General features: G+C 49.6%; 50 protein-coding genes, 6 pseudogenes and 1 riboswitch (1 of these 57 cut by a window edge). Of the genes and pseudogenes, 45 read left to right on the forward strand and 11 right to left on the reverse strand.

The genetic code is table 11. The features are described 5' to 3' along the window. The 5 genes from DXA93_RS07845 to sigE all read left to right on the forward strand — a co-directional run. Positions 1-333: the end of a UDP-N-acetylglucosamine 1-carboxyvinyltransferase gene (locus tag DXA93_RS07845; protein ID WP_119199198.1), read on the forward strand. The gene continues 855 nt to the left of window position 1, outside the view; 333 of the gene's 1,188 nt are visible here — the last part of the coding sequence; its start codon lies off the left edge, out of view; it ends in the stop codon at positions 331-333. A gap of 73 nt (positions 334-406) precedes the next feature. Beyond that, positions 407-1,351 (forward strand): cell division protein FtsQ/DivIB, encoded by a 945-nt coding sequence (locus DXA93_RS07850; protein ID WP_119198398.1) that lies wholly within the window; start codon positions 407-409, stop codon positions 1,349-1,351. Positions 1,352-1,536: 185 nt separating this feature from the next. Further along, positions 1,537-2,718 carry a cell division protein FtsZ gene (ftsZ, locus tag DXA93_RS07855; RefSeq protein WP_055219889.1) on the forward strand — a complete coding sequence of 394 codons (1,182 nt, stop codon included), beginning with the start codon at positions 1,537-1,539 and terminating at the stop codon, positions 2,716-2,718. Between the two features lie 189 nt (positions 2,719-2,907). Continuing rightward, entirely contained in the window at positions 2,908-3,771 is an 864-nt protein-coding gene (locus tag DXA93_RS07860) for a sigma-E processing peptidase SpoIIGA (RefSeq protein ID WP_158554986.1), read from the forward strand. Between the two features lie 42 nt (positions 3,772-3,813). After that, entirely contained in the window at positions 3,814-4,512 is a 699-nt protein-coding gene (gene sigE / locus DXA93_RS07865; protein ID WP_330377007.1) for an RNA polymerase sporulation sigma factor SigE, read from the forward strand. Between the two features lie 88 nt (positions 4,513-4,600). Here the strand turns inward: sigE and DXA93_RS07870 are convergent, their stop codons facing one another. Continuing rightward, positions 4,601-5,905 (reverse strand): glycoside hydrolase family 27 protein, encoded by a 1,305-nt coding sequence (locus DXA93_RS07870; RefSeq protein WP_117509637.1) that lies wholly within the window; start codon positions 5,903-5,905, stop codon positions 4,601-4,603. 111 nt (positions 5,906-6,016) lie between these two features. Between DXA93_RS07870 and DXA93_RS07875 the strand changes: the two genes are divergently transcribed. From DXA93_RS07875 to DXA93_RS07885, 3 genes and pseudogenes are all read left to right on the forward strand, one after another. Next, a complete protein-coding gene (locus tag DXA93_RS07875) occupies positions 6,017-6,874 on the forward strand; it encodes an AraC family transcriptional regulator (protein ID WP_117509636.1) in 858 nt (285 codons plus the stop codon). A gap of 77 nt (positions 6,875-6,951) precedes the next feature. Further along, positions 6,952-8,309 (forward strand): annotated as a pseudogene (locus tag DXA93_RS07880) (sodium-dependent transporter). 175 nt (positions 8,310-8,484) lie between these two features. Next, positions 8,485-11,286: a glycoside hydrolase family 3 protein gene (locus DXA93_RS07885; RefSeq protein WP_119208022.1), complete on the forward strand. Its 2,802-nt coding sequence runs from the start codon at positions 8,485-8,487 to the stop codon at positions 11,284-11,286. 110 nt (positions 11,287-11,396) lie between these two features. Here the strand turns inward: DXA93_RS07885 and DXA93_RS07890 are convergent, their stop codons facing one another. Beyond that, positions 11,397-12,026: an HdeD family acid-resistance protein gene (locus DXA93_RS07890; protein ID WP_022462612.1), complete on the reverse strand. Its 630-nt coding sequence runs from the start codon at positions 12,024-12,026 to the stop codon at positions 11,397-11,399. 140 nt (positions 12,027-12,166) lie between these two features. Here DXA93_RS07890 and DXA93_RS07895 point away from each other — a divergent pair, with 140 nt between their 5' ends. Further along, positions 12,167-12,913 (forward strand): RNA polymerase sigma factor region1.1 domain-containing protein, encoded by a 747-nt coding sequence (locus tag DXA93_RS07895; RefSeq protein ID WP_147326102.1) that lies wholly within the window; start codon positions 12,167-12,169, stop codon positions 12,911-12,913. Between the two features lie 69 nt (positions 12,914-12,982). Further along, a complete protein-coding gene (locus DXA93_RS07900) occupies positions 12,983-13,285 on the forward strand; it encodes a Dabb family protein (protein ID WP_022462610.1) in 303 nt (100 codons plus the stop codon). Between the two features lie 123 nt (positions 13,286-13,408). Here DXA93_RS07900 and DXA93_RS07905 read toward each other — a convergent pair whose 3' ends face one another. After that, positions 13,409-14,323: an InlB B-repeat-containing protein gene (locus DXA93_RS07905; RefSeq protein ID WP_119208024.1), complete on the reverse strand. Its 915-nt coding sequence runs from the start codon at positions 14,321-14,323 to the stop codon at positions 13,409-13,411. A gap of 2 nt (positions 14,324-14,325) precedes the next feature. Next, positions 14,326-14,940: a hypothetical protein gene (locus DXA93_RS07910; RefSeq protein WP_147342021.1), complete on the reverse strand. Its 615-nt coding sequence runs from the start codon at positions 14,938-14,940 to the stop codon at positions 14,326-14,328. 349 nt (positions 14,941-15,289) lie between these two features. Between DXA93_RS07910 and DXA93_RS07915 the strand changes: the two genes are divergently transcribed. The 4 genes from DXA93_RS07915 to glpK all read left to right on the forward strand — a co-directional run bounded on the left by DXA93_RS07915 (position 15,290) and on the right by glpK (position 22,246). Further along, a complete protein-coding gene (locus tag DXA93_RS07915; RefSeq protein ID WP_119208026.1) occupies positions 15,290-16,306 on the forward strand; it encodes a LacI family DNA-binding transcriptional regulator in 1,017 nt (338 codons plus the stop codon). Positions 16,307-16,460: 154 nt separating this feature from the next. Then, positions 16,461-18,131, forward strand: a complete 1,671-nt coding sequence (locus DXA93_RS07920) for a glycoside hydrolase family 13 protein (protein WP_119208028.1) — start codon at positions 16,461-16,463, stop codon at positions 18,129-18,131. Positions 18,132-18,230: 99 nt separating this feature from the next. Next, complete coding sequence (locus tag DXA93_RS07925; protein ID WP_119208030.1) at positions 18,231-20,618, forward strand: glycoside hydrolase family 31 protein; 2,388 nt, start codon at positions 18,231-18,233, stop codon at positions 20,616-20,618. A gap of 137 nt (positions 20,619-20,755) precedes the next feature. Then, a complete protein-coding gene (gene glpK / locus DXA93_RS07930) occupies positions 20,756-22,246 on the forward strand; it encodes a glycerol kinase GlpK (RefSeq protein ID WP_119208032.1) in 1,491 nt (496 codons plus the stop codon). 86 nt (positions 22,247-22,332) lie between these two features. Here glpK and thiC read toward each other — a convergent pair. From thiC to DXA93_RS07960, 6 genes and pseudogenes are all read right to left on the reverse strand, one after another. Next, a pseudogene (gene thiC / locus DXA93_RS07935) lies at positions 22,333-23,639 on the reverse strand (phosphomethylpyrimidine synthase ThiC). Positions 23,640-23,664: 25 nt separating this feature from the next. Beyond that, positions 23,665-24,444: a bifunctional hydroxymethylpyrimidine kinase/phosphomethylpyrimidine kinase gene (gene thiD / locus DXA93_RS07940; RefSeq protein ID WP_055219891.1), complete on the reverse strand. Its 780-nt coding sequence runs from the start codon at positions 24,442-24,444 to the stop codon at positions 23,665-23,667. Between the two features lie 115 nt (positions 24,445-24,559). After that, entirely contained in the window at positions 24,560-25,204 is a 645-nt protein-coding gene (gene thiE / locus DXA93_RS07945) for a thiamine phosphate synthase (RefSeq protein WP_055219828.1), read from the reverse strand. Continuing rightward, positions 25,191-26,012, reverse strand: a complete 822-nt coding sequence (gene thiM / locus DXA93_RS07950; protein ID WP_119208034.1) for a hydroxyethylthiazole kinase — start codon at positions 26,010-26,012, stop codon at positions 25,191-25,193. Before thiM ends, thiE begins: the two co-directional genes overlap by 14 nt. Before the next feature lie 126 nt (positions 26,013-26,138). Continuing rightward, positions 26,139-26,250: riboswitch (TPP riboswitch) on the reverse strand. Between the two features lie 377 nt (positions 26,251-26,627). Further along, positions 26,628-27,605, reverse strand: coding sequence for a Gfo/Idh/MocA family protein (locus DXA93_RS07955; protein ID WP_055226934.1), 978 nt, complete (start codon positions 27,603-27,605; stop codon positions 26,628-26,630). 21 nt (positions 27,606-27,626) lie between these two features. Next, positions 27,627-28,583 carry a ketopantoate reductase family protein gene (locus DXA93_RS07960; protein ID WP_055265747.1) on the reverse strand — a complete coding sequence of 319 codons (957 nt, stop codon included), beginning with the start codon at positions 28,581-28,583 and terminating at the stop codon, positions 27,627-27,629. 322 nt (positions 28,584-28,905) lie between these two features. On the opposite strand from DXA93_RS07960, the gene DXA93_RS07965 reads away from it, so the two are divergent. Further along, complete coding sequence (locus DXA93_RS07965; protein ID WP_055226931.1) at positions 28,906-29,913, forward strand: ABC transporter substrate-binding protein; 1,008 nt, start codon at positions 28,906-28,908, stop codon at positions 29,911-29,913. A 221-nt stretch (positions 29,914-30,134) separates the two neighbouring features. Further along, the gene (proC, locus tag DXA93_RS07970; protein ID WP_118749893.1) at positions 30,135-30,932 is read left to right on the forward strand and encodes a pyrroline-5-carboxylate reductase; all 798 of its coding nucleotides are present in this window, start codon (positions 30,135-30,137) and stop codon (positions 30,930-30,932) included. A gap of 180 nt (positions 30,933-31,112) precedes the next feature. Here proC and DXA93_RS07975 read toward each other — a convergent pair whose 3' ends face one another. Continuing rightward, positions 31,113-31,568 (reverse strand): CYTH domain-containing protein, encoded by a 456-nt coding sequence (locus DXA93_RS07975; RefSeq protein ID WP_022461346.1) that lies wholly within the window; start codon positions 31,566-31,568, stop codon positions 31,113-31,115. A gap of 235 nt (positions 31,569-31,803) precedes the next feature. On the opposite strand from DXA93_RS07975, the gene DXA93_RS07980 reads away from it, so the two are divergent. The 29 genes and pseudogenes from DXA93_RS07980 to DXA93_RS08135 form a co-directional block, all read left to right on the forward strand. Beyond that, positions 31,804-32,355 (forward strand): DJ-1 family glyoxalase III, encoded by a 552-nt coding sequence (locus DXA93_RS07980; RefSeq protein WP_055219893.1) that lies wholly within the window; start codon positions 31,804-31,806, stop codon positions 32,353-32,355. Positions 32,356-32,499: 144 nt separating this feature from the next. Then, the gene (gene tig / locus DXA93_RS07985) at positions 32,500-33,786 is read left to right on the forward strand and encodes a trigger factor (protein ID WP_022461348.1); all 1,287 of its coding nucleotides are present in this window, start codon (positions 32,500-32,502) and stop codon (positions 33,784-33,786) included. Positions 33,787-33,810: 24 nt separating this feature from the next. After that, entirely contained in the window at positions 33,811-34,392 is a 582-nt protein-coding gene (gene clpP / locus DXA93_RS07990) for an ATP-dependent Clp endopeptidase proteolytic subunit ClpP (protein WP_022461349.1), read from the forward strand. Positions 34,393-34,500: 108 nt separating this feature from the next. Further along, positions 34,501-35,795: pseudogene (gene clpX, locus DXA93_RS07995) on the forward strand (ATP-dependent Clp protease ATP-binding subunit ClpX). A 21-nt stretch (positions 35,796-35,816) separates the two neighbouring features. Further along, a pseudogene (lon, locus tag DXA93_RS20550) lies at positions 35,817-38,143 on the forward strand (endopeptidase La). Positions 38,144-38,177: 34 nt separating this feature from the next. Then, positions 38,178-38,783, forward strand: coding sequence for a ribosome biogenesis GTP-binding protein YihA/YsxC (gene yihA / locus DXA93_RS08005; protein ID WP_055226925.1), 606 nt, complete (start codon positions 38,178-38,180; stop codon positions 38,781-38,783). A gap of 4 nt (positions 38,784-38,787) precedes the next feature. Further along, entirely contained in the window at positions 38,788-39,633 is an 846-nt protein-coding gene (locus DXA93_RS08010; RefSeq protein WP_055219895.1) for an energy-coupling factor transporter ATPase, read from the forward strand. Then, positions 39,624-40,508 carry an energy-coupling factor transporter ATPase gene (locus DXA93_RS08015; RefSeq protein WP_055265743.1) on the forward strand — a complete coding sequence of 295 codons (885 nt, stop codon included), beginning with the start codon at positions 39,624-39,626 and terminating at the stop codon, positions 40,506-40,508. The genes DXA93_RS08010 and DXA93_RS08015 overlap by 10 nt, the downstream gene beginning before the upstream one ends. Next, positions 40,502-41,302, forward strand: a complete 801-nt coding sequence (locus DXA93_RS08020; RefSeq protein WP_055265741.1) for an energy-coupling factor transporter transmembrane component T family protein — start codon at positions 40,502-40,504, stop codon at positions 41,300-41,302. The genes DXA93_RS08015 and DXA93_RS08020 overlap by 7 nt, the downstream gene beginning before the upstream one ends. 24 nt (positions 41,303-41,326) lie before the next feature. After that, the gene (gene truA / locus DXA93_RS08025; RefSeq protein ID WP_055226919.1) at positions 41,327-42,079 is read left to right on the forward strand and encodes a tRNA pseudouridine(38-40) synthase TruA; all 753 of its coding nucleotides are present in this window, start codon (positions 41,327-41,329) and stop codon (positions 42,077-42,079) included. A gap of 214 nt (positions 42,080-42,293) precedes the next feature. Further along, positions 42,294-42,722, forward strand: coding sequence for a 50S ribosomal protein L13 (gene rplM, locus DXA93_RS08030; protein ID WP_055219851.1), 429 nt, complete (start codon positions 42,294-42,296; stop codon positions 42,720-42,722). Between the two features lie 17 nt (positions 42,723-42,739). Beyond that, positions 42,740-43,132, forward strand: a complete 393-nt coding sequence (rpsI, locus tag DXA93_RS08035; protein ID WP_055219853.1) for a 30S ribosomal protein S9 — start codon at positions 42,740-42,742, stop codon at positions 43,130-43,132. Positions 43,133-43,610: 478 nt separating this feature from the next. Next, positions 43,611-44,432 carry a ParA family protein gene (locus tag DXA93_RS08050; RefSeq protein ID WP_009272673.1) on the forward strand — a complete coding sequence of 274 codons (822 nt, stop codon included), beginning with the start codon at positions 43,611-43,613 and terminating at the stop codon, positions 44,430-44,432. Then, complete coding sequence (locus DXA93_RS08055) at positions 44,389-45,324, forward strand: ParB/RepB/Spo0J family partition protein (protein WP_009272672.1); 936 nt, start codon at positions 44,389-44,391, stop codon at positions 45,322-45,324. Before DXA93_RS08050 ends, DXA93_RS08055 begins: the two co-directional genes overlap by 44 nt. A 12-nt stretch (positions 45,325-45,336) precedes the next feature. Then, entirely contained in the window at positions 45,337-45,612 is a 276-nt protein-coding gene (locus DXA93_RS08060; RefSeq protein ID WP_006775625.1) for a DUF5720 family protein, read from the forward strand. Between the two features lie 23 nt (positions 45,613-45,635). Beyond that, positions 45,636-45,827, forward strand: coding sequence for a hypothetical protein (locus DXA93_RS08065; RefSeq protein ID WP_425463780.1), 192 nt, complete (start codon positions 45,636-45,638; stop codon positions 45,825-45,827). A gap of 67 nt (positions 45,828-45,894) precedes the next feature. Then, a pseudogene (locus tag DXA93_RS08070) lies at positions 45,895-46,755 on the forward strand (DUF6017 domain-containing protein); the annotation flags it as partial. A gap of 42 nt (positions 46,756-46,797) precedes the next feature. Further along, positions 46,798-47,544: a BRO family protein gene (locus DXA93_RS08075; RefSeq protein ID WP_009272669.1), complete on the forward strand. Its 747-nt coding sequence runs from the start codon at positions 46,798-46,800 to the stop codon at positions 47,542-47,544. 22 nt (positions 47,545-47,566) lie between these two features. Then, positions 47,567-47,878 carry a DUF5720 family protein gene (locus DXA93_RS08080; RefSeq protein WP_006775629.1) on the forward strand — a complete coding sequence of 104 codons (312 nt, stop codon included), beginning with the start codon at positions 47,567-47,569 and terminating at the stop codon, positions 47,876-47,878. Positions 47,879-47,890: 12 nt separating this feature from the next. Then, positions 47,891-48,310, forward strand: coding sequence for a DUF4313 domain-containing protein (locus tag DXA93_RS08085; protein WP_006775630.1), 420 nt, complete (start codon positions 47,891-47,893; stop codon positions 48,308-48,310). An 86-nt stretch (positions 48,311-48,396) separates the two neighbouring features. After that, a complete protein-coding gene (locus tag DXA93_RS08090; protein WP_118639941.1) occupies positions 48,397-48,897 on the forward strand; it encodes a PcfB family protein in 501 nt (166 codons plus the stop codon). Further along, positions 48,894-49,940, forward strand: a pseudogene (locus DXA93_RS19700) (type IV secretory system conjugative DNA transfer family protein); the annotation flags it as partial. The gene DXA93_RS08090 and the pseudogene DXA93_RS19700, both read left to right, overlap by 4 nt. Before the next feature lie 100 nt (positions 49,941-50,040). After that, a complete protein-coding gene (locus tag DXA93_RS19705; RefSeq protein WP_119208039.1) occupies positions 50,041-51,888 on the forward strand; it encodes a DUF4368 domain-containing protein in 1,848 nt (615 codons plus the stop codon). Then, positions 51,885-52,229: a TnpV protein gene (locus DXA93_RS08105; RefSeq protein WP_117805435.1), complete on the forward strand. Its 345-nt coding sequence runs from the start codon at positions 51,885-51,887 to the stop codon at positions 52,227-52,229. The genes DXA93_RS19705 and DXA93_RS08105 overlap by 4 nt, the downstream gene beginning before the upstream one ends. 145 nt (positions 52,230-52,374) lie before the next feature. Beyond that, complete coding sequence (locus DXA93_RS08110) at positions 52,375-52,644, forward strand: PadR family transcriptional regulator (protein ID WP_243109177.1); 270 nt, start codon at positions 52,375-52,377, stop codon at positions 52,642-52,644. Between the two features lie 99 nt (positions 52,645-52,743). Continuing rightward, positions 52,744-53,202, forward strand: a complete 459-nt coding sequence (locus tag DXA93_RS08115; RefSeq protein WP_118717890.1) for an HAAS signaling domain-containing protein — start codon at positions 52,744-52,746, stop codon at positions 53,200-53,202. A gap of 2 nt (positions 53,203-53,204) precedes the next feature. Next, complete coding sequence (locus tag DXA93_RS08120) at positions 53,205-53,645, forward strand: DUF6591 domain-containing protein (protein WP_119208041.1); 441 nt, start codon at positions 53,205-53,207, stop codon at positions 53,643-53,645. Positions 53,646-53,995: 350 nt separating this feature from the next. Next, the gene (locus DXA93_RS08130) at positions 53,996-54,355 is read left to right on the forward strand and encodes a DUF3847 domain-containing protein (protein WP_119208044.1); all 360 of its coding nucleotides are present in this window, start codon (positions 53,996-53,998) and stop codon (positions 54,353-54,355) included. Next, positions 54,321-54,666: MobA/MobL family protein (locus DXA93_RS08135; protein ID WP_158583281.1), on the forward strand; the 346-nt coding region annotated here is incomplete at its 3' end. The genes DXA93_RS08130 and DXA93_RS08135, both read left to right, overlap by 35 nt.

Below are 54,666 nucleotides of genomic sequence, written 5' to 3' on the forward strand. Positions count from 1 at the left end.
GACAGCAAAAACGTGCAGCATGCTGTTCCGTACGTGGAGACAGAGGAATATCCCGGTTTTCCGACGGATCTGCAGTCGCTGTATCTGGCGGCAGCGATGACGCTGGAAGGAAAGAGCTGTATCTGTGAAAATGTATTTGAGGACCGCCTCCGGACGGCAGAGGAGCTGCAGAAAATGGGCGGTACGCTGCAGATCTGCGGAAAATGGCTGACGGCCGAAAAAAGCCGTCTGCACGGTGCAGAAGTTGTTTCCCAGGATCTTCGGGCGGCGCGGCACTCGTATCGGCGGCGCTTGCCGCAGAAGGATTTTCCACAATCCGGCAGACAGAACTGATTGAGCGGGGGTATGAACGGTTTCCAGAAACGCTCCGGGAACTCGGAGCCAAGATTATCGTAGAAAAAGAAATATGAGACAGAAAAAAAACAGAAAAAAGAAGAAAAACAGAAAAATACGGATTCTGACCGGGGTGGTGCTTGGCGTCGGCCTTGCAGGTGCCTTGTTTTTTAATGTGTTCAAAATCCGCAATATCCAGGTGGCGGGGAACACCCGGTATACAAAAGATGAAATCAAAGAGATGGTCGCGGACGACAAGTGGATGAAAAACACGGTGCTTCTTACGACGTTTCATTCGAAGGTTGATATGAGCGATATTCCTTTTATGAACTCCGTGGAGTTTACGTTTGTAAGCTATGACACCATCTGCATCCAGGTAAATGAGAAAAAAGTGGTCGGTTATGTCGAGTACGAGCAGAAGGTCTATTTTGACAAGAACGGCATCGTGCTGGAGTGCGTGGACGAGGAGCAGGAAACACCTGCGGAGGGTGAGCCTTCCGACGGAACCGCCTCCGATGGAACGAGTGCGGATGGATCCCTTACGAGTGAGTCGCTTGCATCCGAAAGCGTATCATCCGATGGCACAGCATCCGAAAGCAGTACGTCCGACGGTGCGCTCTCGGCGGATACGATTAAAAGTGCACGTGTGACAACGACAGACTTTCAGCCGACCCTTTCCGATGTTCCGCTTGTAACAGGACTTACGTTTGACTATGTGACCGTGAACAAGCAGCTCCCGGTTGAAAAACCGGCAGTTTTCCGCACCATGCTCGCACTTACGAGAATGACGGAGAAATACAATATCACGCCGGACAGTGTGGAATTTAATGAGAACAGCGAAATTATTCTGCATTACTATGATACCGTGCGGATTCTGCTTGGAACCGATACGGCGTTAGAAGAAAAGATGACGCGCGTAGCAGCAATCCTGCCGAGCCTTTCCGGTCTTTCCGGAGAACTCCATATGGAGGATTACAAGGACGGCGACAGCAGCTTTGTCTTCTCGAAAGATGTATAAGAGGAAAGGAAAGCCGTCAAAAAAACGCAATAATCCTGAATTTTTTATGAAATACGAAAAAAACAGTTGATTATTTTCCGAAGAAATTATATTATATCTTTATGTATGACCATCAGAATATCAGACTATTTTGAGATAGACAGCAGTTCATAATCAAAAGGAGGAAGTTGAAATTGTTAGAGATCATGACAAATGAGGCAGAATCATCTGCAAAGATTATCGTAATCGGTGTAGGTGGTGCAGGAAATAATGCTGTAAATAGAATGGTGGAGGAATCCATCGGCGGCGTTGAATTCGTTGGAATCAACACCGATAAACAGGCACTGACCCTCTGTAAGGCACCTACCATTCTCCAGATCGGCGAGAAGCTGACCAAGGGACTGGGTGCAGGAGCAAAACCTGAGGTTGGAGAGAAAGCAGCCGAGGAGAGCATCGAAGAGCTCAAACAGATCATGGAAGGCGCTGATATGGTATTCGTCACCTGCGGTATGGGCGGCGGAACCGGAACAGGTGCAGCACCGGTTGTAGCAGGCGTTGCAAAAGAAATGGGCATTCTGACTGTCGGCGTTGTAACAAAACCGTTCAAATTCGAGGCAAGAACCCGTATGAGCAATGCGCTGATGGGAATCGAAAAACTCGAGGAAAACGTAGATACCCTGATCGTGATCCCGAACGACAAACTTCTTGAAATCGTAGACCGCCGGACAACCATGCCGGAGGCATTAAAGAAAGCAGACGAGGTTCTGCAGCAGGCCGTACAGGGCATCACAGACCTGATCAACCTGCCGGCACTCATCAACCTCGACTTCGCAGATGTTCAGACCGTTATGACCGACAAGGGTATCGCCCACATCGGTATCGGCGAGGCAAAGGGCGACGACAAAGCGCTCGAGGCTGTACAGCAGGCTGTTTCCAGTCCGCTGCTTGAGACCACCATCGAGGGTGCAAGCCACGTTATCATCAACATTTCCGGAGATATCTCCCTTATGGATGCAAACGATGCTGCAAGTTACGTACAGAATCTGGCTGGAGAGGATGCAAACATCATCTTCGGTGCTATGTATGATGATTCTGTTACCGATACAGCGAAGATCACCGTTATCGCAACAGGTCTCAACGATGCAACGGCGAAACAGGCAAGCGTATCCCGCAAAGAGCCGGCAGATGCAAGAAAGAGCGCATTTTCCAGCAGCAGCTTCTCTGCACAGGCAGCCGCTCCGGTACACACTGCTCCGAAAGCTTCCGCTCCGGTACAGCCGCAGCCACAGGTTCAGGTGCAGCCGCAGGTACAGGCTCAGCAGACCATGACAAGCAATGTTCCGAAAAAGGACATCCAGATCCCGGATTTCTTAAGAAACCGCAGATAAGCAAAGAATAATAAGCAAATAACGAATTTACCTCGACACGCCGCAGACCGAAAATGTTGCGGCGTGTCGAAGTTTGTTGATCAAAAAAGAAGGTCATTCTTCCGAAAACGACAAAAAATTCACCCCCTTCCGTCTATAATAGGGTCTGTTAGAAATTCAGACCATGCAAAAGGCGCAGGGGGTGTTTTTTTGCACTATGAGATCTTTCTGGATCTTCTCTTTGCAGAGAATCTTCTGCTGAATTATACTATTCTGCGTCTTTCCTCCTTTCTTCTGAAACGATCTGCCACGCGAAGAAGGAGTTTTGCGGCAGCCGCGCTCGGCGCCGGCTATGCGGTGCTGTATGCCGTGTTTGCACGGTATCTGCCGGGTGCGCTGCTCGCCCTGGTCGGAATCGGAATTACAACAGGGATGGTGAAATCTGGCTGCAGAATCACGACAGTACGGGATCTTGTGGTGGGAATGGCAGGCTATATACTGTCCGGTTTTCTGATCGGCAGTGCATACCGCCTGTTCCGGGAGCTGATGCCGGGAAGGGGAATTTTTCTTTTTCTTCTTTCCGGGAGTGCCGCATATGCGGGAACACTCCTCCTGCTGAAGATCCGAAAGGAGATGCTCCTGGAACACGCCAGGCAGGTTACGGTACAGCTTGTGCAGAATGGGAAATGGAAAAAAGTAAAAGGACTGTACGACACGGGCAATACTTTGCGGGATGCCACAACCAAAAAGCCGGTCTCGGTCGTACCGTACACTGTGATACTCGAATTGTTCCCGGACGAAATGCGGACAGGGATTGCGGCGCTTGCAAGGCACGAGACGGTGCCGGAGCCGGAACGGCTTCTTGCGCTGCAGCCCCGTTACATACCGTTTCGCGGACTGGAAGGCCGGGGCTTTCTGCCGGTGATCCGGATCTCGGAAATGATTCTTGTGACAGAACATACAGCCAGGCACATAAGCGGACCGCTGATTGCGCTTGGCGGAGAAAATAGTTCATCTCCCAGGGGCTATGAAATAATTTTGCATCCAGATCTCATGGAAGGACAGGAGGAATGAAGTATGCTGCAGGCTGCACTGCCAAACGGATTCCGGCTTCGTATGCTGCCGCGGTCCGTGCCGGCTGTATTTCGTCAGACAGGAGAAATTTTTTATATCGGGGGCACAGATGTTCTCCCGGCGCCTTTGGAAGGACAGGAGGAGGCCGATGCGATTGCGGGGCTTTCCGATCCGGAAAACGAGACGGCAAGGAGCGAGCTGATCGAACACAACCTGCGTCTCGTCGTCTACATTGCACAGAAATTTGATAATACAGGAGTTGGTGTGGAGGATCTGATTTCGATTGGAACCATCGGCCTCATCAAGGCAATTAACACGTTCAATCCGGAAAAAAAGATCAAGCTTGCCACGTACGCGTCCCGGTGCATTGAGAACGAGATTCTGATGTATCTGCGGAGAAATAACAAGACACGGATGGAGGTCTCGATCGATGAGCCGCTCAATGTAGACTGGGATGGAAATGAGCTTCTTTTGTCGGATATCCTCGGAACGGAGGAGGATGTGATCTATCAGGGGCTCGAGCAGGAGGCGGAACACCGCGTGCTGGGAAGCGCAATCAGCAAGCTCTCTGAGCGGGAGCAGGTGATCGTGAAACTCCGGTTTGGCATCAATATGCCAGAGGGGCGGGAGAAAACGCAGAAAGAAGTCGCGGATCTTCTTGGGATTTCACAGTCGTATATTTCGCGGCTGGAAAAACGGATTATGAAACGGCTGCGGAAAGAGATTGCGCGGTATGAATAGAGCATAAAAATGCCCTGCCCGGAGGAAAAACCATTGTTTTGGTCCCGGGCAGGACATGATTTGCTGCTTGTCTTAAGAAATGATCGTTTTATCGTGTTTCAAAACGGCATACGCTGCAGGCGTGCGGAGCAAGAGAAGCAGAAAAACCGCCGTTTAAAGAAAGTGCTTTACCGCTCCAGAGTTCTTTCGCCGCAACAGACTCCAGTGGGCAGTCTGCATCGGCAAGTGTGGAAGAAACCGTCTGCGGTGCATCCGAAAGATTAAAAAGTGCAACGTAGGTTGTTCCGGTTGTGTCATCCTTTGCATACCACACAGCTTCATTGTCTGTACGCGTGATCTGATGCGGACGAACGGACGGAGGCAGCATCGCGAGAATATCCGTGTTCGTAAGAAGTGCCAGTGTATCGTCATCGAGAAGCGTCATTTCGGCACCGAGCATCAGTGGAGAGCCGAAGAGACACCAGAGTGTCATCATCGTTTTCTGCTCATCCGGGGTAAAATACGTATGATGTTCTGTAGCAAAACCTTTTCCGAGTTCGCCAAGCGGCAGCATATCACAGTCCGGATAACAGCCGGCAGAGACGTGGCTCTGCCAGAGCTCGCAATGCTGGAACATATCCTTTAACTGTGCCCAGTTGTCCCAGAAATCATCGGTGATGCGCCAGAGATTCGCGTGCTTTTCATAGAACCATGCTTTCTCTATGAGCGCAGGTCCCGGAGACAGAGAGAGGACGATCGGCCGTCCGCATTTTTGGATGGCATTCGAGAGCATCTCGATCTCATGCGCAGCTGCAAACGGATTTTTGTGCATGTTGGTATTACAGATATCATCGCATTTAATGTAATCAACACCCCAGGAAGCGTAGAGCTCCAGCAGGGAATCATAGTAAAGCTGTCCTTCCGGAAGATCGCGTACACCGTACATATCCGGATTCCAGCCGCAGATGACCGTAGGATCGACAACGTGTTCAGCACCAAGAGAACTGTTCTTGATCTTTCCGTGATGATGTGCAGCGATTCGCGGAATACCGCGCATGATGTGAATTCCGAATTTCAGCCCCAGACTGTGTACATAGTCGGCAAGTGGTTTAAAGCCGGAACCGTCTGCAGAAGATGGAAAACGTTCGGGATCCGGCAGCAGACGGGAGTATTCGTCCATTTCCAGTTCAGAGAATGGAATATACTGATACCGGTCGCGCATGGAACCGGCCTTTTTTGCATACCACTGGATATCCACTACAATATACTCCCAGCCATATGCTTTTAAGTGCTTTGCCATATAGTCGGCATTTGCCTTTACCGCAGCCTCGTCCACGGTTGTATCATAGTAATCGTAGCTGTTCCAGCCCATCGGTGGGGTTGGTGCACATGTATTTTTGTTTGTCAGATGCATAAGAAAAAACTCCTTTCTAAAGCAATGCTTGTTTTTTTCTGATAAGAAAAGTATAATAAAGGACATAGTGCAAAACAAGAAGACAAACCGGATAAAAGAGGTAATTTTTTGATGGAAGATCTGATCGGAGTATATGGAATCCTGGATCTGGATCACTGGCCGAACGCTCCGTTTTTGCTGCTGGACGGCGGGGTGGAAAAGAGATGGAAGGAACCGTATGCATTTCATAATACAGACCGCGGAACATATTCCGGATGGCTGATGCAGTATACGCTTTCGGGAACAGGATGGTTTGAAAAAAACGGAAAAACGTATGAAATGCGTCCCGGGAGAGGATTTTTGTGTCAGATTCCGGAGAATAGCAGATATTATCTGCATCCGGAATCCGAAGAACCATGGATTTTTCTGTATTTTCATTTTCGTGGAAGTGCAGTGTCCTATGCGGCAGAACGACTGTTTGAAAAAACAGGAGATGTTTTTTATGCGGATGCAGATAGCGAGCCAATTCGGACTGCACTGCAGATGCATCGAAAACTGAAAAACGGTTACCGGTCGGAACCGTATGAATGCGGTGTGTTTTTGTATCAGTTTTTTTGTTCTCTTCTGCGGGAGGTACAGCGTCCGGAGCGGAAGCAGACACATTTTTTTGTTCGGGAAGCGATACGGCAGATGGATACCGACTGCGCATCTGTGCAGGGGATTGAACAGCTGGCAGAACAGAGCCGGGTTTCCTTTGCCCATTTTACGAGATGCTTCCGGGAGGAAACAGGCGTTTCTCCCATGCAGTATCTTCAGGAAGCGAGAATTCGCAAAGCGATGACGCTGCTCTTGAATACCGGAAAGAGTGTGGAAGAGATTGCAGCAGAAACCGGATTTTCCAGTGGAAACTATTTTGGAAAAGTATTCCGTCACCATATGGGAATCTCGCCGTCGGCATACCGGAAAGAACGGCAGAACGGTGCTGTCTGAAGTCTTGGTTTTGTACGAAGATGTACTTGCGGAGAAATTCCGGGAGTATGGAAGAAAAAAGGGAGGAACAAAAAGAAATGGAACGAGAAACATTCCAATCGCGCCTTGGCTTTCTTCTGCTTTCGGCAGGATGTGCCATCGGCATCGGAAATGTATGGAAATTTCCGTATATGGTAGGAAACAACGGAGGCGGCATTTTCGTGCTGTTTTACCTGCTGTTCCTTGCCATCATGGGAGTTCCGATTCTGTCGATGGAGCTTGCCATCGGAAGAGGAAGCAAAAAGAGTACCGTGCGCGCGTATGGGGAACTGGAAAAGAAAGGGCAGAAGTGGCATATCCACGGATACGTTGCCTCATCGGAAACTATCTGCTGATGATGTTCTACACCGTCGTTGCAGGCTGGATGCTGTACTATTTCTACAGCTTTTTAATCGGAAAATTCAGCGGCCTGACAGGCGACGCCGTAACCGGAAAATTCAACGAGATGCTTTCATCTCCGTCGATTCTTGTCATTACCATGCTGATTATTACAATTGCAGGCTTTCTGATCTGTTCGGTGGGTCTGCAGAACGGCGTGGAGCGTGTTACAAAGGTGATGATGATCGTGCTGATGGTCATCATGATTTTCCTTGCGGTTTACAGCTTTACGATGCCGGGTGCCAAAGAGGGACTGAAATTCTATCTGGTGCCGGATATGCAGCAGATCGAACAGGTGGGACTGTTCCACATTATCACAAACGCGATGAGCCAGGCATTTTTTACGCTGAGCCTTGGTATCGGCGCGATGCTGATTTTCGGCAGCTACTTAAACGGCGGAAAATCCCTGCTCGGCGAGGCAGTCAGCATTGCAGCGCTCGATACGTTTGTAGCGATTACCGCAGGCCTCATCATTTTCCCGGCGTGCTTCTCCTACAACGTACAGCCGGACAGCGGCCCGAAGCTGATCTTTATGACGCTGCCGCACATTTTCACCTCGATGAAGGGCGGACGGATTTTCGGAAGCTTCTTCTTCCTGTTCCTGTTCTTTGCGGCGCTGTCTACCATCATTGCTGTATTTGAGAATATCATGTGCTGTTTTTCTGAGATTTTCGGCGTTTCCAGAAAACAGTCAGCCATCATCAACTGCATTCTGGTGATCTTAGGATCCCTGCCGTGTGCACTCGGCTACAATGTGTGGTCCGGATTCCAGCCGCTCGGCGCAGGAAGCACCGTTCTTGATCTTGAGGACTTTATCGTCAGCAACCTTCTGCTGCCGGTCGGCTCTCTGATTTACCTTCTGTTCTGTACTTCAAAATGGGGCTGGGGCTTCAAAAACTACCAGGCAGAGGCAAATAAGGGCGGGGGCCTGAAAGTGCCGGACTGGGTACGGGTTTATCTTTCTTATATTCTGCCGTTGCTGCTTCTGGTATTAATTGTCCAGGGACTGATCGGATAAGACAGGAACAAAAAGGTCAATATCAGACGAAAAAAAGATAAGAAAAGAACTGGAAAAAAAGCCAGGAATACGAGATAATAAAAGACAAGAGACCAGAACAGGTGCCGGGACCCGGAAGTATCAGGTGTCCCGGCACTTGTCGGATCAGAAAGGATACAGGAGAAAGGGGAACAAAATGGGAAAATTTACACCACTGGATTTCAACAAATATGCAGCACTGGCCCGTCAGGCAGCGGCAGAAGGCTGTGTACTTCTGAAAAACGAAAATGAGGCACTCCCGCTTCGAAAAGGAGACAAAGTGGCTGTTTTCGGAAGAATTGCATTCCACTATTATAAGAGCGGACTTGGCTCCGGCGGTCTTGTCAATACGAAATACGTTGTCGGTATTCTGGATGCCTTAAAAGAAGAAAAAGACATTACACTCGACGAGAATCTTCTTGGAACATACGAAAAATGGATCGAGAAAAATCCGTACGACGAAGGACAGGGCTGGGGCAAGGTGCCGTGGTCCCAAAAAGAGATGGAGCTGACCGACGAGATCGTGGAGAGTGCAAAAGGCGCCGATGCAGCCATCGTTGTTGTAGGCCGTACCGCAGGTGAGGATCAGGACAACAAAAATGAGGCAGGCAGCTATCTCTTAACCGATACTGAAAAAGAGATGGTAGAAAAAGTCAGCAAAGCATTTGCAAGAACAATCGTTGTGCTGAACGTCGGAAACATTATCGACATGAAATGGGTGAAAGAGTGCAATCCGGCAGCTGTTCTCTATGTATGGCAGGGTGGTCAGGAAGGCGGAAACGGTGTTGCCGATGTACTGATGGGAAGAGTCAATCCGTGCGGTAAGCTGACCGACACGATTGCAGAGAATATCGAGGACTATCCGTCCCAAAGCTGCTTCGGCGATCTGACCCGCAATGAGTACAAAGAGGATATCTACGTCGGATACCGCTACTTTGAGACCTTTGCAAAAGAGAAAGTATTGTATCCGTTCGGTTTTGGTCTTTCCTATACGACATTTGCCGTGACCGCAGAGGCAGAAGAGAAAGATGTTGACAATGTAACCGTGACGGCAACCGTTGAAAATACCGGCAAAACGGATGGTAAAGAGGTTGTTCAGGTTTATGTAAAAGCTCCGCAGGGTGTTCTTGGAAAACCATCCCGCGCACTCGTCGGTTTTGCAAAGACCGGTGTTCTTGCACCAGGCGCAAAAGAGACGCTGACGATCGATGTGACCAAAGAGAGCTTTGCATCCTACGATGACAGCGGTGCAACCGGCCACAAATCCTGCTACGTACTCGAAGAGGGCAGTTATGAGTTCTACGTCGGAAGCGATGTCAGAAGCGCAGCCTTTGCCGGTGCATACGAGCAGCCGTTCAAAGTGGTTGAGATCCTGACCGAGGCTATGGCTCCGGTAGAAGCATTTGAGCGCATGAAAGCTGTTCCGGGCGAAGACGGAACGTTAAAACCGGGATATGAGGCAGCTCCTCTGCGCACCGTAGATCCGATCGAGCGCATGAAAGAAAACCGCATGGAGCCGATCACCTATACCGGTGACAAAGGCTACAAGCTCGGTGATGTCCTGGATAAGAAAGTAACGATGGAAGAGTTCGTGGCACAGCTTTCCGATGAAGATCTGATCTGCATCTTCCGCGGCGAGGGCATGTGCAGCCCGAAGGTTACTCCGGGAACCGCAGCAGCATTCGGCGGCCTGACACCGGAACTGCAGGAATTCGGTATTCCGGCAGCCTGCTGTACCGACGGCCCGTCCGGACTCCGCTTTGACTGCGGAACGAGAGCCTTCTCCATGCCGAACGGAACCCTGCTTGGCTGTACGTTTGACCTTCCGCTGGTAGAAGATCTGTACGAGATGGCAGGACGCGAGATGAGACAGAACCGTGTCGATGCCTTGCTCGGACCTGGTATGAATATTCACAGAAACCCGCTGAACGGCCGTAACTTTGAGTATATCTCCGAGGATCCGTACCTGACCGGATGGATCAGTGCCGTACAGATTCTTGGTATGGAAAAATCCGATGTAACCGGAACCATCAAACATTTCTGTGCAAATAACCAGGAGTCCAACCGACATCATGTGGACGCCGTTGTTTCCGAGCGTGCCCTGCGTGAAATCTATCTGAAGGGATATGAAATCGCAGTCAAAGAAGGCGGCGCAAGATCCATCATGAGCACTTACGGACCGGTCAACGGCATCTGGACTGCAGGAAATTACGATCTTCTGACCACGATTCTGCGCGGCGAGTGGAACTACGACGGCTTCGTTATGACTGACTGGTGGGCAATGTCAAACCGTGAGGGATATGAAGCAACCAAAACAACCCATGCACCGATGGTATCTGCCGGAAACGATGTCTTCATGGTATGCACCGACTGCTCCGATATGGGACAGGACGATGTGAAAGAGGCACTGGAAAACGGCGAGATCACAAGAGGCGACCTGCAGAGAAATGCGATGAATGTCCTGCATTTCATCCTTGGAACTCCAAGCATCTTACGGTTCCTGGACCGCATCAGCGAGGAAGAGAAAGAAGCACGGGAGCAGATGGGCGACAACGATTTCGTTGCAGCAGATCTTGTAACATACGAGGCAGATCCGGCAACGGGAGATGTTGTGATTGACGCATCCGCATGGAACACGAAAAAAGGAAACAGTGAAGTATGCGGTGTTACGATTCTGGCTGACAAGATGGGAACGTACGATATCGAAATCGAGATGAAATCCGATCTGGAAGACCTCGCACAGCTGCCGGTAACCGTGTACATCGACAATATCGTAAAAACTATGATCAGCATCCGCGGAACAAAAGGTGAGTGGATCAAAGAGACGAGAGACCTTGGCTTCTTCTTCGGCCCGAACCACTACCTGAAGCTGTACTTCGGCGCAAATGGTCTGGAGCTTGGAAAGATCCGCCTGAAGTTAAGAGAAGGCATGGAAGTACTGAGCAAACACGAGGAATAAATAAAAAAAGAAATACAGAGAAAAACCGGAACCCGGGAGCTGCTGTTTGAAAGCGGTGCCGGGTTCCGGTTTTTCGTATGAAAGAAGATTTTTATGGAAGAAGCTGTTTTTTAGTGAAGCTCGTCCTCATCCACATCAATCACATTGTCATCGTGCAGGATTTTCTGCTGGTTGATCTCGGTCTGGATGACGTTTTTGATCCGGCGTTTTGCGCGGCCCATGTAGTAGGTGGTGACAAGATCGGAAATGCCGCTGTAGACAAGGCAGATACCGATGAAAATGTTTGTGGTTGCAACGGCATCAAACGGATTGGTACAGATGATGATGCCGAGAACGCTGGTTAAAAGAGCCAGCAGGAACTCAAGCCACCATTTTTCCAGCCCTGTTTTTTTGAGGTTGAACGCCTTCTGAATGCTGAGCAGTCCGTTTGCCAGAAGGATGATACCGATGACAACCGGGATGAATGCGATTACAAGGTCACTTTCAAAGATAACGAAGCAGCCGAACAGAATCAGTACCAGGGCAACGAACAGATCGTAGCGGAAGAAAAACGGCTCGCCGCGGCTTGCAATGTAGCGGATCAACGCAACAACGCCGCCAAACAGGAGCAGTGCTCCGGCGATATAACAGATCAGCAAACTCGTTTTTACGGGGTAGACGATCAGCACGATACCTAGTATAATAGAGACAGCGGCTGAAAGCAGGAAACTGTTTTTCACATCCTGAAAAAATTGTTTCATAAGGATTCTCCTTTCCACTTGAATGTGGTTTTTCGTTTGCTTTTATAGTAGCTTTTCAAAGCAGAAAAAGCAATGGACAAATTGAAAAAAATGTACGAAGAAATGGAATCGTGAAACGGAAGAAAGAGAGGGTAAAAAAGATGCAGGACGAACAGAAAAAGTTCCAGGAGAAGCTCTCCGAATTGCTGTCCTACGCCAGAGACCATGAAAATAAAGTAACGATGAAAGAAGTCAGAGACTTTTTTGAAGACTTTGCACTGGATGAGCAGAAAGTCACCTTTGTCTGCGAATATCTGACGATGGAGCAGGTCGATGTGGCAGATTATGAGCCGGGCGTCGTGCCGGAGGAGACCGAAAAAGAAAAGAAAAAACCGGAGTTTTCCGAGGAGGAGCTGCGTGCCTTACAGCAGTATCTTGACGAACTGCCGGAGACAGGAACACCGTCGGAGGAAGAAACGGCAGAGCTTTACCGGAAAGCGGCAGAGGGCGATTCCCTTGCAAAGAGCATGCTCGTGCAGCTCTGGCTTCCGAAAGTTATTGAGACCGCAAAAGAAATGCACACCCGCGATTTCTTCCTGATGGATCTGGTGCAGGAGGGAAATGTCGGACTTTTAGTAGCGCTGGAGTCCGTTGTAAAAGCTGAGACGGCGGAGCAGGCGATTGATGCGGCTGTGCGTGAGACGATCAGCGATTTCATGGAAGAACACAGAGTTCAGAAACATAAGGACAATACTGTAGTCAATAAAGTAAACCGCTTAAAAGACGCCATCGAGGAACTCTCCGACGGCGATGACATGGATTTCAGTGTGGCAGAGCTTTCCGCGTATCTTGACATGTCCGTGGAAGAGATTGAGGATATTCTGCGGATTGCAGGCGAAGAGCCGTAACAAAAGGCTGGTATTTGCACAGAAACTGTGTGAATTGGCAATAAAACAAAAGCAAAGGAGAAAAATACAATGGTACATCATATTGTTATGTGGAAATTCAAACCGGAAGTAGAGGATGCAAAGAAACCGGAGCTGAAAAAAGCGATGGCAGAGAACCTGAAAAGCCTGGTCGGCAAAGTGCCGGGACTGTTGACGGTTGACTTTGTAGAAGCACCGCTTGCATCTTCCACCCATGATATGGCACTTGTCACAACACTGGAAAAAGCAGAGGATGTAGCTGTATATGCAAAACATCCGGAGCACGTAAAAGTAGCAGACACCTATGTACGTCCGTACACAACGGAGCGCGCGGCACTCGATTACGAAGAGTAAAAACAAGCACGGACTTTAGCTCGTTGCCCGTGTAAATAAAAAAGTATCCCGTTTCCCCAAAAGGAAAGGGATACTTTTTTTGTGCCGAGAAGATCAATTCCTGATCTGGTGAATACGTTTCATTTAAGTGTTTTTCTGTTCTTCCTTCTGCAGTTCGTCAATTGTAAGCAGCAGCTCATCGATGGAAACCTCTTCGTCCTTCGGATCTTCCGTAAATTCTCTGACCAGTTCTTCGTACGTTCTTCTTCTGTGTTCCAGCGCTTTCCGCGACCGCTCCCGCCGGATGCGGCGGACATACCGCAGGCGGAGGACAAAGAGCAGAATCAGAACGAGAAGGACAAACGGCATCGCCAGAAAAACAGGATCTGCCTTCCGGATACGGGCAAAAAGGGATGCACCGGCCGAGGCAAGATGGCGGAACCAGGAAGCGGCATGCACAGTGCTTTTCCAGAACGCTGCGAAATGGGAAGCCACAGATGAGAAGGAAACCGTGGATGATGCCGGTACTTTGGAAATGGCCGGTTCCGGTGTCTGGGTTATGGCCGGTGTTTCGGTCGGCGTCGCAGTGGCAGTCGGCGTCGGTGTCGCCGTCGGAATCGGCTCAAAGGTTACGGCAAGCGTATGGTCCGCCTGAACATCCGAAAAAGTATAGCTGTCCGGATATTCCGTCACCGGCAGATACAAGCCGTCCACCGAGAGCTTTGCGAGCCGGAAGCCTTCGTCTGCCGTGTAGGAAACGGTTTTTTCCTCTCCGCGGGAAAATTCCCCGCCCTCGGACACTGAGCCATGCTCCGCCGCGGAAGTGGAAACCGTGAACAGATACGGAACCCGGGTGCGGTAGAACTGCACATACCGTCCACCATCTGCCTTTTTTACGTTTACAATCGCAATAAATTCCCCAGGATTTGTCTCGCAGAGGCCCTCTGGTTCATTGATGGTGATATCGTCGGAAAAGCCAAAATCAACCGTGTCGTCCGCAAGCAGTGTTTTCTGCGAGAGTGAGTATGTCTGGATAAAGTTTCCGATTCCGAGATGCATCGTCAGTGGAAAAATAAAAAAGAGATCGCCGGAAACACAGAGATCCTGAAAATTTCCATGTAAAAATCGAAGGGATACGTGCCCCAGTCATCCACTATCTGAAGTGAGGCATCGAGAAGTTTAAAGCCGTAGCCGCCGTCTGCATCGGTCTGGATCAGATAGCCGCCCGTAGAGGGAAGATAATCGATGCCGAGAATATTGTAGCTCGTCGAGAGCTGGATCCGCTCTTTCTGCTCCAGGGTATCCGGGTCGAGGCGGAAGATACATCCGTAATTGGAAGCATCCGGGCTGCTGTAGCCGCTTACGAGGATTTCATGCGTGACGGGATTGTATGCCATACCGTTCGCGTGAGCAAAGTCTGCGTCCCTTACCTGATGCGCGAGGGAATACTGCGTAACGGGATTTCCGTCTGCGTCTGTATCATTTTTATAGTAGGCAGAGACTACGTCCGGCTCTGTCGTCAGATCATTAAAATTTTCGATGCAGATGATATAATCTTCCGTCGCACAGACGGACTGCACCGCGCCGTTGCTGCCGAGAATCGGATATTCCCCGACCAATTCCCAGGAGGCGCCGGTAAACGGCGTACTGGAGGCAAAACCAGCCTGACAGAGCATGGGGTGAGTCAGAAAGAGAAAAATGCCCAGAAAAAGGGCAAGAAAAAACCGGCCGGATTTCTTGCCGGTGGGAGATTTTATCGAAAAATTTGTAAATGCAAGCCGCATATGATGTGTAGGTCCTTTCTTACAGAAAAAAGGTGAACTTTTTCTGTCATCCTATCTTACCACGGAACCGGCGGAAAGTAAATGAAGGAGGGATGGAGATTTTCTTACATATCGTTTAAGAAAATGTAATAATTTTGTAGTGTTTGCCGATGCAAAGTAGTTGTAAACATTTTGCCGTCTTGGTAAAATAAACATAACAGAATTCAGAAAATTGTGAAGAAAAAGGAAAGGCAGAGAACCGATGATTAGAATCAAAGATATTGCAGACCGCGCAGGAGTCAGCCCGACGACGGTTTCGAATGTAATACACGGAAAGACAGGGCGCGTCTCAAAGGCGACGGTCGAGAAAATCAACCGGATTTTAAAGGAGATGGAGTACGTGCCGAGTATCAGCGCGCGCATGCTGGCGAACAACAGCTCCGGTCTTATTGGTGTGGCGCTTGGTTTCACGAAGAAAGGAAATGCATCGTCCTTTGAGGATCCCTTTGTGTCGGCAATGCTCGGAAATCTGGAGTATCAGATCCGGGAACACGGCTACTATATGATGCTGGTTGCGCGCCATGAGCAGGATGATCTTATGCAGCAGGCGCTCGGCTGGAATTTTGACGGCATGATTGCGATGGCTCTGAAGGAAAAGGAGATTGCAGAGCTCTCGGAACGTCTCGGAAAACCGCTGGTAACCATTGATCAGTATCTCCCGCCGGAACTTGGAGTCCGCTCCATTACGATGGATGACCGCGGCGGTGCGTACCAGATGAGTCAGTACCTGATTGGAAAGGGACATAAAAAATTTCTCTTTTTATCCGACTGCGATCTCGGTGTTGACCACTATCGGTGGCTCGGTGTGCGTCAGGCAATGGAGGAGGCGGGAATTGAGGACTTTGAAAGCCGCCATATTGTGATCCCGTGGAATCCAGAGCAGAGGGAGAAGGCATATGAGGAGATGCTTCCGTTCTTCAAAAAACAGACAGCGCTCTTTTTTTCATCGGATTACTATGCACTTGAAGCATCCAACTTTCTGCAGAACAGGGGAATAAAGGTTCCGGAGGAAATTTCAATTGCGGGCTTTGATGATGTTACTTATGCGACACTTGCGCGGCCGAAGCTGACTACCGTGCATCAGATGGTGGATGGAAAAGCACGCCGTGCCGTAGAGGTCCTGATGCACCTGATCCAGGATGAGCCGGTACAAAAAGATATTCCGCCATTGCCGACAACGCTGGTGGAGAGGGAGTCGGTAAGAGATCTGACGAAGTAAATAGTTACCAAAATTACAGAAAAACTCTTGTAGAAACTGCTGGTTTTGCGCAAAACTATTGAAAAATCACCGTGAAGTATGGTAAACTGTGCTTGCAAACGACAGAATCAAAGAACCAGACACGTTCTGGGGATGAAATAAAGGAGGTAAAAAAATGGACAAAAAATGGTGGAAAGAAGCCGTAGTGTATCAGATTTATCCGCGCAGCTTCATGGACAGCAACGGAGACGGTATCGGCGATTTAAATGGTATCACATCCCGTCTGGATTATCTGAAGGATCTTGGCGTGGATGTTATCTGGCTGTCTCCGGTGTACCAGTCACCAAACGATGACAATGGATATGATATCAGCGATTACCAGGCAATCATGCAGGAATTCGGAACAATGGAGGATTTTGACCGCATGCTTTCGGAGATGCATAAAAGAGGCATCAAGCTGGTCATGGACCTTGTTGTCAATCATACTTCAGATGAACACAAATGGTTCATGGAGAGCCGCAAATCGAAAGACAACCCGTACCGCGATTATTACATCTGGCGTGATGCAAAAGAAGGAAAAGAGCCAAACAACTGGGGAAGCTGCTTCTCCGGTTCTGCATGGAAATACGATCCGCAGACCGAGATGTATTACCTGCATCTGTTCTCAACAAAACAGCCGGATCTGAACTGGGAGAATCCAACGGTTCGAAAAGAAGTTTTCGATATGATGAACTGGTGGTGTGAAAAAGGCATTGACGGTTTCCGGATGGACGTTATCAGCATGATTTCCAAACCGGAAGGGCTGCCGGACGGAAAAATTCCGGAGGGCGGACTCTACGGTGATTCCGGCTGCGTAAACGGACCGCACGTTCATGAGTATCTGCAGGAGATGAACAGGGAAGTCCTCTCCAAATACGATCTGATGACGGTTGGTGAGTGTGCCGGTGTCACGATCGAGGAGGCAGAAAAATATGCATCCGCAGACGGCAAAGAGCTCAGCATGGTATTCCAGTTCGAGCTGGTTGAGCTGGCAAGCGGAAAATACGGCAAATGGACGGACAAACGCGTACCGCTCAAAGATTTCAAACGCGTCATGACAGCATGGCAGACGGAGCTTGAGGGCAAGGCATGGAACAGCCTCTTCCTTGGAAACCACGACCAGCCGCGCTGCCTGTCCCGTTTTGGCGATGATTCACCGGAATACCGTGTGGTAAGCGCCAAAATGCTGGCTACCTGCCTTCATATGATGCAGGGTACCCCGTACGTATACCAGGGCGATGAGCTCGGCATGAAGAACGTTCCGTTCCACGATCTGTCCGAATTCCGCGATATTGAGAGCATCAACGCGTTCCACGAGCTGACCGGAGCCGGAAAAGTAGCGCCGGACGATATGATGCGCTACCTGAACCTGCGCGGAAGAGACAACGCAAGAACTCCGATGCAGTGGGATGATACCGCTTCGGCAGGATTTACCACAGGAACCCCGTGGATCAAAGTCGGACCGGATTACGAGACCGTCAATGCAAAAAATGAGATGGCGGATCCGGATTCTGTATACAATTATTACAAGAAGCTGATTCATCTCCGGAAAGAGAAGGATATCATGGTTTACGGAACGTACGAGCTGCTCAATCCGGAGGACGAGGCACTGTATGTATATACCAGAACCTTAGGCGATCAGAAACTCCTCGTGATGTGCAATTTTACAAAAGAGGAGCAGGAGTACACGGTTCCGGAAACCTTTGCGGGAGCAGAGGTACTGATCAGCAACTATCCGCAGGACGGCGCGGCAGCAGGGACACGAAAACTGCGTGCGTATGAGGCAGTTGTTCTGCAAACAAAATAAAAAATGCAGAGGAATCTGTGACAGAACGAACTTTTGCCACAGATTCCTGTTCTCAAAATGTGGCAAAAACCGGTAAGATAAGAAAGGGGAAAACAAAACATGAAATCATATCTGAAGATGGAGACACATCCGCTTGCAAATCCCGAGAATGTGATAAAAGGCGATAAATACCGTATCACAGTGCTGACGGAGCATCTTCTTCGACTGGAATACAGTGAGGATGGTGAATTTATCGATGCGGCATCCCAGACGGTTGTAAACCGTGATTTTCCAGCAGTGGAATTTTCCGTCAAAGACACAGGCGATGAGCTGGAGCTGCGCACAAAGTATCTGCAGCTGAATTACAACAAAAAGGCATTCTCTGCAAACGGACTTTCCTGCAAAACAACGGCAGTCGGCATCAGTTCTGTACCGGCATGGCATTACGGAGATCCGACACAGGATCTTGGAGGAACGGCCCGTACGCTTGATCAGGTCAACGGAGCATGCGAACTGGAACCTGGTATCATGTCCTGGTTTGGTTCCGCTGTTCTGGATGATTCGAAGTCGCTTCTGATGACAGAGGACGGTTGGGTGACCCCGAGAAAGAAAGGGGTGCAGGATCTGTACTTCTTCGGCTATGGCTGGAATTTCCGCCTGGCATTAAAGGATTTCTACCACCTTTGCGGCAAAACTCCGATGCTTCCGAGATTTGCACTTGGAAACTGGTGGAGCCGTTACTGGCGTTACAGTGAAGCATCTTATATGAAACTGATGGAAGACTTCGACAAAGAGAACGTTCCATTCTCGGTTGCTGTTATCGATATGGACTGGCACCGTGTAGACGATGTGGATCCAAAATACGGCAGCGGCTGGACCGGCTATAGCTGGAATAAAAAACTCTTCCCGGATCCGGAGCGTTTTCTTGGAAAACTCCATGCACGCGGCATGAAGACAACACTGAATGTCCATCCGGCAGACGGAATTCGTGCGTATGAGGACTGCTATCCGGAAGTAGCAGAGGCTATGGGAGTGGATGCAAAAAAAGAAGAGCCGGTCAATTTTGACATTGCGGATCCGAAATTTGTTGATGTATATTTCGACAAAGTTCATCATCCGATGGAAAAAGAGGGCGTCGATTTCTGGTGGATTGACTGGCAGCAGGGACAAAGTACCAAGATCGAGGGTCTTGATCCGCTGTGGATGCTGAATCACTATCATTTTCTTGACAGTGGAAGAGACGGAAAACGTCCGATGACCTTCTCCCGCTATGCAGGACCGGGCTCCCACCGCTATCCGGTCGGATTTTCCGGAGACACCCACATCACCTGGGAATCCCTGGATTTCCAGCCATACTTTACCAGCACAGCCTCCAACATCGGCTACGGATGGTGGAGTCATGATATCGGCGGCCATATGCTCGGCTACCGTGACGATGAGCTTGAAGCAAGATGGTATCAGTACGGAGTCTTTTCTCCGATCAACCGTCTGCACAGCTCTAGCAGTGCCTTCAGTGGAAAAGAGCCTTGGAACTTCAGTATGGAAGTGCGCAGCACAATGGATGATTTCCTTCGTCTGCGTCATAAACTCGTACCGTATCTGTACACGATGAACTACCGTGCATGGAAAGAAGACACACCGATCGTTGTTCCGATGTATTATGATTACCCGGAGACGGTTTTCTGGGGCAAAAATCAGGCACCGAATCAGTACTTCTTCGGAAGCGAGCTGATGGTAACACCGGTGACAACGAAATGCATTCCGGAGCTGAAGCGTGCAAAAACAAAGGTGTGGCTGCCGGAAGGTACGTGGTTTGATTTCTTCAACGGAATGATTTACGAGGGTGGCAGAAGTATGGATCTGTACCGTACGCTCGAGGAGATCCCGGTTCTTGCGAAAGCAGGTGCGATTATCCCGATGACAGAGAAGATCAGTGCGCTGGATGTAGAATCCAACCCGGATGAGCTGACGGTACGCGTTTACGCGGGCGCGGACAATACATTTGCCCTGTACGAGGATGACAATACTACCATGGCATATGAGAAGGATGACTGTGCAAAAACATCGATGACGCTCGACTGGGGTGCGCGGAAATTTACGATTGCACCGGTTGAGGGCAATCAGAGCCTTGTTCCGGAAAGCAGAATGTACTGCGTAGAATTCGGCGGAAGTACGGCAAAAGAAGCGAAGGTCTTTGTAAACGGCGTGGAAGCGGATGCAGAAGTCAAAGAGAAAGACGGACTTCTTACGATCGCGGTAACAGATGTAAAACCGCAGGACACCGTGACAATCTGTCTGCCGGAAGATACGGAGATTGCAAAGAACGATGTCATGACACGTGCGATGGATCTGCTGCTGCACGCCGAAATCAGCTACATCACCAAAGAGCAGATCGCAAATCTTCTTCACAAAGCAGACGGAAAGGTAGCAATTCTGGCTGCAGAGCTGCAGAGCATGGAACTTTCAAATGATCTGCGCGGTGCGCTGCTGGAGATCATTACGGCATAAATTGCTGCAGAAAAACACGATTTGATTTACAGAAAAAGAATTCTGTGATACGATACATACAAAGAAAAGGAAGAGAGCGTGGCAGTGGATTCTGTCAGGCTCTCTTCTTGAAATGTGAGACAGGAGGATTTTTAAACGTGGGAAAATACATCATGGCACTTGATGCCGGCACAACGAGCAACCGCTGTATTCTGTTTGATCAGAAAGGACAGATCGTAAGCCTTGCGCAGAAGGAGTTTACCCAGCGTTTCCCGAAACCGGGCTGGGTGGAGCACGATGCCAATGAAATCTGGTCCACGATGCTCGGTGTAGCCGTGGAGGCAATGCAGAAAGCGGGCGCGTCCTACGAGGATATCGCGGCAATCGGCATCACAAACCAGAGAGAGACGACGATCGTCTGGGACAAAAAGACGGGAGAGCCGGTCTACAATGCAATTGTATGGCAGTGCCGCAGAACATCGGAATACTGCGATTCCCTGATGGAGCGCGGACTGGTTGACCGTTTCCGGGAGAAAACAGGTCTTGTGATTGATGCGTATTTTTCAGCCACGAAGCTGAAATGGATTCTAGATGAAGTTCCGGGCGTGCGCGAGCGGGCGGAGCGAGGCGATCTCTATTTCGGAACAGTGGAGACGTGGCTGATCTGGAAGATGACAAAGGGAAAGGTACATGTCACCGATTACACCAACGCGTCCCGTACAATGCTGTTCAATATCCATACACTGAAATGGGATGAGGATATCTTAAAAGAGCTGAACATTCCGCTCTGTATGCTGCCGGAAGTCCGCCCGTCGAGCTGTGTCTACGGGGAGACGGCATCCACATATTTCGGCGGCCCGATTCCGATTGCGGGAGCAGCGGGAGACCAGCAGGCGGCGCTGTTCGGCCAGACCTGCTATGCGCCGGGCGAAGCGAAAAATACATACGGAACAGGCTGCTTCCTGCTGATGAACACGGGAGAAAAGCCGGTTTCTTCGACACACGGTCTTGTTACCACGATTGCATGGGGTATCGGGGACAAGATTACGTATGCGCTCGAGGGATCCATTTTTGTCGGCGGAGCCGCAATCCAGTGGCTGCGCGATGAGATGAAGCTGATCGAGTCCTCGGCGGATTCCGAGTACATGGCGCAGAAGGTGAACGACACGAACGGCTGCTACGTCGTATCGGCGTTTACCGGCCTTGGCGCACCGTACTGGGATCAGTATGCGAGAGGAACCATTCTCGGCCTGACCCGCGGCGTCAACAAATACCATGTGATCCGCGCAACGCTAGAGTCGATCACATATCAGGTGGATGATGTCTTAAAAGCGATGGAGGCAGATTCCGGCATGAAGCTCTCCGCACTGCGTGTGGACGGCGGAGCAAGCGCCAACAATTTTCTGATGCAGTGTCAGGCGGACATCAGCCAGGCGCCGGTGGAGCGGCCGTGCTGCATCGAGACGACCGCGATGGGAGCAGCTTATCTTGCGGGACTCGCCGTCGGCTACTGGCCGGATCAGGAGACGGTAAAACAGAACGGAGCCATTGACCGTATATTTGAGCCGGAGCTCTCGAAAGAGGAGCGCGATGAGAAGATGAACGGATGGCACAAAGCAGTCCGTTACGCCGAAGGATGGGCGAAATAGAAAAAGATTTTGGAAATGCAGAAAAGGAACGGTTTCGTAATGAAAACCGTTCCTTTTCGCGTACTGTGACTTCTTGTCTACTGATGTTAAAGAATGTCGATATGTTCGCCGTTTAAAGCTTTGTTCATGCTTCGCACGGCACAGAATTTACCGCACATCGAGCAGGTATCTTCCTGTTCCGGCGAGCGGTCAGCACGGATGGCTTTTGCAGTCTCCGGGTCCAGTGCACAGTCCCACTGTGCTTCCCAATCGAGCACGCGGCGGGCGTCTCCCATCTTGTCGTCAATATCACGCGCATGCGGCACGCCTTTGGCAATGTCGGCAGCGTGTGCGGCGATTTTGCTTGCGATGATGCCCTGCTTTACGTCATCGAGGTTCGGAAGAGCCAGATGCTCTGCCGGCGTTACGTAGCACAGGAAAGCAGCGCCGTTCATAGCGGCAATTGCGCCTCCGATGGCAGCGGTGATGTGGTCATAGCCCGGTGCAATATCGGTCACAAGAGGTCCGAGGACATAGAACGGAGCGCCCATGCAGATGGTCTGCTGTACTTTCATGTTGGCCGCAATCTGATCCATCGGAACGTGGCCCGGTCCCTCAACCATAACCTGAACGTCTTTCTCCCAGGCACGTTTGGTGAGTTCGCCGAGGCGCACCAGCTCCTCAATCTGGCAGACATCCGTTGCGTCGGCAAGGCAGCCAGGACGGCAGGCGTCGCCGAGAGAAATGGTCACATCGTATTCACGGCAGATATCGAGAATCTCATCGTAATACTCGTAGAACGGATTCTCCTCGCCGGTCATGCACATCCAGGCGAACACGAGGGAGCCGCCGCGGGAAACAATATTCATTTTCCGTTTGTGTTTGCGGATCTGATCGATGGTTTTTCTGGTGATGCCGCAGTGCAGGGTGACGAAATCGACACCGTCTTCGGCATGGAGGCGGATGACGTCAATAAAATCTTTGGCGGTCAGCGTATCCAGGTCTCTCTGGTAATGGATCACACTGTCATATACCGGCACGGTGCCGATCATGGCCGGACATTCGGAGGTCAGTTTCCGCCGGAACGGCTGCGTATTGCCGTGGCTCGACAGGTCCATGATGGCTTCCGCGCCCATATTGACCGCGGAGAGTACCTTCTGCATCTCCACATCGTAATCTTTACAGTCTTTCGAAACACCGAGATTTACATTGATTTTCGTGCGCAGCATCGAGCCGATGCCCTCCGGATCGATGCAGGTGTGCAGCTTATTGGCCGGAATGGCAACCTTTCCGCTGGCAACGAGCGGCATCAGTCTTCCACGGCCATATACTCTTTTTCTGCGACTTTTTTCAGCTCCGGTGTTACAATGCCGCGGCGTGCGGCGTCCATCTGTGTTGCGTAATTGCGTTCCATCTGTTGTTCTCCTTTATTTTCAAAATCAGATCCGGTAAGCGTGGTTCAGCGGTCCCGAGCCGTGGCCGAGATCCATCATGCTCGCGAGTGCGCCCGAAATATACTCTTTTGCAGCGGAAATGGCATCCGGAAGGGAAAGCCCCTTTGCGAGCCCCGATGCGATGGCGCTGGAGAGTGTACAGCCGGTGCCGTGTGTGTTCGGATTGTCGATGCGTTTTCCGGTGAACCAGGTAAATGTGCCGTTGTGATATAAAAGATCGTTGGCATCATTGATACTGTGGCCGCCCTTTAACAGAACGGCACAGCCGCAGGAATCCCCGATCTCTTTTGCGGCGCGTTCCATATCACTTTCCGACTGGATTTTGATGCCGGAGAGAACTTCTCCCTCTGGGATATTCGGTGTGATGACTTCGGCCAGAGGAAAGAGCAGTTTTTTCATCAGGTCAGGCACGCCGCCCGAAGCGAGCGCGGAGCCGCTTGTAGCGACGAGGACCGGGTCCACAACGATGTGTTTGGCCTGGTAGAAGCGAAGCCGTTCGGAGATGACTTCGATCAGTGCCGGGGAGGATACCATACCGATTTTGACGGCGTCCGGGAAGATGTCCGTAAAGACGGCGTCAAGCTGTGCGGCCAGAAACTCCGGTGTTACATCGAAAATACCAGAAACTCCGGTGGTATTCTGGGCGGTGAGTGCGGTAATTGCCGACATGGCGTAAACTCCGTTTGTGATCATGGTTTTGATGTCTGCCTGAATGCCGGCGCCTCCGCTGGAATCACTTCCCGCGATTGTTAATGCTGTTTTCATGTTTTTCGCGTCCATGAGAATTACTCCTTTGCATTACTTTTCTTTTTGGACAGGCGACAAAGAAAGTGGTGCCCCCAGTCTGCCGCCTGGTGTGAGGATGAATGGTTACGTAAAATTATTTGTTTTCCAGCATGCGCAGAGTCTGTTCTTTCAGATCCTTCGTTGCGGAAACAATGTCTTTCTGTGCAAAAATGGCACTGATGACGGCGATGCCGCAGATGCCGCTGCCGGAAAGCTCCGTCACGTTATCGCGTGTGATGCCGCCGATGGCGATGACAGGGATGTTAACGGCATTGCAGATAGCAGTCAGCGTTTCGTGGCTGACATCCTCCGCATCCGCCTTGGAACCGGTGTGGAAGACCGCGCCGACGCCGAGGTAATCTGCCCCGCGCTGCTCGGCGAGAATGGCCTGTTCCACGGTCTGCGCCGAAACGCCGATGATCTTGTCCGGGCCAAGCTTTGCACGGACATCGCCGGCCTCCATATCGCTCTGGCCGACATGAACGCCGTCCGCATCCATCTTAGCTGCGATTTCCACGTTATCGTTGATGACGAAAGGAACATGGTATGCGGCACAGAGTTTTTTCAGTTCCAGTGCCTCTTCCATAAAGTGATCCTGGTCAAGATTTTTTTCGCGGAGCTGGATAAACGTTGCGCCGCCCTGCAGAGCCTTTTCCACCTGGCTGTACAGTGTCTCGCCGTTCAGCCAGCTGCGGTCTGTCACAGCATATAAAAGCAGGCCTTTTTTATCGCACTTCATACTTTGCACCTTTCTCCAGCGTCTCGCCGTCCATGTGGTAGATGGCGTCGATGATGCGGTTCCGGTAGGTGGAGTTGCCGTCTTCCGGTTTCATATGGCTCCAGCCGATCTCGCCGGCAAGTCCCATCGCGCAGACAGCGGCAGCAGCGGCTTTTAACGGCTCGTCCGGGTTGGCAACGAGGTAAGCGGTCATCATGCCGGAGAGCTGGCAGCCTGTTCCGGTGATGCTTCCCATCTCGGCGCGTCCGTTGCGGATCACGTAGCAGGTGTCAGCATCGGCAACGAGGTCGATCGCTCCTGTGATGGCGACAACACAGTTGTGGTCTTTCGCAAAGTTTTTTGCAAAAGCAACGGCGCTGTCGAGGTTTTCGTCTGTTACTTTATCGGCAACGTCTGCGTCAACACCCTTTGTCGTTCCGCTTCCGAGTGCCAGTGTTTTGATTTCGGAAATATTTCCGCGGATGACGGTGAACGGGATTTTTTCCATCAGTCCGACTGCGGTCGAAGTACGTAAGTGGCTTGCGCCTGCGCCGACTGGATCGAGCAGGATTTTGTGGCCGAGCGAAGCTGCTTTTGCACCGGCACAGTACATGCCGTCGATGCTCGTTCTGTGCAGCGTTCCGATGTTGATGTTCAGACCGCCGCAGATGGAGGTGATATCCTCGACATCCTCCGGTTCATCGGACATGATCGGGCTTGCGCCGCATGCCAGCAGAATATTGGCGACATCGTTTACCGTAACGTAATTTGTGATGTTGTGTACGAGAGGGGTTGTTTTTCTGACATTGTTAAGACAAGTGCCTAACATAATTTTTTGTTCCTCCTGTGTGAGTATTTTTGCAGAAGCAAATTCCCTTGTGATACTGGAAGAACCTGTTGATGATGTGTTCATAGAGATTAAAAAAGCAGATATACGTGGAGGTATATCTGCAGAAAATGTGCATATCGTATCTCCCTACGTTGGCATTACCCAAATCAGGTTCAGGGTCTAGGAGATGCATCCTACTCTCAGCCCGCTTCGCACGCGAGCTCCCCTTTGCTTTCTGCAGACAATTATATACGTATAAAAACAATTGTGCAAGAGAAAAACGGAAGATTTTAAAAAATTTCAGAAAAATAAAAAAAACATGCAAAATATTGGAAATGTAATGTTATTTGGGTTGACAGAGGAAATAATATCAGCGTAAAATGAAGTATAAAATATGCGTGGAAGACGGGTGAAACGATGGAAGAACAAAGAAGCTTGAACTCTACCAGGACAGCCCGGAGTACACCTTCGACCTGATCCTCGTGGACGTGCATATCGCAAAGCCGATTGATGCGGAATTACTGAAAAAGAAAATTGCAGAGTATTGCAGGTGAAAAGAAGTGCCCCTGCCCGGCATCTGATGTGTGCCGGGCAGGGGATTTTGATGTGCGAATCTTATTTTTCTTCCTCCGGGTACGTATAGCCCCAGGTTCTGCGGAAGGAGGTCATCAGATCCATGACGTCCTTCGTGTAGTCGAGGTGCATGGCAGATGCATCTCCATTGATGGCGCGTTCCATGTCGGCGAGCTCATAGGCGAGTGCATCGGCGTTGTCACCGGCTTTGATGATTTCGGATTCGCCGGTGGAAGCGTCTGTGATTTTTGCTTCCCAGGCACGCGGGTACTCCATGATCTCGATAAATCCGTTCTCACAGGAAACCATGCCGCGTTTCGGCTGTTTGGAGTGGAGAGAGAGCATCACACTTGCCATCTGTCCTTCCTGATTGGTGAGAAGGAGGCCGGCCTGCTCGTCCACACCGGTCGGAGCGGGCTTTACCTGGGAAAGGAGCTGATCCGGCTTGGAGTCGAAGAACCAGCGGATGAAGGAGAGTGCGTATACGCCGATATCAAGCATCGCGCCGCCTGCGAGATTCCGGTTGAAGAAGCGGTTCTTCATGTTGTACTCTTTGAAACTGCCGAAGTTCATCGTGATCAGATTGACTCTGCCGAGACGGCCGGAGTCGAGAATTTTTTTCAGTTCTTTGTAGATCGGCATATGGTAAATCGTCATTGCCTCTCCGATGATGACACCTTTTTCTTTCGCAAGCGCTATGGCCTCGTCGAGCTCGTCACTGTTCAGCGTAATCGATTTCTCAACGAGAATGTGTTTTCCATTGGCAATCGCCTCTTTCATAAAGCCAAGATGCGTGTTGTGCGGCGTCGTGATATAAATGACATCGACCTCCGGATCGGTAAACATCTCATGGAAATCATCGTAAACTTTTCCAATTCCATATTTCTCCGCAAAAGCAGCCGCCTTCTCATGGGTCCGGTTGCCGACCGCGTAAATATTCTTTCCGTTTTTCTGCAGTGCGACCGCCATTTCATTTGCAATCACACCGCATCCGAGTACAGCCCATTTGATTTCTTTCATCGTGAGATTCTCCTATCGTATCTATTTCGCCCAGAGCGGTTCTTCGCTTCCGCTGTAGTCAAACCGTCCGTCGTTTTTCTCTTCCAGTGCTTTGATCATATGGTACGTAAATTCATTGTAAGGCGTTGGAATTCCCAGCTCTCTTCCCATGCGGATCAGCGAACCCGAGAACATATCAATTTCCGTATGGCGTCCCGCATCGAGATCCTGGAGCGTCGAGTAGCGCGCCGTCGGCGGAACCGCACTTCCGCGTCCCGAGGAGACATCCGCCTTGTTGATATCAATTCCCTTTGCCTCCGCAATCGCCATCAGTTCTGCGCGGAGTCCGTCGCTGATCGCCTTCATATGCACACTGTCGCGGTAGCAGCCGACCCCGGCACCGAGAATAGCCTGCGGCAGGTTATTGCAGACATTCAGCCGGAATTTGCTCCATATTTCCTCTAAAATACAATCGGTTGCCCGGTAATGCAGCCCTGTGCCGGAGAACAGATCCAGAACAGCCTGCACACGCTCACTGTCGTACGGCGCCGAAACTTCGCCGAAAATGATGCCGAGCGTCGCCTCAGGGTTGAAAACGTAGCCGTCATTCTCTTTATGAGAAGCTACTTTGATAACAGCATGAAGCAGATGCTCCGCACCGGCTTTTTCCGCGATGATCTCCTCACTGTCCACGCCGTTCATCAGACTCATGATCACAGTATTCTCGCCGGTAACGGCAGTGATATCGTCAAGAGCCCCCGGCAGTGCGCCGTATTTGAGCGAGACGATCAGAAAATCCACGCCGTGTGCCTCTTCCGGTGTCCATACCTCCGGGTGATAAACCGTATCGTTAATTTTGCATCCTTTGTTTTTCAGACGCTTCGCCCGTTCCCCGGACGCGATAACGCCAAGCCGGATGTCCTTTTTCTCCGAAAGCCCCCAGATCACATAAGACCCAACCGCTCCGGCGCCCAGAACAGCAACTGATTTTATTTTCATAATAGCCTCCTTTGTAACTGTTTGAATTACCCTTACTATAACAAATTTTGCGGAGATCCTCAATTTGTTTTTCAAAATAGAAAATTTCGGAAAAGGAAGCCTAAATGTGTTGACGGAGCGATAAGGTAGATTGTAGAATGAAAAGAAAATGTACGAAGACAAAATCCGGACGAAAGAAGAACAGAAGGCAAAAGAAAAACAAGAGAAGAAATAAGAAACGAAGGAGAAACGAAATTCGAACATTTCTCCTTCGTTTTTTGCACGCATTTTTACCGGGAAATCATATTCTAAGGTTAGAATGAAAAAACAGGAGAATCTGTTGATGAAAGGAAAATGGCTGACAGGTGTGCTTGTACTGGCAATGGCGGCAGTGACGCTGGCGGGATGCGGGGCAAAAGATGAGACAAAAGAAAAAGTGGAGCAGGTGACATTAAATGAGGTTGCCCACTCCATTTTTTACGCCCCGCAGTACGTGGCAATTGAGGAGGGGTATTTCGCGGACGAGGGCATTGATCTGACGCTGATAACAGGATTTGGTGCAGATAAAGTGCTGACGGCGATGATTTCCGGCGATGCGGATATCGGGTTTATGGGGGCGGAGGCAACCGTCTACGCGTACCTCGAGGGAACCGCAGACCCGGTTGTGAACTTCGCGCAGCTGACGCAGCGGGCGGGAAACTTTGTTGTGGGAAGAGAGAAAGACAACTCGTTTACCTGGGAGAAATTGAAAAACAAAGAGGTATTAGGGGGAAGAAAAGGCGGTATGCCGGAAATGGTCTTTGAGTATGTTCTGGCGCAGAAAGGGATTGATAAAAAAGACGTAAATATCAACCAGAGCATCGATTTTGGTTCCACAGCTGCCGCGTTCTCCGGCGGGCAGGGGGATTATACGATTGAATTTGAACCGTCCGCGACACTGCTCGAGCAGAAGGGCGACGGCTATGTCGTGGCATCGGTCGGAACGGAATCCGGGTATGTGCCGTATACGTCGTACAGCGTCAAACAGAGTTATCTGAAAACGCACGGCGCAACCGTAGAAAAATTCACGAAGGCACTGCAGAAGGGAATGGACTTCGTGCAGACGCACACACCGGAGGAGATTGCAGAAGTGATTGCGCCGCAGTTTGCAGAAACCGAGCTGGAAACCATCACCGCGATCGTGCGCCGCTACTATGAGCAGGATACGTGGAAAGAAAATCTGATCTTTGAGGAAGAAAGTTTTGATCTTCTGCAGGAGATTCTGGAGCAGGCGGGAGAGCTGGAGAAAAAGGCACCGTACAAGACACTCGTGACAACAAAATACGCCGAAGAGGCCGCCGCCAAAGGCTGATTCCGGCGGAATAGAAAAGCGAAAAAAGACAGAAAAAGACAGAAAAAGACACTTTTCGACATTCGTCGACAAACAGCGACATTTCGTTCGAAAAAAATAAAGAAAATTGCAAAAGAAAAGCAGAAAAATAGAGAAAAAGTATTGCAAAAAAGTAAATTTTGTTGCATACTATGAGTGTCGCATATATTTTTTACAACACAGGCATACGGAGGCGAACAGACATGAAAGTAGGTTTTATCGGCGGCGGCAACATGGCGAGTGCCATGATTGGTGGAATGATCCAAAAAGGAGTTGTATCTGCAGATGACATTCTGGTATCGGTCCGCACGGAGAAAAGTGTGGAACGCTTGACCAACCAGTTTGGAGTCCAGGCGACTATGGAGAACGAAGCGGTCGTAGCCGGATCCGATCTTGTATTCCTGGCAGTAAAGCCAAACCAAATAAAAAATATAATAAACCTCGTCAAAAACTTCATCTCACCCGAGAAGATTATCGTATCGATTCTTCCCGGTAAGTCTTTACAATGGCTGGGTACAGAAATCGGAAAACCAACAAAGTTAATTCGCACCATGCCAAACACACCAGCACTCGTCGGAGAAGGAATGACCGGCGTCTGTGCCAATGATCTCGTGACGGAGGAAGAGCTGCAGCTTGTTTTAACTCTCCTGAAAAGCTTTGGCCGCGCAGAAGTTGTTCCGGAGTATCTGATGGATACCGTCACAGGTGTCAGCGGAAGCTCGCCGGCGTACGTATTTCTTTTCCTGGAGGCTCTTGCAGATGCGGCAGTAGCCGAAGGAATGCCGAGAAAACAGGCATATGAATTTGCTGCACAGTCTGTCCTTGGAAGCGCCAAAATGCTTCTCGAGACAGGAATGCACCCGGGAGAATTAAAAGACATGGTCTGCTCGCCAGGCGGAACCACCATCGAAGCGGTTGCCGTACTGGAGCGGGAGAAGCTGAGAAGTGCTGTTATTGATGCAACACGAGCCTGCATCCGGAAATCAAAGGGAGTGGATTAGAAGGAGCAGCACCGCCGCTTTGACAGAATGACGCTAATGTGAAAGCAGCAAAAATAAAGAATGTATGCACAAAAAACAAACCAAAACAAGCAAAAAGCAAGCACAAAAAAGAGTAAAAAAACAAACGAGCGGAAAAATCCCGGCAGCCGTGGAAAAGGCACCGGGATTTTTTCTGGTAATTTATAGTTTTTTTCCTTTACTGAGCGTACTGTTGTGATAATCGGAAGAATAGGTTACATCCTTTCCAAACCATACCGGAGGAACAAAGGCGTTTGCGGATGCTTCGTCCGGAAACTCCACCTCTGCGAGGTAAAGGCCTTCATACGGCGCATCAAAGACATCGAGCTCGATCGTCAGATCCGTTCCGGTAAGCGGCAGCAGATAGCGTGTTTTTGAGATAAGAACGCCGTCTGCCTTTTCCCGCAGATGCAGGTAGGATTCCTTTGTGAGCGGAAGATTATACTCTTCACGCACCATCAGCCCTTTTGACTTGTAGGTCAGATAATATTCGTCGTCAGAGCGGCGGATGCGGACAACCGGTTCGGTGGAAAGATAGCCCTGCTCGATTTTTTTACATGGATAGCTTGTAAGATTTTCCGGAAGCTGATCCAGAAGGTATTTGCGTTCGATTTCCATAAAAGAGACTCCTTCTCGTGATTGCATCACTGCTTTTTTCAAGAGTTTACCATGCTTTTCCCGTGATGTTAAGCGAAATCCGGCTTTTTGCGAAAAAAGTCCTGAAATTTTTATGAAATGCAAGCATTCTGCGGAAAAATGTGGTATAATAGCGGCGGTTTGTTACAAAGAAAAGCAGAGAATATCACGTGACAAAACACACGAGACTGATCATACAACACAGGAGGACAAAACCATGGCAAAGATTTATGTATTTCTGGCAGACGGATGTGAAGAGATTGAGGCACTGACCCCGGTGGATCTGCTGCGCAGAGCCGGAGAAGACGTATGCACCGTTTCTATTATGGGAAGAAAAGAAGTAACAGGATCCCACAAAATCACCATTCTTGCAGATGAAACCATCGAAGAGGGAGAGTTTGATGACGGAGACATGCTGGTACTTCCGGGCGGAATGCCGGGTACATTAAATCTGGCCGGAAACGAGACGCTCGCAGCGCTGATCCGTTCCTATGACGATCAGGGAAAGAAACTGGCAGCCATCTGCGCAGCGCCGAGCATCCTTGGTGTGATGGGCATCTTAAAAGATAAAAACGCTGTCTGCTTCCCGGGATTTGAAGAAAAGCTGGCAGGCGCAAACGTACTCGATGTACCGGCAGTCACCGACAAAAATGTGACCACCGGCCGCGGCATGGGAGCAGCCACTGACTTCGCACTGGAGCTGATCCGTGTTCTGCAGGGAGAGGACAAAGCAAAAGAAATGGCGGAAAAAATCGTATTTCATTGCTAAAAAAAAAGCCTAAAAACCACAGAAATATAAAAAATCACTGGCGTTTTTGAAAAGAGTATGCTATACTCGATAAATGACTGTAGAATGGAGAGGTGTGCAGGTTTTCTGCCGCTTTTCAGATAAATCAAGGAGGAAATTGATAAAATGAGTGTACAGGTCGAAAATTTAGAAAAGAATATGGCCAAACTTACCATTGAGGTTCCGGCTGAAGAATTAGAGAAAGCACTGGAGAAAGCTTACCAGAAACAGAAAAAGAACATCAGCGTTCCGGGCTTCCGTAAAGGAAAAGTTCCGAGAGCTATGGTAGAAAAAATGTATGGCCCGGCAGTATTCTATGAGGATGCTGTAAACAGCCTTGTTCCGGAAGAGTATTCCAAAGCAGCAGAAGAGAGCAAACTGGACATCGTATCCCGTCCGGAGATCAACGTAGAGCAGATCGAAAAAGGCAAAGCTTTCATCTTTACCGCAACTGTAGCAGTAAAACCGGAAGTTACCCTTGGCGAGTACAAAGGTCTGGAAGTAGCAAAAGCTGACACAACCGTTACAGATGAAGAAGTAGAAGCTGAGCTGAAAAAAGAGCAGGAGAAAAATGCAAGAACCATCAATGTAGAGGATCGTCCGGCAGCAGACGGAGATACCGTTACACTTGACTTCGAAGGTTCTGTAGACGGCGTTCCGTTCGACGGCGGCGCTGGAAAAGATTATCCGCTGACCCTTGGCTCCCATTCCTTCATTCCGGGATTCGAAGAGCAGCTCGTTGGCGCAGCTCTGGAAGAGGAGAAGGAAGTAAACGTTACTTTCCCAGAGGATTATCAGGCAGAAGAGCTTGCTGGAAAAGCAGCAGTATTCAAATGCACCATCCACAAAATCGAAGCAAAAGAGCTTCCGGCACTTGATGACGACTTCGCAAAAGACGTTTCCGAGTTCGATACTCTGGATGAGTACAAAAAAGAAATCAAAGACAACCTGACCAAGAAAAAAGAAGAGCAGGCTAAGACAGAAAAAGAGAACGCTGTCGTAGATAAAGCAGTAGAGAACGCAACAATGGAGATTCCGGAAGCTATGATCGATACGCAGGTAGAGAACATGGTTGACGATTTCGCAAGAAGAATCCAGTCCCAGGGTCTGTCCATGGAGCAGTACATGCAGTTTACAGGCGCTACCGTTGATTCCTTAAAAGAGCAGATGAAACCGCAGGCTGTTAAGAGAATCGAGAGCAGACTGGTACTTGAGAAAGTTGCAGAAGCAGAGAACATCCAGATCAGCGATGAGAAGCTGGACGAAGAGCTGGCTAAAATGGCTGAAATGTACAAAATGGAGCTGGATAAATTCAAAGAGCTCGTTGGCGAATATGAGAAAGAGCAGATGAAGAAAGATCTCGCTGTTCAGGAAGCAGTAACTCTCATGGCCGACAGCGCAAAAGAGGCGTAAGACCTCGGAAAGAGAGGCAATTGAATGAGTTTTGTACCTTATGTCATCGAGCAGACAAGCAGGGGAGAGAGAAGTTACGATATTTATTCAAGACTGCTGAACGACCGTATTATTTTTCTGGGAGAGGAAGTCACTGACGTATCGGCAAACCTGATCGTTGCACAGCTTCTGTTCCTGGAGTCTGAAGATCCGGGAAAAGATATCCACATGTATATCAACAGTCCGGGAGGTTCTGTAAGCGCAGGACTTGCTATCTACGATACGATGCAGTACATCAAATGTGATGTATCCACGATCTGTATCGGTATGGCTGCCAGCATGGGAGCATTCCTTCTTGCCGGCGGTACCAAAGGAAAGAGAATGGCTCTGCCAAACTCTGAAATCATGATTCATCAGCCATCCGGCGGTGCACAGGGTCAGGCAACCGAGATCAAAATCGTTGCAGAACAGATTCTGAAAACCAAACGGAAATTAAATGAAATTCTGGCGGCAAATACAGGAAAACCGCTGGAACAGATTGAGATCGATACCGAGCGTGACAACTACATGTCCGCAGAGGAAGCAAAAGCATACGGTCTGATTGATAATGTAATTACGAACCGATAAGAGAGGAAAGGTGTCCAAAAGCGTAGTTCCGGCAATGAGGCTTTTGTGGCACCTTTTGCCTTATCCGGCGATAAGGTTTAGTTGTAATATGTTGAAAGGAAGAAAACGATGGCTATAAAAGGGAATGATACCAAGATCCGCTGCTCTTTCTGCGGAAAGACAGAAGACCAGGTACGCAAGCTGATCGCAGGCCCGGACGGGGCATACATCTGTGATGACTGCGTGGCAATCTGCTCGGAGATCATTCAGGAAGAATTTGAGGATCTGTACGGCGAGCAGGATACCGACGAGATCAACCTGATCAAACCAAAGGAAATCAAAGCATTTCTGGATGACTACGTAATCGGACAGGATGAGGCGAAAAAAGTGCTCTCCGTTGCTGTTTACAACCATTACAAACGAGTGCTTTCCGGTGCATCCTCCGACATCGAACTGCAGAAGAGCAACATTCTGATGCTCGGACCGACCGGTTCCGGAAAAACGTATCTGCACAGACACTGGCCAAACTGATCAACGTTCCGTTTGCAATTGCAGACGCAACGGCGCTCACCGAGGCAGGTTATGTCGGCGAGGACGTAGAAAACATTCTGCTCCGCCTCATTCAGGCAGCAGACTATGATATCGAGCGCGCTGAGCACGGCATCATCTACATCGATGAGATCGATAAAATCACAAGAAAATCTGAAAACGCTTCGATCACACGAGATGTTTCCGGCGAGGGTGTACAGCAGGCACTGCTGAAAATCCTGGAGGGAACTGTAGCTTCCGTTCCGCCGCAGGGCGGAAGAAAGCATCCGCATCAGGAGTTTATTCAGATTGATACGACGAATATCCTCTTTATCTGCGGCGGTGCATTCGAAGGACTCGAGAAGATCATCGAGACGAGACAGGATACAAAATCCATTGGATTCAACAATCCGATTGGGCATGCCAAGGATGAAAATGTCGGAGATCTGCTCCGTCAGGTCATGCCGCAGGATCTGACCAAGTTCGGCCTGATTCCGGAGTTTGTCGGACGTGTGCCGATTGTCGTTACGTTAAATTCTCTGGATGAGACGGCCCTGATGAAGATTCTGGTTGAGCCGAAGAATTCTCTGGTCAAACAGTACAAGAAGCTGTTTGAGCTGGACGGCGTACAGCTTGACTTCAAAGAAGATGCACTCGAAGCGATTGCAAAGAAATCCCTGGAGCGGAAAACAGGCGCCAGAGGTCTCCGCGCAATCATGGAAGATACGATGATGGATCTGATGTATGAGATCCCGTCGGACAATACGACAAAAGAATGCGTCATCACCAAGGACGCTGTAGAAAAGAAGGCGGAGCCGGAGATTATTCACGGCGAACCGGCCCCTGTTCCACGGCGGAATATGGGAAGAAGATCCGGAAGACCGGAAACCGCCTGAAAAACGCAGGAGGAAACTTAAATGGAAGAAGTGACAAAAGTATTACCGGCGATTGCGCTGCGTGGAACAACGATTCTGCCGGATATGATTGTACATTTTGATATCAGCAGACCTAAATCGGTTCGTGCGGTCGAGGAGGCGATGCTGGGAGACCAGAAAATTTTCCTGATTACACAGAAAGACCCGGATACGGAAGTACCGGGTCTGCTTGATGTGTATAAAATTGGAACAATTGCGGTCATCAAACAGGTTGTGAGAATGCCAAAGGATGTTCTTCGGATTCTCGTAGAAGCAGAAAGACGCGCAGAACTGCTGAACTTCGAGGAAGAGGAGAGCGAGTATCTCCGCGCCGAGGTGGCGCTGTTTACCGGCTCGGACGAAATGCAGTTTTCCGATATCGAGCAGGAGGCAATGCTGCGCAACTTAAAAGAGCTGTTTGCCGTCTACTGCGAGCAGACGCAGAAAGTCAGCAAGGAACTGGCAGGCCAGATCCTCGGAACCGAAGAAGTCGGAAAGCTGGTGGACCAGATCTGCATGAATCTGCCCCTCGACTACGTAAACCGCCAGAAACTGCTGGAGGCTGTGGAGCTTTCCGAGCGGTATGATACGCTCTGCGTCATGATCGCCAACGAGATTCAGATTCAGGAGATCCGTTCGGAGATTCAGGGAAAAATCAAAGAGCGGATTGATAAGAATCAGCGTGATTATATTCTGCGCGAGCAGCTTAAAGTCATCCGCGAGGAACTCGGCGAGGACAATTCCCGGACCGAGATTGAAAATTATAAGAAGCAGCTTGAGAAGCTCAAAGCTTCCAAAGAGGTAAAAGAGCGGATTTCCGAGGAGATCCACCGTCTGGAAAATTCGGCCAACAATCCGTCCGAGGCAGGCGTGATCCGCGGCTATATCGAGACACTGCTGGGGCTTCCGTGGGATAAGGCATCCCGTGACAATCAAGATCTGGCAAGAGCACGCGAGATTCTGGAGGAAGATCACTACGGTCTTTCGAAAGTAAAAGAGAGAATCCTCGAATTCCTGGCCGTACGCACCCTGACGAAGAAAGGCGAGAGCCCGATTCTCTGCCTGGCAGGCCCTCCGGGAACCGGTAAGACCTCGATTGCGAGAAGTGTGGCGCGAGCCTGAATAAAAAATACGTCCGCATCTGTCTCGGCGGTGTGCGGGATGAGGCGGAGATCCGCGGCCACAGAAGAACCTACATCGGCGCGATGCCGGGACGCATTGCGGCGGGACTCCATCAGGCGAAGGTGAAAAATCCGTTGATGCTGCTCGACGAGATCGACAAAGTAAGTGCAGATTACAAGGGAGATACCTCTTCCGCACTTCTTGAGGTCCTCGATTCCGAGCAGAATAATAAATTTGCCGATCATTACGTAGAGCTTCCGATCGACCTTTCGGAGGTGCTCTTTATTGCAACCGCAAATGATATTCAGAACATTCCGCGTCCGCTGCTGGACCGTATGGAAGTGATTGAAATTTCAAGCTATACGGAAAACGAGAAGTTCCATATCGCAAAAGAACATCTCGTTCCGAAGCAGAAGAAGGCGAACGGTCTGAAAGAAGCACAGCTTGTGATCGAGGATGAGGCGTTGATGGAAGTGATCAGCGGCTACACCAGAGAGGCCGGTGTCCGCTCCCTGGAGCGCCAGATCGGCAGAATCTGCAGAAAGAGCGCGAGAAAGATTCTCGAGGAACAGGTAAAAGAGGTTGTTGTGACGAAAGAAAATCTGGAAGAGTTCCTCGGAAAAGAGAGGTATGAGTTCCAGCCGGCCAACGAAAAACCGGAGATTGGTATTGTGCGCGGTCTTGCCTGGACGGCAGTCGGCGGCGATACGCTGCAGATCGAGGTCAATGTGATGCCGGGAAAAGGAGAGTTTCTGCTGACTGGCCAGCTCGGCGATGTGATGAAGGAGTCTGCGCAGGCGGGCATCAGCTTTATTCGTTCCGTGGCAGAGCAGTATGAGATTCCGAAAGAATTTTTCGAGAAACACGACATCCACATTCATATTCCGGAGGGAGCCGTTCCAAAAGATGGCCCGTCTGCCGGTATTACGATGGCGACGGCGATGGTTTCCGCGATCACAAAGGTTCCGGTAAAAGCAGACGTTGCGATGACCGGAGAGATTACGCTCCGCGGCCGTGTGCTTCCGATCGGCGGCTTAAAAGAGAAGCTGCTGGCGGCAAAGAAAGCCGGTATCCATATGGTTCTCGTTCCGGAGAAAAATGAGCCGGATGTCAGAGAACTGGATGCGGAGATCACAGACGGACTGCAGATCGAATTTGTCGGCAGCATGGAACAGGTATTAAAACTGGCACTTGTGGAAAAGAAGTAAGGCCAGAAGATGCAAAAAACAGGAGAAGAAAAGTATGGTAATTAAACAGGTAGAGCTGCAGCACGTCTGCGGAATCACCAGTAAACTGCCGGATACCGGTCAGGTGGAAGTGGCATTTGCGGGAAAATCCAATGTTGGAAAATCTTCTCTCATCAATGCCCTGATGAATCGGAAATCACTGGCGCGTACCAGTGCGCAGCCGGGAAAAACACAGACGATCAACTACTACCACATCAATGAGGAAATGTATCTGGTGGATCTGCCGGGATACGGTTTTGCGAGAGCCTCCGAGGAGGTTAAAGCAAAATGGGGCAAGCTGATCGAGGATTATCTGCATCAGTCAAAAATGCTGCACGCAGTATTTCTTCTGATTGATATCCGTCATGCACCGTCCAACAACGATCGCATCATGTACGACTGGATTCTTCGAAACGGCTATCAGCCGATCATCATTGCGACGAAGCTGGACAAGATCAAGCGCAGTCAGCTTCAGAAGCAGATCAAGCTGATCCGCGAGACGCTGGAGGTTGAGAAAGATACGATTGTGATTCCGTTTTCAGCAGAGACAAAACAGGGACGCGAGGAGATCTGGAATCTGATTGATGAAATCCGCTCGGATGCAGAAGAAAGCGGGGAATAATGTCATGGGTATGATACGTGCGGCAGGCCTTGGGTATGAATACCTCCGTTACGAGGAGGAAGGACAGGAGCCGGAAGTAACAAAAGCGATCGAGGACGTCAGTCTGGAAATCCAGAAAGGTCAGTTTATTGCGGTGCTCGGGCATAACGGAAGCGGAAAATCAACGCTTGCGAAACATATCAACGCTCTGCTGGTGCCTACAGAAGGCACCATGTGGGTGGACGATATGAAGACGACAGATGAGGAGGATGTCTGGAAGATCCGCCAGAAAGCCGGTATGGTATTCCAGAACCCGGATAACCAGATCATCGGAAATGTGGTGGAAGAGGATGTCGGCTTTGGACCGGAAAATCTGGGTGTCCCGACCGATGAAATCTGGAAACGGGTGGAGGAGAGCCTTACGGCGACTGGGATGATTTCATACCGGGCCCACTCTCCGAATAAGCTCTCGGGAGGTCAGAAACAGAGGGTTGCAATTGCCGGAGTGATGGCTATGCAGCCGGAGTGTATCGTCCTCGATGAACCAACCGCGATGCTGGATCCGAACGGACGAAAAGAGGTTCTTCGCGCTGTGCGTAAGCTGAATGAAGAAAAGGGCGTTACGGTTATTCTGATTACGCATTACATGGAAGAGGTTGTTTTTGCGGACCGTGTGTTCGTTATGGACAACGGTAAGCTGGTAATGCAGGGGACACCAAGGGAGATTTTTTCCGAAGTGGAGAAATTAAAAGAACTCCGTCTCGATGTACCCCAAGTGACACTGTTGGCTTATGAATTGAGAAAAAATGGTGTAGATCTCCCGGAGGGAATTTTGACCATTGAAGAACTGGTGAATGCATTATGTCATTGAAACTTGAAGATGTAACGTACACATACAGCCCGGGAACGGCATATGAAATGCACGCCCTGGAGCATATCAATCTTGAAATTCCGAATGGCCAGTTTGTTGGGATTATCGGCCATACGGGAAGCGGAAAATCGACGCTTGTGCAGCATTTGAACGGTCTGATCCGCCCGACATTGGGACGGGTGCTGTATAACGGAGAGGATATCTGGAAAGAAGGATATCCGCTAAGAGAGCTCCGAAGCCATGTAGGACTGGTTTTTCAGTACCCGGAGCATCAGCTTTTTGAGACGGATGTGATCACAGATGTCTGCTTCGGACCGAAAAATCAGGGACTTTCACCGGAGGAATGCAGAAAACGGGCGGAAGAGGCGTTGGATCATGTCGGATTTCCAAAGGAAATGTATGAAAAATCGCCGTTTGAACTCTCCGGAGGTCAGAAACGTCGTGTTGCGATTGCCGGTGTGCTTGCCATGAACCCGGATTTTCTGGTGCTTGACGAGCCGACGGCGGGCCTTGATCCGAAGGGACGCGATGAAATCCTCGATCAGCTTGCATTGCTGCATAAGACGCGCGGCATTTCGGTTGTGCTCGTATCGCACAGCATGGAGGATATTGCAAAATATGTAGAGCGGATTATTGTCATGAACCACGGTCATGTGGCGTTTGACGATACACCGAAGAAAGTCTTCGCTCACTATAAAGAGCTCGAGAAAATCGGTCTTGCGGCGCCGCAGATGACGTATATTATGCATGCGCTAAAGGAACACGGCATGGACGTGGACGTAACGGCGACGACGGTTGAGGAGGCACGCGATACGATTCTTGCGGCACTGGAAAGTCAGAAGAAAAACGGGAAAAAAGGAGCAGAAGTATGTTAAGAGATATTACTCTGGGACAGTATTACCCGGCAGATTCCATTCTGCACCGGCTTGACCCGCGTGTGAAATTTGTAGGAACGATCGTTTATGTCGTTTCCCTCTTTTTGTTCCACAATTGGGGCTATCTGCTTGGAACCGTATTCCTTGCGGTGATGATTAAACTGTCGAAGGTACCGTTCAAATTTATCACGAAGGGTCTGAAATCAATTTTTGTGCTGCTCGCGATTACGATGGTGTTTAACATCTTATTTACGCCGGGTGAGGTGCTCGTCCGTATCTGGAAAATTACGATCACCCGTGAGGGTGTGGCTATGGCATGCCGTATGTCGGTGCGTCTGATTTTCCTGATGATCGGCTCTTCGCTGATGACGCTGACGACAACACCGAACCAGCTGACGGATGCACTCGAAAGCCTGCTCGGACCATTGAAAAAAATCCATGTGCCGGTGCATGAGATTTCCATGATGATGTCAATCGCACTCCGTTTTATCCCGATTCTCCTGGAAGAGACAGACAAGATTATGAAAGCGCAGATGGCGCGCGGCGCGGATTTTGAGAGCGGAAATATTATCCAGAGAGTAAAGAACATGGTGCCGCTTCTGGTGCCGCTGTTTATTTCAGCCTTCCGCCGTGCAAATGATCTGGCGCTGGCGATGGAAGCACGCTGCTACCATGGAGGAGAGGGAAGAACACAGATGAAACCGCTTCGGTATCAGACGCGCGATTATGCAGCGTATGGCGTTCTTATGGCATACCTTGTGTGCAGTATCGGCCTTCGCGTGTGCGGACTCTGACTTTGACGAAAACGGAGGAGAAGAATGCGCAGAATTAAGCTGATTGTAGCGTATGACGGCACAAATTACTGTGGATGGCAGGTGCAGCCAAACGGCATTACAGTACAGGAAGTATTAAATCAGGCTCTTTCCGATCTCTTTGCGAAAAAAATTGCCTGCATCGGCGCAAGCCGGACCGACGCCGGGGTACATGCTCTCGGCAATGTTGCGGTATTTGATACGGATGCGAGAATGCCGGCGGACCGTATCGCATTTGCACTCAACACACGGCTTCCGGCAGATATCCGTATTCAGGGATCATCCGAAGTACCGCCAGACTTTCACCCGCGTTTTACCGCAACAGTCAAAACATATGAGTACAGGATTTTGAACCGCACATTTGCAGATCCGACGCGGAGACTGAATTCCTATTTCTGGTACGGCCCGCTGGATGTGGATGCGATGCGGCAGGCAGCATCGTATCTGGTTGGCATGCATGATTTTAAAAGCTTTGCAACAGCCAAACCGGAGGTGACCGACACGGTCCGTACCATCTATGAAACGAGTTTGGAAAAAGAAGACGATCTGATCCGCTTCCGGATCACTGGAAACGGTTTTCTCTACAATATGGTGCGGATTATCACCGGAACACTGCTTGAGGTTGGAAAGGGTGATTATCCGCCGGAGAAAGTAAAAGAAATCCTTGCGGCGAAGGATCGAAAAATGGCGGGAGCAACGGCAAGGCCGGAGGGGCTGACCCTGGTGCAGATCCGGTATCCCGAATGGGATTTCGAGTAAAGACATAAGTGGTCTGTATTTTCCGCAAAACGGGACTCGCAGTTTGCGAAAAAATGCAAAATATGGGTAAAAAACAGTTGACATTCCAAAATCCGTATAATATAATTACTAAATGTGTGACGTAGTTTGAAAACGCCGATGCCATAAGCCCCGGTAAGGCGGTTTCCTATATACATGAAACAGTAAATTGAATTTTTCACAGGAGGTTATATCCATGAACACCTTTATGGCAAATCCAGATAAGATTGAAAGAAAATGGTATGTTGTTGATGCAGAAGGATGTACATTAGGACGTCTGGCATCTGAAGTAGCAAAAGTATTACGTGGAAAAAACAAACCGGAGTACACTCCGCACGTAGATACTGGTGATTACGTAATCGTAATCAACGCTGATAAAGTAGCAGTAACCGGTAAAAAACTGGATCAGAAGATCTATTACAGCCACTCCGATTATGTAGGCGGAATGAAAGAAGCTACTCTTCGTGAGATGATGGCTAAGAAACCGGAGAAGGTTGTTGAACTTGCAGTGAAAGGCATGCTTCCAAAAGGACCTCTTGGAAGACAGATGTTCACGAAACTTCACGTATACGCTGGTGCAGAGCACGCTCATGCAGCTCAGAAACCAGAAGTATTAACATTTTAATAGGGAGGTAAAGAACATTGGCTAGCGCAAAATATTACGGAACCGGAAGAAGAAAAAAATCTATCGCAAGAGTATATCTTGTACCGGGAACTGGTAAAGTTACCATCAATAAAAGAGACATCGATGAGTATTTTGGTCTGGAGACCCTGAAAGTTATCGTTCGTCAGCCTCTGGCAGCTACAGAGACCGCTGATAAATTTGACGTGATCGTAAACGTTCACGGCGGCGGATACACAGGACAGGCAGGAGCAATCCGTCACGGTGTTGCACGTGCCCTTCTGACTGTAGACAACGACTACAGACCAGTTCTGAAAAAAGCAGGATTCCTGACTCGTGATCCTAGAATGAAAGAGCGTAAGAAATACGGTCTCAAAGCAGCTCGTCGTGCACCTCAGTTCAGCAAGAGATAATCTGCTGTTCAGACCGTATCAAAATGGTTCAAAAACCCCGGAAAATCAAGGTTTTCCGGGGTTTTACTATATCTAAACGGGCTGATATAGTTTGACCAAATTTGGAAAAACGAGAACCGTTTTCACCCAATTTTTAGTGGTCCGCAAGTGGTTAACCGGCCAAAAAGAGGGCAAAAAGAGGGTCAAGTGGTGCCCAAAGTGGTTAACCGAGAGCCGATTTTTGGGGGTGTTTTGGGGTCGCTTTTCAGCCCTTTGTTCCCTCGTTTTGGTCTGTGGCAGTTTGACATAGTTTGACCTAATTTGAATAATTGAATATGAATTTGATACAGCACTCAGTATAAAATGACTGGGTGCTTTTTTCATTTCAGGAACTCGTATTCCGGCGATAGAAAGAGCCGTCACTTCACTTTTTATTTTGGAGTGGCGGCTTTTTCTATTTCCAGAAGCAACAGAAACAATTAGAAATGAGGTGAAGTCAATGAACACGCAAATCATTGCCATTGCCAACCAGAAGGGCGGCGTTGGCAAAACCACCACCTGTGCCAATCTTGGAATCGGTTTGGCGCAGGCCGGAAAGAAAGTCCTGCTGATTGACGGAGACCCGCAAGGAAGCCTGACGATCAGCCTGGGCAATCCCCAACCGGACAAGCTGCCCTTTACGCTGTCGGACGCTATGGGTCGTATCCTGATGGATGAGCCGCTTCGTCCCGGCGAGGGTATCCTGCACCACCCAGAGGGCGTAGACCTGATGCCTGCGGACATCCAGTTATCCGGTATGGAGGTATCTCTGGTAAATGCCATGAGCCGTGAGACTATCTTGCGGCAATATCTGGATACGCTGAAGGGACAATACTCCCATATCCTCATCGACTGCCAGCCCTCCCTAGGGATGCTCACAGTCAATGCGCTGGCCGCTGCAAACAGGATCATAATTCCCGTTCAGGCGGAGTATCTGCCCGCCAAAGGGCTGGAACAGCTGCTCTCCACGGTAAACAAGGTAAAGCGGCAGATCAACCCCAAGCTCCAGATAGACGGTATCCTGCTGACGATGGTGGACAGCCGAACCAACTTTGCCAAAGAGATCTCCGCGCTCCTGCGGGAGACCTATGGCAGCAAGATCAAAGTATTCGGCACAGAGATCCCCCATTCTGTCCGGGCAAAGGAAATCAGCGCCGAGGGAAAAAGCATTTTTGCCCATGATCCCAGTGGCAAGGTGGCAGAGGGCTACAAAAATCTGACGAAGGAGGTGTTGAAACTTGAAAAGCAGCGCGAAAAAAATAGAGCTGGCCTCGGTAGATGATCTGTTTTCCACCGAAGAAGGCCGCCAGGATGCAAAGCTGGAAAAGATTCAGGAAATTCCGCTGTCTGAACTGCATCCCTTTAGGAACCATCCATTCAAAGTCAAGGATGACGAAGCCATGATGGAGACCGCTGACAGTATCAAGCAGTATGGCGTTCTGGTTCCGGCCATTGCCCGACCGGACCCGGAGGGCGGTTATGAGCTGGTAGCCGGACACAGGCGGCACAGAGCCAGTGAACTGGCAGAAAAGGAGACCATGCCGGTCATTGTTCGGGATTTGGACGATGATGCCGCTACAATCATTATGGTTGACAGCAACTTGCAGCGAGAAAGCCTGCTCCCAAGCGAAAGGGCCTTTGCCTACAAAATGAAGCTGGAGGCCATGAAAAGACAGGCTGGCAGACCGAGTAAAGAAAATTGTTCCCAAGTTGGGAACGATTTTGGGAAGAAGTCCAGCGAGGTTTTGGCAGAGCAAGTAGGTCAGAGTAAAAACCAGATTTTTCGCTATATCCGTCTGACAGAGCTGATTCCTGAATTGATGGATATGGTGGATGAAAAGAAGATTGCCCTGAACCCTGCCTATGAACTGTCCTTTCTCAAAAAGGACGAACAGGTAGACCTGCTGGATGCCATGGACAGTGAGCAGGCTACCCCTTCCCTTTCCCAAGCCCAGCGGCTCAAGAAATACAGTCAGGAGGGGCATCTGACCCTCGATATGATGCGTGTCATCATGGGTGAGGAAAAGAAAAGTGATCTGGACCGAGTAACATTTACCTCTGACACTTTGCGGAAGTATTTCCCCAAAAGCTATACGCCCCAGCGGATGCAGGAAACCATCATCAAGCTGCTGGAGGCATGGCAGAAAAAGCGTCAGAGAGACCAGGAACGATGAAAGGAGCCGCCTATGAGGGATATTTCAGCCCGTGAGCTGAAAGGACACAACATTCTCGCCGTAGAGAGGTTTTGGGATAACACCCGCTGGATGATCGAGTTTTCCGTCCTGCGTCCCAGCACTGCTTACGGAAGCCCCGGAGATGAAATGCGGTTGTTTTTGACTGAGGACGGGTATCAGGCCGCCCTGCAAAGCCAGCAGCGCCGGGAGATCAAGATCAAGCGTTACGCTCGTGTGATTGAGGGACATATCCTCGATTTCAAACCGGGAAAACGCCGCCGCTCATAAACCCATACAACGAAAGGAAAGGAATGACTATGTGTACGGTAAAGGAAATTCAAGAAGCAATCCGGGAAGATTGCAGATCTCAGCATGACATGGATTCAACGGATATTGACCGCGTGATGCAAACACTTCCTTTCGCCCAGGATGAGCCATTTACAGAGGTGCGTCCCCAAAAGCCGCTGTTTTGGTTCTATGCAAGAAAATTTGAAAAGCGCTAAACACCGCAATTTTTTGAAATGAGGATTGCGGTTTTTTTGTACCCAAAATTCGGAAGGAGTGAGGTCGATGGCCGTTTTTCGCATTGAACGGACCCGTGATTATACCGTGATGAGCAATCATCATTTACGAAATGCAAACCTGTCGTTAAAAGCCAAGGGGCTGCTTTCCATGATGCTGTCTTTGCCAGAGGACTGGAACTACACCACCCGTGGCCTTGCAAAGATCTGTAAGGAGGGCGTGGATGCCATCGGTGCTGCCCTGCGTGAACTGGAAGGAGCCGGATATATCGTGCGCCATCAGAGACGCGATAAAAGTGGGCGGATCACAGATACCGAGTATGTCATCTATGAACAGCCCCAGCCAGATATGTCCCAGCCGGATACGGCTTCACCAGATACGGAAAACCCGGATATGGTAAAACCGGATACGGAAAAGCCCGCAGAATTAAATATAGAGAAATCAAATACAGAAAAATCAATTACTTATGGATCAAGTACCGATTCCATTCCCTTCCGGGAAACAGCGGCGGAAAGACCGCCGGAACGGAAAGGAAGGGATGCGATGTCTGTCACAGAGATAGAAAATTATCGGGAGTTGATTTTGGAGAATATCGAGTATGACTGCTTGAAGCAGCGTTATCCTCTCTACCTGGATGACCTGAATGAGATCGTAGAGCTGTTGGTCGAAACGGTCTGTGCCAAACGAAAGACCACCCGGATCTCTGGGGCAGACTTCCCTCACGAGATCGTGCGTTCCCGTTTTTTGAAACTGGACAGCTCCCACATCGAGTTTGTCATGGACTGTCTGCAAAAGAATACCACCCAGGTACGCAACATGAAGCAGTACCTGCTTGCGGTGCTGTTCAATGCGCCTACCACCATGAATAACCACTACACTTCACTGGTCAATCACGATATGCACGCAGGCGCTGGTAAAGGCCGCCTTTTATCATGCCAAAGGAGGCACGACATGAACCAGATGGAAATTTTCAAAAACCCGGAGTTTGGCAGTATCCGTGTCATTGAGGAAAACGGCAAATACTTGTTCAGCGGAACGGATGTGGCTGCTGCGCTGGGGTACAGTAATCCCCGCGATGCAATTATCCGCCATTGTAGGTATGTCGTGAAACGCGACGCACCTCACCCACAAAGCCTCGACCGCAAAATCAGTATGACTTTTATCCCAGAAGGCGATTTGTACCGCCTAATCGTTCACAGCAAATTGCCATCGGCAGAGCGGTTTGAACAGTGGGTATTCGATGAGGTCTTGCCTACTATTCGTAAGCACGGGGCCTATCTCACAAAAGAGAAGCTGTGGGAGGTTGCCACTTCCCCGGAGGCTCTGATGAAGCTCTGCTCAGACTTGTTGGCTGAGCGTGAAGCGAATATTTCTCTGCGTAAGGAAAATGCACAGCTGGAGGGCAAAGCCGCTTTCTATGACCTGTTCATCGACTTAAAGCACAGCACCAATCTCAGGACTACCGCCAAAGAGTTGGATGTCCCGGAGCGCCGGTTTGTTCGGTTTCTGATAGAACGGCGGTTTGTGTACCGCACGGCATCCGGCAATGTGCTGCCTTATGCCAATGTGAAAAATGCAGGGCTGTTTTGCGTCAAAGACTACTGCAACCACGGTCATACCGGTTCCTACACGCTGGTCACGCCCCAGGGCAAGCTCTATTTTGCTCAGCTGCGGGAGATGATCTTGCTGGTCTTATAAGAACAGAAAGGAAGTGGGTTTTATGCAGGAAGGAAAAACAATCGGTCAGCTGATGGAGGAAATGCGTCAGAAAGCCGGGGCGCAGAACTATCACGGCCATGACTACATGGATCTTCAGCGATTTGCGGAGAACACCCGGCACATGATTATTTTTGATGTGCTGACGAATGACTCCCCGGTGGGCTGGAAAGGAGAACGAACCCGCCTGTTTTTGTCAGATATAGGCTATGAAAAAGCTCTGGACAGTCAGGCAAAGGGGCAGATCAAGATTCTCAGCCATGCAAAGGTCAGAAATGGAGATTTGTTTTATGACCACAAAGAACAGATACGATAGGAGGAATCTGATATGAATGAGGAAAAGAAAGTCCCCTTCAAGTGGGAATATGGGGAAGAAACCATATCGCTGCAACTTGGGATGTATGCGAATAATCAGCGGCTTTATATCGGCATGATTACCCATACAGAAGATGGAGCAGAACCGTTTGCAGATATGACGGTGAACCTACCGGGATATTCCCTGGACCCCGGAGAGGCGTTTATTTCCGGTGACATCAGCAAGGACCTGCTGCGATTCATCAAAGAGAACAAATTGGGGAAGGTGCTTCCCTATCAGGTGCAGTCCGGTTATGGAAAATATTCTGCCGTTGCCTTTGATCTGGAGAAGTTGAAGGTATTTGATCCCAAAGGTGTGGCAGAGTTTCGGGAAGAGTGGAATTTGCCGGATAAGAAGCCGGTAAAGAAAAAGAGCCGCGGGATGGAGCGATGAAGAAATATTTTCTCCGGCGGCTGGTGGTCCCGCCTTAGAAGAAAATGCACCACCCCTGCACATTTTGTGGAAAGGAGGCGATGAAAATGCAGGAAGAAGTGGAAAACAGAACTTTAACGCTGGTTGTCAGTGGAACAAAGTTCACCGGCAGGCTGCTCAAAGCCGCCATCAGCAAGTACATGGCCCACCGCAAGGAAAAGAAGCTGCAAAAGCAAAGAAGCCGTGACGCTCCTGTGACACCCCACGGAAAACAGACCGTCAAGCAGCTCATTGGTCAGAATCAGGGGATCTCCAATATCGAGATCACAGACCCTTCCATCAAGGAATTTGAGAAGATCGCCCGGAAATATGGTGTGGACTATGCGGTGAAGAAAGACCGCAGTAGCTCCCCACCCAAGTACCTGATCTTTTTCAAAGGCCGTGACGCCGATGCGCTGACCGCTGCATTTACCGAGTACACCAGCAAAAAGGTCAAGAAGGCCGAGAAAACAGAACGCCCGTCTGTGCTGGCAAAACTCAGTCAGTTCAAAGAGATGGTCAAAAATGCCGTGGTGGACCGCACCAAGCGAAAGGAGCTGGAACGATGAAAAAGCAGTTTGACATCAAAAAGCTCGTTTTGCTGAACCTGCCCTATCTCCTGATGGGGCTGTTTACTACCAACTTCGGGGAGGCATGGCGACTGGCTCAGGGGGCAAATGCTTCAGAGAAATTCCTTTCTCTGTTTGCTGTCCTGCCTGGGGCGCTGCAAAGCTTCTGGCCCAGCCTGCACCCGCTGGATCTGCTGGTGGGGCTGTGCTGCGGTGCTGGCCTGCGTCTGGCGGTGTATCTCAAAAGTAAAAACGCCAAGAAGTACCGTCACGGCATGGAGTATGGTTCTGCCCGTTGGGGAACCCGTGAGGATATTGCTCCCTACATCGACCCGGTGTTCCAGAACAATGTCATTCTCACAAAAACCGAAAGCCTGACCATGAACAGCCGCCCCAAGGACCCAAAGACCGCCAGAAACAAAAATGTGCTGGTGATCGGCGGCTCCGGTTCCGGTAAGACCCGCTTCTGGCTCAAACCAAATCTGATGCAGATGCACAGTTCTTATGTGGTCACAGACCCAAAGGGAACCATTTTGGTGGAGTGCGGGAAAATGCTCCAAAGGGGCGCACCCAAACTGGGAAAGGACGGAAAGCCCATGAAGGATAAGCACGGCAAGGTCATTTATGAGCCTTACCGGATCAAGGTCCTCAATACCATCAACTTCAAGAAATCCATGCACTATAACCCTTTCGCCTATATCCATAGCGAAAAGGACATATTGAAGCTGGTCACGACGCTGATCGCCAATACCAAAGGCGAAGGCAAGGCCGGAGACGATTTCTGGGTCAAGGCAGAAACGCTTCTCTATTGTGCGCTCATTGGCTATATCCACTATGAGGCTCCGGTGGAGGAGCAGAACTTCTCCACCCTTATTGAGTTCATCAACGCCATGGAGGTCCGGGAGGATGACGAGGAGTTCAAAAATCCCGTGGATCTGATGTTTGACGCATTGGAAGCAGAAAAGCCAAACCACTTTGCGGTGCGCCAGTATAAGAAATATAAGCTGGCGGCAGGTGTTGTATGCTCTAAAAGACTTCTTAATCAAGCGGTTGGGAAGTCTCTTAGAACACACAACCTAAAATCGAAGAAAGGAGCGCAAGTTATGAGAAAAAAACGAGAAAATCACTGCTCTGTACGAACGATTGAGCCGTGATGACTTTGGCAAAGATGATGACCAACAGCGTGAGAGCAACTCCATATCGAATCAAAAAGCAATGTTGGAGGACTTCGCCGCACGGCAGGGGTTTACGAACATTGTCCATTTCACGGACGATGGCATTAGCGGCACTTGCTTTGACCGTCCCGGATTTCTGGCAATGATGAAAGAGGTTGAAGCCGGAAATGTGGAGTATCTGTGTATCAAGGACATGAGCCGCATGGGTCGTGACTATCTGAAAGTCGGTCAGATTATGGAAATCCTGCGTCAGCGTGGCGTTCGCCTTATCGCCATCAATGACGGTGTGGACAGTGCCAGAGGTGACGATGATTTTACCCCTTTCCGCAACATTATGAACGAATACTACGCCAGAGACACCAGCCGTAAAATCCGTTCCACTTTTCAATCCAAAGGCAAGTCCGGCAAGCATCTCACAGGCACGGTCATTTACGGCTATCTTTGGAACGAAGCCAGAGACCAATGGTTGGTTGACCCCGAAGCCGCAGAGGTGGTCAAGCGCATCTTTGCCATGACGATTGAGGGCTACGGTCCGTATCAGATCGCCAGCAAGCTGAAAGAAGAAAAAGTCCTCATTCCGTCCGCTTACCTTGCCCAGCACGGCGAGGGCGTGAACAAAAACAAGACTTTCAAAGATGTGTACGGCTGGGGTTCTTCCACCATCTGCAACATTCTTGAAAAGCGTGAATATCTGGGACACACCATCAATTTCAAGACCCGAAAGCACTTCAAGGACAAGAAAAGCCATTATGTCCCGGAGGACGAATGGACAATTTTCGAGAATACCCATGAGCCTATCATTGACCAGCAGACCTTTGACCTTGTGCAGAAAATCCGTGGGAATGTCAGACGCTACCCGGACGGCTGGGGCGAAGCAGCTCCCCTCACGGGTTTGCTCTATTGCGCCGATTGCGGCGGCAAGATGTATGTCCACCGTACCAACAACGGCAAGCGTATTTCTCAATATACCTGTTCCCAATACAGCAAAGTCCCAGTTGGAAAGCTCTGCACGACACAGCACCGTATCAATGAAGATGTGGTACTGTCCCTTGTTTCCGAAATGCTCAAAGCTATTGCCGAGTATGCCAAGCATGACCGAGCCGAGTTTGTCCGTGTGGTGCAGGAAGCGCAGTCCAGCCAGCAGACCACAGAGGTCAGGAAACAGCGGACACGCCTTGCCACCGCAAAGCAGAGAGTTTCCGAGCTGGAAGTCCTGCTCTGCAAAATCTATGAGGACAACATTTTAGGCAAGCTGTCCGACAGCAGATACGCCACTCTGGACGCTCAATACGAAAAGGAACAGTCCGAGCTTACCGCTGAAATCTCTGTTCTGGAAAAGGCTGTCAAGAGCTATGAGAAGCACGAAAAGGACGCTGATCGTTTTATCGCTCTGATTGACAAATATGAGAACTTCGACAAGCTGACCATTGCCATGCTCAACGAGTTTATCGAGAAAATCCTTGTGCATGAGCGTGACCGCAAGGGCAGTATACAGACCACACAGGAGGTCGAGATTTACTTCAATTTTGTCGGGCGATTTGTTCCCCCGGCGTTTGGAGAAGTGGAGCTGACCCCGGAGGAATTAGAGGAAATCCGCAAACGTGAGGAACGCAAGGACAGGCTTCATCAGAACTACTTGAAACGGAAAGCCAGCGGAGCACAGAAGCGATACGAGGACAAAATCAAGGAGAGGAAAAAGACGGAAATCGAAGCCAAGAAAGCCGCCATTCGTGCGGAGGATATTGCAAAGGGAGTGTTCGTTCCCGTCAGCAGTTTACCGCAGAGAGAGCCGATGAAAGGAGTACAAACAGCATGAATATCACTTACACACAGAACGGTGATTATCTTATCCCGAACATCATTATCCGCAAGACCAAGCCCCTCGGACACTACGGCAGACTTCGCAAGGCGTATCTGGAAATGCACCGCCCGATACTGTTCAATGAGCTGGCGCTATCCGACAAGCTCTTTGAGCATTGCGCCGAGATTGACGAAGCGGCACGAAGCCGCATGGAGCTGATCGTGCCAGAGCTGGCAAAGCAGTACGGCGTGACAGAGCAACTGAAAGCTGAAAACCAAATGGAATGGGTGCGGCAGATGAACGCTTGCAAGGCACAGGCAGAGGAGATTGTGAAGTTTGAGCTGATTTATGACTGATACTGAGAGCGCCCGGACGAAAAATGTTCGGGCGCTCAAACGCTTGAACAAACTGTAACTTTTTCAAGGAGTCTATTGACTAAGGCACCGAGTATGAGTATAATTAGTTCCGCTACTTAGCAACGCTAATCAGCAGAACTAAAGTGTGGTGAAGATTATGGATAACAAATATGTGCAACAATTCAAAAAAGGCTCTCTTGAAATGATACTATTATCCTTAATCGGGCGCAAAGAGACCTATGGCTATGAAATAATCACAGAGTTAAATAGCAGTGCATCTGTCTTAGGATATGCAAAAGAGGGAACGATTTACCCTATTCTGTATCGCTTACAAGAAGCGGAACTAATTCAATGTCGTTTAGCACCAGCGGCTGCTAATGGCGGATCAAAAAAAATATTACTCCCTTACTCTTAAAGGAAAGGAAGTTTTACAGGAATTGATTACGTTTTGGTCCAGCTATACGGATTGTGTAAATAGCTTTATCGCCACCTATCAACAAACGGAGGTCTCAGAATGAAGGAGCAATACATAAGGCAGGTTGAAAAGGAATTAAATTTATCACGCAAAGCCAAAACCGAGGTTGTGCGTGACTTGAATGAAATATTTAATTCTGCCGTGGAGCATGGAGAAACTGAACAACAGGTAATCGAAAGGCTTGGAACGCCGCAAGAATTTGCTAACAGCACAGCAGAACAGTTTGGAATTGATAATTCCGTCCCAAAGAAACGGAAATGGATCATTTCAAGTGTCATTTCCCTTGTGGTAGCTATTGTTGCTTTTTTAATTTATGCTACTGCAAAGTCTGGTAAAGTGCCGGAAGGAGCAATCGGGCAAGCAGACGCAATGACAAACATTCAGGTTAATGGTGATTTTATTTTTGATGCTTCTCAAATTATTTTATTGGTTGGCATAATCGCTTTTGTATTTGCCACAATTCAGATTATCAGAGCTGTCCACAACAATAGGAGGTAACTATGAAAAGATTTATTCCGGGAATTGCAATTTTGCTTATATTGTCATTGACTGCTTGCTCCGCCCCAAAAACACCACCCAAAGACACAGGAGACGCAAGCAATTCGCAATCTGAAGGTATTATTAGGCTTGATGAGGGAGAATGGCCAGTCAATGAATATACTGAGGGACTTCCCGTTCCAACTGGCACAGTTGCATGGGCTATGCTTGATACAGAACACGGAAATTTCAGTATCAGTATTGCAGGTATAGACGAAAATGACTATGATAACTACATGGAACTTTTGATACAAGAGGGCTTTTCAGTAGTTGAGAATGTGTCAGAGAAAATCAAAGGAGAAAACTATGTTTCTGTCGGGACACTCCTATCAAATGGAGAAAAAGGTTTAAGTACCAGCTATATACCTGATAATTTAACAATTTATGTTTCATTTGAAAAATGAGAGCGTGCAATAAACAGCGAAGCAAAATCCCTTTAGGAACTAAAGGGCGCACTTCTATACTCTCTGTCGAGAGTAGTGCGTCCTGCGGAGCTTCATTCCCGGTCAGCAGAAAGAAACTGCATGACCGAGAATGTTTCGTCACTTTGTTCCGTCAAGGGAACTACACTCCCTTGCGACGCTTGTGCGTCTATCCCTTGTGGACTTGCCGTCCGCAAACAGCATGAAATGCTGTTCGCCGCCAGCAAGTTTGGAAAAACAAATACCGAAAATCAGACCGTTGACTGGTCGCACTATGCGAAAAGTTGACGGCCTTTTTTTATCCCCAAAATCAAAAAAGGAGGTCAATCACAATGACAAAACCGAAAACCCTTGAACATCTCCGAGCTGAAAAAGAACGAGCTGAGACGCAGCTTGCACAGGAACAGCACAAGCTCAACCGTCTTGAGAACAGAAAGAAGTATCTGGAGAAAGGCGAAAGGCAGAAACGCACCCATCGTCTTTGCAATCTGGGCGGCACGGTTGAGAGCCTTGCCCCGGAGGTCAAAGATCTCACACGCACCGAAATGACAGAGCTGATGGAACACATCTTTTCTCTGTCCGAAGTCCAGCGAGCCGTCCGTCACATGGCGATTACTCACACCAACCAAGCGAACAGAGAAAAGGAGTTGAAAGCCGATGGCACTATTTCATCTGAGCGTCACGCAGACTAAGCGAAGCGCAGGACAGTCCGCTATTGCTTCTGCCGCCTACCGTGCCGGGGAGCGATTGTATAGCGAGTATTACGGCGAATACAGCGACTACACCCGCAAGGGCGGCGTGATCTGCTCCGATATTCTCCTGCCGTCCCATGCACCGCCCGAATACGCAGACCGCCAGACCCTATGGAACGCCGTGGAAAAAGCCGAGCGTGGTAAGAACGCCCAGCTTGCATACAGCTTTGACATTGCCTTGCAGAATGAATTTTCCCTTGAGGAAAACATCGCTCTTGCAAGGCAATTTTTATTGGAGAACTTTGTGAGCC

It is taken from the genome of Blautia sp. OF09-25XD (genome assembly GCF_003482095.1).
Taxonomy (GTDB): domain Bacteria; phylum Bacillota; class Clostridia; order Lachnospirales; family Lachnospiraceae; genus Fusicatenibacter; species Fusicatenibacter saccharivorans.

What these genes read in the sequence shown, in the direction of transcription:
- DXA93_RS07875 (WP_117509636.1), top strand. Translation starts at nt 6,017, where the DNA reads ATGGAAGATCTGATCGGAGTATATGGAATCCTGGATCTGGATCACTGG.
- yihA (WP_055226925.1), top strand. Translation starts at nt 38,178, where the DNA reads ATGGTAATTAAACAGGTAGAGCTGCAGCACGTCTGCGGAATCACCAGT.
- DXA93_RS08010 (WP_055219895.1), top strand. Translation starts at nt 38,788, where the DNA reads ATGGGTATGATACGTGCGGCAGGCCTTGGGTATGAATACCTCCGTTAC.
- DXA93_RS07895 (WP_147326102.1), top strand. Translation starts at nt 12,167, where the DNA reads ATGCAGGACGAACAGAAAAAGTTCCAGGAGAAGCTCTCCGAATTGCTG.
- DXA93_RS08085 (WP_006775630.1), top strand. Translation starts at nt 47,891, where the DNA reads ATGAATGAGGAAAAGAAAGTCCCCTTCAAGTGGGAATATGGGGAAGAA.
- DXA93_RS07885 (WP_119208022.1), top strand. Translation starts at nt 8,485, where the DNA reads ATGGGAAAATTTACACCACTGGATTTCAACAAATATGCAGCACTGGCC.
- DXA93_RS08065 (WP_425463780.1), top strand. Translation starts at nt 45,636, where the DNA reads ATGACTATGTGTACGGTAAAGGAAATTCAAGAAGCAATCCGGGAAGAT.
- tig (WP_022461348.1), top strand. Translation starts at nt 32,500, where the DNA reads ATGAGTGTACAGGTCGAAAATTTAGAAAAGAATATGGCCAAACTTACC.
- DXA93_RS07900 (WP_022462610.1), top strand. Translation starts at nt 12,983, where the DNA reads ATGGTACATCATATTGTTATGTGGAAATTCAAACCGGAAGTAGAGGAT.
- DXA93_RS07925 (WP_119208030.1), top strand. Translation starts at nt 18,231, where the DNA reads ATGAAATCATATCTGAAGATGGAGACACATCCGCTTGCAAATCCCGAG.
- rplM (WP_055219851.1), top strand. Translation starts at nt 42,294, where the DNA reads ATGAACACCTTTATGGCAAATCCAGATAAGATTGAAAGAAAATGGTAT.
- DXA93_RS07870 (WP_117509637.1), bottom strand. Translation starts at nt 5,905, where the DNA reads ATGCATCTGACAAACAAAAATACATGTGCACCAACCCCACCGATGGGC.
- DXA93_RS07965 (WP_055226931.1), top strand. Translation starts at nt 28,906, where the DNA reads ATGAAAGGAAAATGGCTGACAGGTGTGCTTGTACTGGCAATGGCGGCA.
- DXA93_RS07910 (WP_147342021.1), bottom strand. Translation starts at nt 14,940, where the DNA reads ATGCTCTGTCAGGCTGGTTTTGCCTCCAGTACGCCGTTTACCGGCGCC.
- DXA93_RS07915 (WP_119208026.1), top strand. Translation starts at nt 15,290, where the DNA reads ATGATTAGAATCAAAGATATTGCAGACCGCGCAGGAGTCAGCCCGACG.
- DXA93_RS07890 (WP_022462612.1), bottom strand. Translation starts at nt 12,026, where the DNA reads ATGAAACAATTTTTTCAGGATGTGAAAAACAGTTTCCTGCTTTCAGCC.
- DXA93_RS08075 (WP_009272669.1), top strand. Translation starts at nt 46,798, where the DNA reads ATGAACCAGATGGAAATTTTCAAAAACCCGGAGTTTGGCAGTATCCGT.
- DXA93_RS07980 (WP_055219893.1), top strand. Translation starts at nt 31,804, where the DNA reads ATGGCAAAGATTTATGTATTTCTGGCAGACGGATGTGAAGAGATTGAG.
- DXA93_RS08015 (WP_055265743.1), top strand. Translation starts at nt 39,624, where the DNA reads ATGTCATTGAAACTTGAAGATGTAACGTACACATACAGCCCGGGAACG.
- thiM (WP_119208034.1), bottom strand. Translation starts at nt 26,012, where the DNA reads ATGTTAGGCACTTGTCTTAACAATGTCAGAAAAACAACCCCTCTCGTA.
- DXA93_RS07975 (WP_022461346.1), bottom strand. Translation starts at nt 31,568, where the DNA reads ATGGAAATCGAACGCAAATACCTTCTGGATCAGCTTCCGGAAAATCTT.
- DXA93_RS08120 (WP_119208041.1), top strand. Translation starts at nt 53,205, where the DNA reads ATGAAAAGATTTATTCCGGGAATTGCAATTTTGCTTATATTGTCATTG.
- ftsZ (WP_055219889.1), top strand. Translation starts at nt 1,537, where the DNA reads ATGACAAATGAGGCAGAATCATCTGCAAAGATTATCGTAATCGGTGTA.
- DXA93_RS07905 (WP_119208024.1), bottom strand. Translation starts at nt 14,323, where the DNA reads ATGCATCTCGGAATCGGAAACTTTATCCAGACATACTCACTCTCGCAG.
- DXA93_RS08115 (WP_118717890.1), top strand. Translation starts at nt 52,744, where the DNA reads ATGAAGGAGCAATACATAAGGCAGGTTGAAAAGGAATTAAATTTATCA.
- sigE (WP_330377007.1), top strand. Translation starts at nt 3,814, where the DNA reads ATGCTGCCGCGGTCCGTGCCGGCTGTATTTCGTCAGACAGGAGAAATT.
- DXA93_RS07960 (WP_055265747.1), bottom strand. Translation starts at nt 28,583, where the DNA reads ATGAAAATAAAATCAGTTGCTGTTCTGGGCGCCGGAGCGGTTGGGTCT.
- DXA93_RS08020 (WP_055265741.1), top strand. Translation starts at nt 40,502, where the DNA reads ATGTTAAGAGATATTACTCTGGGACAGTATTACCCGGCAGATTCCATT.
- DXA93_RS08130 (WP_119208044.1), top strand. Translation starts at nt 53,996, where the DNA reads ATGACAAAACCGAAAACCCTTGAACATCTCCGAGCTGAAAAAGAACGA.
- clpP (WP_022461349.1), top strand. Translation starts at nt 33,811, where the DNA reads ATGAGTTTTGTACCTTATGTCATCGAGCAGACAAGCAGGGGAGAGAGA.
- thiE (WP_055219828.1), bottom strand. Translation starts at nt 25,204, where the DNA reads ATGAAGTGCGATAAAAAAGGCCTGCTTTTATATGCTGTGACAGACCGC.
- DXA93_RS08080 (WP_006775629.1), top strand. Translation starts at nt 47,567, where the DNA reads ATGCAGGAAGGAAAAACAATCGGTCAGCTGATGGAGGAAATGCGTCAG.
- thiD (WP_055219891.1), bottom strand. Translation starts at nt 24,444, where the DNA reads ATGAAAACAGCATTAACAATCGCGGGAAGTGATTCCAGCGGAGGCGCC.
- DXA93_RS08105 (WP_117805435.1), top strand. Translation starts at nt 51,885, where the DNA reads ATGAATATCACTTACACACAGAACGGTGATTATCTTATCCCGAACATC.
- DXA93_RS08090 (WP_118639941.1), top strand. Translation starts at nt 48,397, where the DNA reads ATGCAGGAAGAAGTGGAAAACAGAACTTTAACGCTGGTTGTCAGTGGA.
- DXA93_RS07850 (WP_119198398.1), top strand. Translation starts at nt 407, where the DNA reads ATGAGACAGAAAAAAAACAGAAAAAAGAAGAAAAACAGAAAAATACGG.
- truA (WP_055226919.1), top strand. Translation starts at nt 41,327, where the DNA reads ATGCGCAGAATTAAGCTGATTGTAGCGTATGACGGCACAAATTACTGT.
- DXA93_RS08060 (WP_006775625.1), top strand. Translation starts at nt 45,337, where the DNA reads ATGAGGGATATTTCAGCCCGTGAGCTGAAAGGACACAACATTCTCGCC.
- proC (WP_118749893.1), top strand. Translation starts at nt 30,135, where the DNA reads ATGAAAGTAGGTTTTATCGGCGGCGGCAACATGGCGAGTGCCATGATT.
- DXA93_RS07920 (WP_119208028.1), top strand. Translation starts at nt 16,461, where the DNA reads ATGGACAAAAAATGGTGGAAAGAAGCCGTAGTGTATCAGATTTATCCG.
- DXA93_RS07955 (WP_055226934.1), bottom strand. Translation starts at nt 27,605, where the DNA reads ATGAAAGAAATCAAATGGGCTGTACTCGGATGCGGTGTGATTGCAAAT.
- DXA93_RS08050 (WP_009272673.1), top strand. Translation starts at nt 43,611, where the DNA reads ATGAACACGCAAATCATTGCCATTGCCAACCAGAAGGGCGGCGTTGGC.